The organism is Kitasatospora sp. NPDC097691 (assembly GCF_040302665.1).
GTDB lineage: Bacteria > Actinomycetota > Actinomycetes > Streptomycetales > Streptomycetaceae > Kitasatospora.
In genome coordinates this window covers 1-57,671 of sequence record NZ_JBEORY010000035.1, presented here as the reverse complement: position 1 = coordinate 57,671, position 57,671 = coordinate 1, and the positions used below count along the sequence as shown (strand labels likewise).

At 72.7% G+C, this 57,671-nt stretch carries 43 protein-coding genes, 3 pseudogenes and 1 riboswitch (1 of these 47 running past the window's edge); of the genes and pseudogenes, 36 read left to right on the top strand and 10 right to left on the bottom strand.

Annotated elements, in window-relative coordinates; all coding sequences use genetic code 11:
- The 4 genes from ABTY56_RS23740 to gcvT form a co-directional block, all read right to left on the bottom strand.
- Positions 1-665 carry the start of an L-serine ammonia-lyase gene (locus ABTY56_RS23740; RefSeq protein WP_350631001.1) on the bottom strand. Its footprint begins 703 nt before the window's first position, so 665 of the gene's 1,368 nt are visible here — the first part of the coding sequence; it begins with the start codon at positions 663-665; the stop codon falls past the left edge of the window.
- Between the two features lie 215 nt (positions 666-880).
- On the bottom strand, positions 881-2,161 hold the full coding sequence (glyA, locus tag ABTY56_RS23735) for a serine hydroxymethyltransferase (protein ID WP_350630999.1): 1,281 nt from the start codon (positions 2,159-2,161) through the stop codon (positions 881-883).
- Positions 2,162-2,244: 83 nt separating this feature from the next.
- Complete coding sequence (gene gcvH, locus ABTY56_RS23730) at positions 2,245-2,619, bottom strand: glycine cleavage system protein GcvH (protein WP_350630998.1); 375 nt, start codon at positions 2,617-2,619, stop codon at positions 2,245-2,247.
- Positions 2,620-2,718: 99 nt separating this feature from the next.
- The gene (gene gcvT / locus ABTY56_RS23725; RefSeq protein ID WP_350630997.1) at positions 2,719-3,840 is read right to left on the bottom strand and encodes a glycine cleavage system aminomethyltransferase GcvT; all 1,122 of its coding nucleotides are present in this window, start codon (positions 3,838-3,840) and stop codon (positions 2,719-2,721) included.
- A 230-nt stretch (positions 3,841-4,070) separates the two neighbouring features.
- Positions 4,071-4,178, bottom strand: a riboswitch (glycine riboswitch).
- Between the two features lie 255 nt (positions 4,179-4,433).
- Here gcvT and ABTY56_RS23720 point away from each other — a divergent pair.
- The 8 genes from ABTY56_RS23720 (at position 4,434) to ABTY56_RS23685 (ending at position 13,578) form a co-directional block, all read left to right on the top strand.
- Positions 4,434-5,237: an enhanced serine sensitivity protein SseB C-terminal domain-containing protein gene (locus tag ABTY56_RS23720; protein ID WP_350630996.1), complete on the top strand. Its 804-nt coding sequence runs from the start codon at positions 4,434-4,436 to the stop codon at positions 5,235-5,237.
- 117 nt (positions 5,238-5,354) lie between these two features.
- The gene (locus ABTY56_RS23715) at positions 5,355-6,293 is read left to right on the top strand and encodes an enhanced serine sensitivity protein SseB C-terminal domain-containing protein (protein ID WP_350630995.1); all 939 of its coding nucleotides are present in this window, start codon (positions 5,355-5,357) and stop codon (positions 6,291-6,293) included.
- Positions 6,294-6,758: 465 nt separating this feature from the next.
- Complete coding sequence (locus ABTY56_RS23710; protein ID WP_350630993.1) at positions 6,759-7,748, top strand: ABC transporter permease; 990 nt, start codon at positions 6,759-6,761, stop codon at positions 7,746-7,748.
- Between the two features lie 68 nt (positions 7,749-7,816).
- Positions 7,817-9,580: an ABC transporter substrate-binding protein gene (locus tag ABTY56_RS23705; protein ID WP_350630991.1), complete on the top strand. Its 1,764-nt coding sequence runs from the start codon at positions 7,817-7,819 to the stop codon at positions 9,578-9,580.
- Positions 9,581-9,678: 98 nt separating this feature from the next.
- Positions 9,679-10,689 (top strand): ABC transporter permease, encoded by a 1,011-nt coding sequence (locus ABTY56_RS23700; protein WP_350630990.1) that lies wholly within the window; start codon positions 9,679-9,681, stop codon positions 10,687-10,689.
- Positions 10,686-11,756, top strand: a complete 1,071-nt coding sequence (locus ABTY56_RS23695; protein WP_350630988.1) for an ABC transporter ATP-binding protein — start codon at positions 10,686-10,688, stop codon at positions 11,754-11,756. The genes ABTY56_RS23700 and ABTY56_RS23695 overlap by 4 nt, the downstream gene beginning before the upstream one ends.
- 34 nt (positions 11,757-11,790) lie before the next feature.
- Positions 11,791-12,873: an ABC transporter ATP-binding protein gene (locus tag ABTY56_RS23690; protein ID WP_350630986.1), complete on the top strand. Its 1,083-nt coding sequence runs from the start codon at positions 11,791-11,793 to the stop codon at positions 12,871-12,873.
- A 45-nt stretch (positions 12,874-12,918) separates the two neighbouring features.
- Positions 12,919-13,578 (top strand): trimeric intracellular cation channel family protein, encoded by a 660-nt coding sequence (locus tag ABTY56_RS23685; protein WP_350630985.1) that lies wholly within the window; start codon positions 12,919-12,921, stop codon positions 13,576-13,578.
- On the opposite strand, the gene ABTY56_RS23680 is transcribed toward ABTY56_RS23685, so the two are convergent.
- Positions 13,484-14,251, bottom strand: coding sequence for an IclR family transcriptional regulator (locus tag ABTY56_RS23680; RefSeq protein ID WP_350630984.1), 768 nt, complete (start codon positions 14,249-14,251; stop codon positions 13,484-13,486). The two genes, ABTY56_RS23685 and ABTY56_RS23680, sit on opposite strands and share 95 nt — an antisense overlap.
- A gap of 198 nt (positions 14,252-14,449) precedes the next feature.
- Between ABTY56_RS23680 and ABTY56_RS23675 the strand changes: the two genes are divergently transcribed.
- From ABTY56_RS23675 to ABTY56_RS23665, 3 genes are all read left to right on the top strand, one after another.
- On the top strand, positions 14,450-15,631 hold the full coding sequence (locus ABTY56_RS23675) for a cysteine desulfurase family protein (protein WP_350630983.1): 1,182 nt from the start codon (positions 14,450-14,452) through the stop codon (positions 15,629-15,631).
- 71 nt (positions 15,632-15,702) lie between these two features.
- Positions 15,703-16,839 carry a tRNA 2-thiouridine(34) synthase MnmA gene (gene mnmA / locus ABTY56_RS23670; RefSeq protein ID WP_350630982.1) on the top strand — a complete coding sequence of 379 codons (1,137 nt, stop codon included), beginning with the start codon at positions 15,703-15,705 and terminating at the stop codon, positions 16,837-16,839.
- 121 nt (positions 16,840-16,960) lie between these two features.
- Entirely contained in the window at positions 16,961-18,127 is a 1,167-nt protein-coding gene (locus ABTY56_RS23665) for an alpha/beta hydrolase family protein (protein ID WP_350630981.1), read from the top strand.
- Positions 18,128-18,292: 165 nt separating this feature from the next.
- Here ABTY56_RS23665 and ABTY56_RS23660 read toward each other — a convergent pair whose 3' ends face one another.
- Positions 18,293-18,886, bottom strand: a complete 594-nt coding sequence (locus tag ABTY56_RS23660; protein WP_350630980.1) for an MBL fold metallo-hydrolase — start codon at positions 18,884-18,886, stop codon at positions 18,293-18,295.
- 81 nt (positions 18,887-18,967) lie between these two features.
- Between ABTY56_RS23660 and ABTY56_RS23655 the strand changes: the two genes are divergently transcribed.
- The 3 genes and pseudogenes from ABTY56_RS23655 to ABTY56_RS23645 all read left to right on the top strand — a co-directional run.
- Positions 18,968-19,981, top strand: a complete 1,014-nt coding sequence (locus ABTY56_RS23655) for a GlxA family transcriptional regulator (RefSeq protein ID WP_502893173.1) — start codon at positions 18,968-18,970, stop codon at positions 19,979-19,981.
- Positions 19,978-20,283, top strand: a complete 306-nt coding sequence (locus ABTY56_RS23650; RefSeq protein WP_350630979.1) for a hypothetical protein — start codon at positions 19,978-19,980, stop codon at positions 20,281-20,283. Before ABTY56_RS23655 ends, ABTY56_RS23650 begins: the two co-directional genes overlap by 4 nt.
- Positions 20,265-20,534: pseudogene (locus ABTY56_RS23645) on the top strand (Uma2 family endonuclease); the annotation flags it as partial. The gene ABTY56_RS23650 and the pseudogene ABTY56_RS23645, both read left to right, overlap by 19 nt.
- A gap of 20 nt (positions 20,535-20,554) precedes the next feature.
- On the opposite strand, the gene ABTY56_RS23640 reads toward ABTY56_RS23645, so the two are convergent.
- Both ABTY56_RS23640 and ABTY56_RS23635 read right to left on the bottom strand, forming a co-directional pair.
- Positions 20,555-21,067 carry a hypothetical protein gene (locus ABTY56_RS23640; RefSeq protein WP_350630978.1) on the bottom strand — a complete coding sequence of 171 codons (513 nt, stop codon included), beginning with the start codon at positions 21,065-21,067 and terminating at the stop codon, positions 20,555-20,557.
- Positions 21,064-21,999 (bottom strand): SAM-dependent methyltransferase, encoded by a 936-nt coding sequence (locus ABTY56_RS23635; RefSeq protein WP_350630977.1) that lies wholly within the window; start codon positions 21,997-21,999, stop codon positions 21,064-21,066. The genes ABTY56_RS23640 and ABTY56_RS23635 overlap by 4 nt, the downstream gene beginning before the upstream one ends.
- 98 nt (positions 22,000-22,097) lie before the next feature.
- Between ABTY56_RS23635 and ABTY56_RS23630 the strand changes: the two genes are divergently transcribed.
- The 18 genes and pseudogenes from ABTY56_RS23630 (at position 22,098) to ABTY56_RS23545 (ending at position 49,684) form a co-directional block, all read left to right on the top strand.
- On the top strand, positions 22,098-22,622 hold the full coding sequence (locus tag ABTY56_RS23630; RefSeq protein ID WP_350630976.1) for an LOG family protein: 525 nt from the start codon (positions 22,098-22,100) through the stop codon (positions 22,620-22,622).
- A gap of 13 nt (positions 22,623-22,635) precedes the next feature.
- Positions 22,636-23,325, top strand: coding sequence for an SDR family oxidoreductase (locus ABTY56_RS23625; protein ID WP_350630975.1), 690 nt, complete (start codon positions 22,636-22,638; stop codon positions 23,323-23,325).
- A gap of 106 nt (positions 23,326-23,431) precedes the next feature.
- Positions 23,432-24,442, top strand: a complete 1,011-nt coding sequence (locus ABTY56_RS23620) for a methionine synthase (RefSeq protein WP_350630974.1) — start codon at positions 23,432-23,434, stop codon at positions 24,440-24,442.
- 19 nt (positions 24,443-24,461) lie between these two features.
- On the top strand, positions 24,462-26,750 hold the full coding sequence (gene ligA, locus ABTY56_RS23615; protein ID WP_350630973.1) for an NAD-dependent DNA ligase LigA: 2,289 nt from the start codon (positions 24,462-24,464) through the stop codon (positions 26,748-26,750).
- 384 nt (positions 26,751-27,134) lie between these two features.
- Positions 27,135-28,880 (top strand): annotated as a pseudogene (locus ABTY56_RS23610) (putative bifunctional diguanylate cyclase/phosphodiesterase); the annotation flags it as partial.
- Positions 28,881-29,148: 268 nt separating this feature from the next.
- Positions 29,149-29,445, top strand: a complete 297-nt coding sequence (gene gatC, locus ABTY56_RS23605) for an Asp-tRNA(Asn)/Glu-tRNA(Gln) amidotransferase subunit GatC (protein WP_030057414.1) — start codon at positions 29,149-29,151, stop codon at positions 29,443-29,445.
- A gap of 5 nt (positions 29,446-29,450) precedes the next feature.
- Positions 29,451-30,959 carry an Asp-tRNA(Asn)/Glu-tRNA(Gln) amidotransferase subunit GatA gene (gatA, locus tag ABTY56_RS23600; protein WP_350630972.1) on the top strand — a complete coding sequence of 503 codons (1,509 nt, stop codon included), beginning with the start codon at positions 29,451-29,453 and terminating at the stop codon, positions 30,957-30,959.
- Complete coding sequence (locus tag ABTY56_RS23595; RefSeq protein ID WP_350630971.1) at positions 30,956-31,216, top strand: hypothetical protein; 261 nt, start codon at positions 30,956-30,958, stop codon at positions 31,214-31,216. Before gatA ends, ABTY56_RS23595 begins: the two co-directional genes overlap by 4 nt.
- Positions 31,217-31,298: 82 nt before the next feature.
- On the top strand, positions 31,299-32,810 hold the full coding sequence (gatB, locus tag ABTY56_RS23590) for an Asp-tRNA(Asn)/Glu-tRNA(Gln) amidotransferase subunit GatB (RefSeq protein WP_350630970.1): 1,512 nt from the start codon (positions 31,299-31,301) through the stop codon (positions 32,808-32,810).
- A gap of 293 nt (positions 32,811-33,103) precedes the next feature.
- On the top strand, positions 33,104-33,262 hold the full coding sequence (locus ABTY56_RS23585; RefSeq protein WP_350630969.1) for a hypothetical protein: 159 nt from the start codon (positions 33,104-33,106) through the stop codon (positions 33,260-33,262).
- Positions 33,263-33,396: 134 nt separating this feature from the next.
- Positions 33,397-36,444, top strand: coding sequence for a helix-turn-helix transcriptional regulator (locus tag ABTY56_RS23580; RefSeq protein ID WP_350630968.1), 3,048 nt, complete (start codon positions 33,397-33,399; stop codon positions 36,442-36,444).
- Between the two features lie 477 nt (positions 36,445-36,921).
- Entirely contained in the window at positions 36,922-39,855 is a 2,934-nt protein-coding gene (locus tag ABTY56_RS23575; RefSeq protein WP_350631023.1) for a putative bifunctional diguanylate cyclase/phosphodiesterase, read from the top strand.
- Positions 39,856-40,183: 328 nt separating this feature from the next.
- Positions 40,184-42,037 carry an acetolactate synthase large subunit gene (locus tag ABTY56_RS23570; RefSeq protein WP_350630967.1) on the top strand — a complete coding sequence of 618 codons (1,854 nt, stop codon included), beginning with the start codon at positions 40,184-40,186 and terminating at the stop codon, positions 42,035-42,037.
- Positions 42,038-42,119: 82 nt separating this feature from the next.
- Positions 42,120-42,644: an acetolactate synthase small subunit gene (gene ilvN, locus ABTY56_RS23565; protein ID WP_030057405.1), complete on the top strand. Its 525-nt coding sequence runs from the start codon at positions 42,120-42,122 to the stop codon at positions 42,642-42,644.
- A 148-nt stretch (positions 42,645-42,792) separates the two neighbouring features.
- Positions 42,793-43,791: a ketol-acid reductoisomerase gene (ilvC, locus tag ABTY56_RS23560; protein WP_350630966.1), complete on the top strand. Its 999-nt coding sequence runs from the start codon at positions 42,793-42,795 to the stop codon at positions 43,789-43,791.
- Between the two features lie 232 nt (positions 43,792-44,023).
- The gene (gene serA / locus ABTY56_RS23555) at positions 44,024-45,610 is read left to right on the top strand and encodes a phosphoglycerate dehydrogenase (RefSeq protein ID WP_350631022.1); all 1,587 of its coding nucleotides are present in this window, start codon (positions 44,024-44,026) and stop codon (positions 45,608-45,610) included.
- Positions 45,611-45,902: 292 nt separating this feature from the next.
- A complete protein-coding gene (locus ABTY56_RS23550; protein ID WP_350630965.1) occupies positions 45,903-46,064 on the top strand; it encodes a hypothetical protein in 162 nt (53 codons plus the stop codon).
- A gap of 422 nt (positions 46,065-46,486) precedes the next feature.
- Positions 46,487-49,684 carry a S8 family serine peptidase gene (locus ABTY56_RS23545; RefSeq protein ID WP_350630964.1) on the top strand — a complete coding sequence of 1,066 codons (3,198 nt, stop codon included), beginning with the start codon at positions 46,487-46,489 and terminating at the stop codon, positions 49,682-49,684.
- 53 nt (positions 49,685-49,737) lie between these two features.
- Here ABTY56_RS23545 and ABTY56_RS23540 read toward each other — a convergent pair whose 3' ends face one another.
- Entirely contained in the window at positions 49,738-52,275 is a 2,538-nt protein-coding gene (locus tag ABTY56_RS23540; protein WP_350630963.1) for a YfhO family protein, read from the bottom strand.
- 157 nt (positions 52,276-52,432) lie between these two features.
- On the opposite strand from ABTY56_RS23540, the gene ABTY56_RS23535 reads away from it, so the two are divergent.
- The 4 genes from ABTY56_RS23535 to cimA all read left to right on the top strand — a co-directional run bounded on the left by ABTY56_RS23535 (position 52,433) and on the right by cimA (position 57,425).
- Entirely contained in the window at positions 52,433-52,999 is a 567-nt protein-coding gene (locus tag ABTY56_RS23535) for a Uma2 family endonuclease (protein WP_350630962.1), read from the top strand.
- A gap of 67 nt (positions 53,000-53,066) precedes the next feature.
- Complete coding sequence (locus ABTY56_RS23530; RefSeq protein WP_350630961.1) at positions 53,067-54,107, top strand: 3-isopropylmalate dehydrogenase; 1,041 nt, start codon at positions 53,067-53,069, stop codon at positions 54,105-54,107.
- 213 nt (positions 54,108-54,320) lie between these two features.
- Entirely contained in the window at positions 54,321-55,433 is a 1,113-nt protein-coding gene (locus ABTY56_RS23525; RefSeq protein WP_350630960.1) for a branched-chain amino acid aminotransferase, read from the top strand.
- 387 nt (positions 55,434-55,820) lie between these two features.
- Positions 55,821-57,425 carry a citramalate synthase gene (gene cimA / locus ABTY56_RS23520; RefSeq protein WP_350630959.1) on the top strand — a complete coding sequence of 535 codons (1,605 nt, stop codon included), beginning with the start codon at positions 55,821-55,823 and terminating at the stop codon, positions 57,423-57,425.
- 67 nt (positions 57,426-57,492) lie between these two features.
- Here cimA and ABTY56_RS23515 read toward each other — a convergent pair.
- Positions 57,493-57,671, bottom strand: a pseudogene (locus ABTY56_RS23515) (ATP-binding protein); the annotation flags it as partial.

Below are 57,671 nucleotides of genomic sequence, written 5' to 3'. Positions count from 1 at the left end.
TCCTGCATCACGGCCCAGATCTCCAGCAGCCCGGTGCGGATCTCCTCCTCGCTGCGCCAGGCCTTCTCGTTCTCCAGCATCAGGCCGGAGATGGACAGCCCGGTCTCGCGGGTGAGCCGCAGCAGCTCCTCGCCGGTGCGGAAGGGGTAGCGCAGCGCGGTGTCGTCGGGTTTGACCCGGTCGGCGCCGATGGCGTCCTCGTCGACGACGAAGCCGCCGCCGACCGAGTAGTAGGTCTTCTCCAGCAGCGTCGAGCCGTCGGCCGCGTACGCCCAGAGGGTCATGCCGTTGGCGTGGTACGGCAGCGACCGGCGGCGGTGCAGCACGAGCTGGCTGTCGGGGTCGAAGTCGATGGCGTGCTCGCCGAGCAGGTTGATCCGCTTCTCGGCGGTGATCCGCTCGACGTCCTTGTCGGCCTGGTCGACGTCGACGGTGCGGGGCGAGTTGTTCTCCAGGCCGAGCAGGACGGCCTTCGGGGTGCCGTGGCCGTGGCCGGTGGCACCGAGCGAGCCGTACAGCTCGGCGCGCACACCCGTCACCTGGGCCAACAGGCCTTCGGACCGCAGTCGGCGGGCGAACATCCGGGCGGCGCGCATCGGACCCACGGTGTGGGAGCTCGACGGGCCGATGCCGATGGAGAAGAGGTCGAAGACACTGATGGCCACGGAGGACGTCCTTGTCTGGTTCGTGGAAGGACTTGCGGGCGGGGCGTGGGGGGCTTGCTTGCTTCTGCTGGGCGGGCGGGGGCTGACACGTGACGGGGCACCGCGCGCACTGTCCAGTGTGCGCGGTGCCCCGGGGTCCCATGTCCACCGGCGGGGTGAGGCCGGTCACTCGGGCCCTGTCCACCGGCCGGTCGTCCACTCCCGGCCGGCGGTGACTACTCCTGGTTGGCCAGGGTCGGGTACAGCGGGTACTTCTCGGCCAGCACGGTGACGCGGGCCTTCAGCGTGGCGGCGACGGTCTCGTCGAAGGCGGGCTTGAGCGCCTCGGCGATGATGTCGGCGACCTCGCGGAAGTCCTCGGCCCGGAAGCCGCGGGTGGCCAGGGCCGGGGTGCCGATGCGCAGGCCGGAGGTGACCATCGGCGGGCGGGGGTCGTTCGGGATCGCGTTGCGGTTGACGGTGATGCCGACCTCGTGCAGGCGGTCCTCGGCCTGCTGGCCGTCGAGCTGGCTGTTGCGCAGGTCGACCAGGACCAGGTGGACGTCGGTGCCGCCGGACAGGACGGACGCGCCGGCCTCGGCGACGTCGGCCTGCAGCAGGCGCTCGGCCAGGATGCGCGCACCCTCCAGGGTGCGCTCCTGGCGCTCCTTGAACTCCTCCGAGGCCGCGACCTTGAAGGCGACCGCCTTGCCGGCGATCACGTGCTCCAGCGGGCCGCCCTGCTGGCCGGGGAAGACCGCGGAGTTGATCTTCTTGGCGTACTCGGCCTTGGACAGGATGACGCCGCCGCGCGGGCCGCCCAGGGTCTTGTGGGTGGTGGTGGTGACCACGTCCGCGTAGGGCACCGGGTTCGGGTGCAGGCCCGCGGCCACCAGGCCGGCGAAGTGCGCCATGTCCACCATGAGCAGCGCGCCGACCTCGTCGGCGACCCGGCGGAACTCGGCGAAGTCCAGCTGGCGCGGGTAGGCGGACCAGCCCGCGATGATCAGCTTCGGCTGGTGCTCCTTGGCGAGGCGCTCGACCTCGGCCATGTCGACCTGGCCGGTCTTCTCGTCGACGTGGTACGCGGCCACGTTGTAGAGCTTGCCGGAGAAGTTGATCTTCATGCCGTGGGTCAGGTGCCCACCGTGGGCCAGGCTCAGGCCCAGGATGGTGTCGCCCGGCTGGATCAGCGCGAACATCGCGGCGGCGTTGGCCTGGGCGCCGGAGTGCGGCTGCACGTTGGCGTGCTCGGCGCCGAACAGGGCCTTGATGCGGTCGATCGCGATCTGCTCGACCACGTCGACGTGCTCGCAGCCGCCGTAGTAGCGGCGGCCGGGGTAGCCCTCGGCGTACTTGTTGGTGAGCACCGAGCCCTGGGCCTCCATGACCGCCACCGGGGCGAAGTTCTCGGAGGCGATCATTTCCAGCGTGGTCTGCTGGCGGTGCAGCTCGGCGTCGACCGCGGCGGCGATCTCCGGGTCGAGGGCGTGCAGGGACTGGTTGAGAACCGTCATGGTGTGTTCTTCCCGGTGGAGGAGGAAAGGGGACCGCGGCTGGGGCGGGGCGACCGCCTGCGGCGGCCGCCCCGGTCAGGGTCTCAGCCGCCGATGAGGGCGGTGTACTCGTCCGCGCTGAGCAGCTCGTCGGTGGACTCCACGCGCACCTTGAACAGCCAGCCGCCCTCGAACGGGGCGCTGTTGACCAGGCCGTTGTCGTCCAGGACGTCCTGGTTGACCTCGGTGACCTCGCCGGTCACCGGCGAGTACAGGTCGCTGACCGACTTGGTGGACTCCAGCTCGCCGCAGGTCTCGCCGGCGGTCACGGTGTCGCCGACCTCGGGCAGCTGCACGTAGACGATGTCACCGAGCGCGTCGGCGGCGTGCTTGGTGATGCCGATCGTCGAGACACCGTCCTCGGCGGCGGTCAGCCACTCGTGCTCCTTGGTGTACTGCAGGTGCTGGGGGTTGCTCATGGCGTCATTCTCCAGGATGGGAAGCGGGTACGACGAAGCGGGCCGCCGCGCGGACGGCTTCGACCTGCGTCTATGGGAAAACGGGGGCCCGGACGGGCGTCAGCGGGCGCGCTTGTAGAACGGCAGCGCCACGACCCGGACCGGCTCGTGCTTGCCGCGGACGTCCACCGCGACGGTGCTGCCGGGGGCGGCGTGCGCCGCGTCGACGTAGGCCATCGCGATCGGCTGCCCCAGCGTCGGGGACGGCGCGCCGGAGGTGATCCGGCCGATCGGGGCACCGTCGGCGGAGACCACGGTGTACTCGGCGCGCGGGACGCGCTTGCCCTCGGATACCAGGCCGACCAGCACCCGCGGCGGGTTGGCCTCGGCCTTGGCGGCGGCCTGCTCCAGCGCCTTGCGGCCGACGAAGGCGCCCTCGTTGGTGGTCTTGTCGAAGCGGACGACCCGGCCCAGGCCCGCGTCGAACGGGGTGAGGTCGGTGGACAGCTCGTGCCCGTACAGCGGCATGCCCGCCTCCAGGCGCAGCGTGTCGCGGCAGGACAGGCCGCACGGGACCAGGCCGCGGCCCTCGCCGGCGGCGGTCAGGGCCTGCCAGATCTCCTCGGCGTCGGCCGGGCGGCAGAAGATCTCGAAGCCGTCCTCGCCGGTGTAGCCGGTGCGGGCCAGCTGCACGTCGTGGCCGGCGACCCGGGCCGGGAGGATCGCGTAGTACTTCAGGCCGGGCAGGTCGGCGTCGGTGGTGTCGGCCAGGATGGCGGTCGACTCCGGGCCCTGGACGGCGATCAGCGCGTAGGTGTCGCGGTCGTCGGTGACGACGGCGTCGAAGCCCTTGGCGCGGGCGATCAGCTCGTCGAGGACCAGCTGGGCGTTGGAGGCGTTGGCGACGACCAGGAAGGCGTCCTCGCGCAGGCGGTAGACGATCAGGTCGTCCAGGATGCCGCCGTCCTCGGCGCAGATCATGGTGTAGCGGGCGCGCAGCACGCCCAGCGCGGAGACGAAGCCGACCAGCGCGTGGTCCAGCATCTCGCCGGCCTGCGGGCCGGTGACGGTGATCTCGCCCATGTGGGAGAGGTCGAACAGGCCGGCCTTGGTGCGGACGGCGAGGTGCTCCTCGCGCTCGCTGCCGTAGCGCAGCGGCATGTCCCAGCCGGCGAAGTCGGTCATGGTCGCGCCGAGGGCGCGGTGCAGCGCGTCGAGCGCGGTCAGGCGGAGGGACGACATGGCCAGGAACTCCTCGGTCGGGGCACTCAGGGGTGCACGCGCCGGACCGGACCCGCTCGGGGGCCGACCCTGCGCGCGGGCATGCGGCGGCGTGGGTCTCCCCATCTGTCGTCGAACCTGAGAGCTTCACCGCCCGCCGGCCCGCAGCTGTTTCCAGCTTGGGGGACAGCATGGCGGCTTGCACCGTGGGTGGGCGCGCGACAGGGCCGTGCGCCGCTTTCCAGATGTGCCTAACCCGTGCGGTAGGGGGGCCTGAGAGATTCCGGGGAGGACTTGCTCCTTCGGCGCCGGCTGTGCCACCACGGGGGCGGCACTCCGGGCTCTCCCGCGCGGGTTCGAGCGGCCGGTATGGAGTTGTGGAGCCCGCGGCGCATGCCGTCGGACGCGCACATCATGGCACGTCCCGGACCGGGAAGGGAGGGGGGACCCGGTCACACGGGGAAGAGGGGACCGGGGCGCAAGGGAACAACAGGCCGGGTCGCACGGGGAGACGGCACCCGGTCACCCCGCGTGGTCCCGAACACGGGCCCTAGACTGCTCCGCGTCGGCGCAGCAGAGGGCGGCCGACCGGCAGAGGGCGGAATCGGCGGCGCATGGGATACCCGGTGGAGCAGCAGCAGGGGTGGGGCGGTCCGGAGGGGGCGCCGGCGGGTGGCACGTGGCCGGCCAACGAGCTGGAGCAGGTGCTGACCGCGGCCCTGGGCGACCCGGGCGCGACGCCGCGGGTGATCGAGGTGCTGGCCCGCAGCCAGGTGTGGGTGCCGTTGCCCGCCGGGGCCGACCCGCAGGGGCAGGCGCTGGACCTGCCGATCATCGAGCTGGGCGGCGACCCGTACGTGCCGGTGTTCTCCTCGCAGGAGGTGTTCCTGCAGCAGGCGCCGGGGATGGCCTTCGCGATCGCGCCGGCCTGGGAGTTCGCCCGCGGGCTGCCGCTGGGCGTGGGCATCGCGGTGAACCCGGAGGCGGCGGTGGGCATCCCCGTGCCGCCGCAGGGCGTGGCCGAGCTGCGCCGCGGTCCGCGCGGGGACCGCTGGGAGGGCGCGGAGGATCCGGCGGCGCCGACCGGTGGCCGGGTGGCGCTGCGCGAGCCGGTGCCGGGGGAGGATCCGGAGCACTTCCTGGCCGCCTGCCGGGCGGAACTGTCCGCCCTTCCCGGGGTGTTGACCGCCCGCAGGGCGCTGGCCAGCATCGAGGGCGAGCCGACCGTGATGTTCGTGGGCGTCCAGTTGGATCCGGCGGCCCCGGCCGACCCGGCCGCGGTGAACGACGCGCTCGGCCAAGCGCTGGGAACCGTGCCGCTGCCGGGTGGCGTCCACCTCGTACTGCTCGACCTCGCCGACGACCCGGTGGTCGAGTGGCTGCTCACGCGGGTAATGCCTTTCTACACGCGGGTGTGAGCGGGGTTCGTATCACAGGCACGTCGCCGTGGCGGTGGCCGGTGCCGCGCCATAGGGTGCGTGCAGACGGCCGACGGGCCGGCGGGTTCGAGGAAAGAGGCGCGGCGAGGTGGGCGCATGAGTGCGGGAACGGGAGCGGGCGGGGCGCCGGGGCCCTGGGGCCAGGCCCCGGCCGGGCACCCGGGAGCGGATCCCGGCGTGTTGGAGCACGCCCTGCGCGAGGTCGCGCCGGAGCGCTACGACGCGTACGAGCGACTGCTGCACGCGCTGGCGGACGGCCGGGTCTGGATGCTGCTCTGGCACGGCACGCCGGGCAGTCCGGACGCGCAGTACGGGAACATGGAGATCAGCGGCCACGGCTACGCGCCGGCCGTCACCTCGCCCGAGCAGCTCGCCGCCTCCGGCTGGGCGCGGGCCCACGAGGTCATCACCGGCCGGGAGATCGCCGCCTCGCTGTACCGCACCCGCTGGGGCCTGTGGCTCAACCCGCACGCGCCCGGCGGCGGTGTCGGCGTGCCCTGGGCCGACCTGCGGCGGATCGCCGCGGGCCTGGACCGGCTGCCGGCCGGTCCGCTGAAGCTGAGCGACCCGCAGGTCAACGCCCAGCCGTTCTTCGCCCTGCTGGAGCGGCAGGCCGCTGAGGTGCGCGCGGTGCGGGCGCTGCGCCGGGCCTGGGTGCAGCCGGCGGTGGGGGAGCCGTACCTGGCGATCGGCCTGGACCTGTACGAGAGTTCCCCGCCCGCGGTGGAGGCGGTGCGCGCCCTGATGCAGCGAGCGATCGCGGTGGCCCCGGAGGGGCTCGCGGTGTCCACGGTGGCGATGTCGGACGAGTACGACCCGGTGGCGCTGTGGATGCGCGCCAACTCGCGGCCGTTCTTCGACCGGGAGGCCGGGCGCCCGGCGACCGGTCCGTACCCGCCGGTGCCGCCGCCCGCGTACCCGGGGCCGTCGATGCCGGGGCAGCCGACGCCGGGGTGGGCGTACGGCACGCAGCCGCCCGCGCCGGGCTGGCAGCAGCAGCCCCAGCAGCCGTGGCCGGGCTACCCCGGGCGCTGATTGCCGGAACCGGGCGGCCCTTGCCGAAATCCGTGCCGCGAAGCCGACTTGATTGTCCATCAAGTCGGCTTCGATGCTTTCCGGACGAATTTCCGGATGCGAGGTCCGGTCATCTTGACATGCCTGTTACGGCCATGTGAAGAGGTATATGCCGGCGATCGGGGAGGTGCATGCCTGCAGATCACAGTTGGGCATCTGTCGGTTGTCAGGGCTGGCGCAAGCGAGTTCGCATGGCAGAGAGTTCTGCGCAACGCACCGCGCGTACTGGAACCCCACAAAGGTGATCGCGCACGCCGACCGCTCGTCCACGCGAAGCCCATCCCGCGTGGCGGCAGTGCCCGTGCACGAAGCACTGTCGCGAACACCCCGCTCCTCCTACAGCTTTCGCACGTCCGCAGCCGCACCGCCGAAGCCGGCGACCGGCACCCGTGGGCCGGCCACCGTCGGCGAGGGGACCAACTGACCATGACCGCATCCGTGACCACCGCCGGGAACGAGCCCGAGGCACCTGCCGCCGAGAGCCCGGCCAAGAAGATCGAGGGCCGCTCCCTCGGCCAGATCGCCTGGACGCGCTTCAAGCGCGACAAGGCCGCCGTCATCGGCGGCGTCGTGGTGATCCTGCTGATCCTGCTCGCCGTGCTGGCCAAGCCGATCGAGTCGATGTTCGGGCTCGACCCGGACGCCCTCCACCAGGACCTGCTGGACGCCGACCTCGGCGGTCTGCCGCTCGGCGACTGGGGCGGCATGAGCGGGGACCACCCGCTCGGCATCGACCCGCTGCAGGGCCGGGACCTGCTCACCCGCGTGATCGAGGGCTCCTGGGTCTCCCTGCTGGTCGCCTTCGGCGCGACCGTGCTGTCCAACACCATCGGCACCGTGCTCGGCATCATGGCCGGCTACTACGGCGGCTGGGTGGACACGCTGATCAGCCGGGTCATGGACGTCTTCCTGGCCTTCCCGCTGCTGCTGTTCGCGATCGCGATCTCGACCTCGCTGCAGGGCGGTGCGTTCGGCCTGCACGGCCTGCCGCTGCACATCATGGTGCTGATCTTCGTGATCGGCTTCTTCAACTGGCCCTACATGGGCCGGATCGTGCGCGGACAGACGCTCTCGCTGCGCGAGCGGGAGTTCGTGCACGCGGCCCGCAGCCTCGGCGCCCGCGGCCCGTTCATCCTGTTCAAGGAGCTGCTGCCCAACCTGGTCGGTCCGATCCTGGTCTACTCGACCCTGCTGATCCCGACCAACATCCTCTTCGAGGCCGGGCTGAGCTTCCTCGGCGTCGGCATCCAGCCTCCGCAGGCCTCCTGGGGCGGGATGCTCCAGGACGCGATCCGGTACTACCAGGTGGACCCCCAGTACATGGTGGTCCCCGGTGTGGCGATCTTCATCACCGTGCTCGCCTTCAACCTGCTCGGCGACGGGCTGCGCGACGCCCTCGATCCCAAGAGCAACTGACCCTGAGCAACTGACTGCGCGTCAGGACCCTCCATCTCCTCCACATCCTCAAGGGGTTGATCTCTCCCATGCGTAGGTCCCGTACCGTCGCCCTGACCGCGGCTGCCGCCGCCGCGGTCCTGGTCGTCACCGGCTGCTCCAGTTCGCCGAAGAAGAGCGACGACAACTCGTCCTCCGCCTCGGGCGGCGGCGGAGCCAACGCGGCCACCAAGAACATCGTCAACGCCTCGGACAAGAAGGGCGGGACGGTCACCTACGAGATGAAGGGCACCCCGGACTCGCTCGACCCGGGCAACACGTACTACGCGTACATCTACAACTTCTCGCGCCTGTACGCCCGTCCGCTGACCACCTTCAACCCGGCCGCGGGCGAGGACGGCAACAAGCTCGTCCCGGACCTCGCCGAGTCGATGGGCCAGCCCAGCGCGGACGGCCTGACCTGGACGTACAAGCTGCGCCAGGGCCTGAAGTACGACGACGGCACCCCGATCAGCTCGAAGGACGTCAAGTACGCCGTCGAGCGCTCCAACTTCGCGCCGGACGTGAACTCCAACGGCCCGACCTACTTCCACGACCTGCTGGTCGACAACGACACGCCGTACGCGGGCCCGTACAAGGACAAGGCCGGCGGCCTGAACTCGATCGAGACGCCGGACGACACCACGATCGTCTTCCACCTGAAGCACCCGTTCGCGGACTTCGACTACCTGGTCAGCGCCCCGCAGACCGCGCCGGTCCCGCAGGCCAAGGACACCGGTGCCGACTACGTGAAGCACATCGTGTCCTCGGGCTCCTTCAAGTTCGAGTCCTACGAGGACGGCAAGCAGGCCGTCCTGGTGCCCAACACCAACTGGGACAAGAGCACCGACCCGATCCGGAAGCAGCTGCCGGAGAAGATCGTGCTCAAGATGAACATCGACCAGGCCACCATCGACAAGGACCTGCTGGCCGGCAACGCCCAGGTCGACCTGGTGGGCGGCGGCGTCGACCCGCAGACCCAGGCGCAGATCCTGCAGAACCCGAAGCTGAAGGCCAGCACCGACAACGCCTACGGCGGCCGTCTGGTCTACCTGGCGATCAACTCCAAGGTCGCGCCGTTCGACAACGTCGACTGCCGCAAGGCCGTCCAGTTCGCGATCGACAAGGTCTCGGTGCAGACCGCCGAGGGCGGCCCGATCCGCGGCCAGATCGCCAACACGGTGCTCCCGCCGGACATTCCGGGCCACCAGGACTTCAACCAGTTCGAGACCAAGGACAACAAGGGTGACGAGGCCAAGGCCAAGGACGCCCTGAAGGCCTGCGGCAAGGACAGCATCAACACCGTCATCTCGGCCCGCACCGAGCGCGCCACCGAGGTCGCCGCCGCCACCTCGATCCAGGCCGCGCTGAAGAAGGTCGGCATCAACGCCGAGATCCAGCAGTACCCGCAGGGCAAGTACCTGACCGACAGCGCCGGTGCGCCGCAGTTCACCCAGGACCACAACATCGGTCTGATGATGATGCAGTGGGGCGCCGACTGGCCGACCGGCTACGGCTTCCTGCAGCAGATCGTCGACGGCCGCGCGATCAAGCCCTCCGGCAACAGCAACCTGTCCCAGCTGGACGACCCGGCGGTCAACAAGCTGATCGACGACGCCGCCGTCAACCCGGACAAGGCGGCCCGCGAGAAGATCTACGGCGACATCGACAAGAAGGTCATGGACCAGGCGGTCATCGTCCCGCTGACCTACTTCAAGGTCTTCCTGTACCGCCCGGACAACGCCACCAACCTGGCCTCCACGCCGGCGTTCTCGGGTGAGTACGACTACCTGAACATCGGCACCACCAAGTAAGAGCCTGGCTCCGCATCCCTGAAGGCAGGTGAAGGCAGCGGCGCCCGCCGCCGTCCGGAAGATCCCGGACGGCGGCGGGCCGCCGGAGCCGCCCAACTGTGTTTGCCTACATCATCCGCAGGATCTTCGCGGCGGTGCTACTGCTGCTGGTCGTCAGCGCGGTCACCTTCGCGATCTTCTTCCTGCTCCCGCGCGTCGCAGGCGAGACGGCCGACCAACTGGCCGCCCAGTACATCGGGAAGAACCCCTCACCCGAGGCGATCGCCGCGGTCAAGCAGAACCTCGGCCTCGACCAGCCGCTCTACGCCCAGTACTGGAACTTCCTCAAGGGGCTGGTCAGCGGCGCCGAGTACAAGTTCGGGCCGGAACCGGCCACCTGCCACGTGCCCTGCTTCGGCTACTCCTTCAAGAACCACCTCGAGGTCTGGCCCGAGCTGTCCAAGCGGATCCCGGTCACCATCTCGCTCGCCATCGGCGCGGCCGTGCTCTGGCTGGTCTCCGGCGTCGCCACCGGTGTCGTCTCCGCCCTCAAGCCGCGGTCGATCTTCGACCGGCTCTCCATGGGAGTCGCCCTCGCCGGTGTCTCGCTGCCGGTCTTCTTCACCGGCGCGCTGCTGCTCACGTTGTTCAGCTACGAGTGGCCGATCCTGGACAACCTGCAGTACGTCGACTTCACGGACAACCCGCTGATGTGGGCCCGCAACCTGATCCTCCCCTGGATCTCGCTGGCCTTCCTCTACTCCGCGCTCTACGCCCGGCTCACCCGCGCCGGAATGCTGGAGACGATGAGCGAGGACTACATCCGCACGGCCCGGGCCAAGGGCCTGGTCGAGCGCAAGGTCGTCACCCGGCACGGGCTGCGCGCCGCGCTCACCCCGATCGTCACCATCTTCGGCATGGACCTCGGGCTGCTGCTCGGCGGCGCGCTGATCACCGAGCAGGTCTTCTCGCTCCAGGGCGTCGGCCAGTTCGCCGTCCAGGCGATCTCCGACAACGACCTGCCCAAGATCCTCGGCGTCACCCTGCTCGCCGCCTTCTTCATCGTCGCCTGCAACCTCGTGGTCGACCTCCTGTACGCCCTCGTCGACCCCCGCGTGAGGCTCTCGTGACCGACCTCCAGAAGACCACGGCAGCCGATGCGCAGGCCCCCTCCGGGGACCCCTTCCTGTCCGTGCGTGACCTGCGGATCCACTTCGACACCGACGACGGCCTGGTCCGCTCGGTGGACGGTGTCAGCTTCGACCTGCACAAGGGGCGCACCCTCGGCATCGTCGGCGAGTCCGGCTCCGGGAAGTCCGTCACCTCGCTGGGCATCATGGGCCTGCACCGCTCCAAGCGGGCCCGGATCAGCGGCGAGATCCGGCTGAACGGCGAGGACCTGATCGCGGCCGGCCCGGACCGGGTACGCCAACTGCGCGGCCGCGAACTGGCGATGATCTTCCAGGACCCGCTGACCGCGATGCACCCCTACTACACGGTGGGGCAGCAGATCGTCGAGGCCTACCAGGTGCACCACCCCGAGGCCACCAGGAGGCAGGCCCGGGCCCGCGCGATCGAGATGCTCGACCGCGTCGGCATCCCGCAGCCCGACCGCCGGGTGGACGACTACCCGCACCAGTTCTCCGGCGGCATGCGCCAGCGCGCGATGATCGCCATGGCCCTGGTCAACGACCCCTCGCTGCTGATCGCCGACGAGCCCACCACCGCGCTGGACGTCACCGTCCAGGCGCAGATCCTGGACCTCATCCGCGACCTCCAGGAGGAGTTCGGCTCCGCCGTCATCATCATCACCCACGACCTCGGGGTGGTCGCCGAACTGGCCGACGACATCCTGGTCATGTACGGCGGCAAGTGCATCGAGCGCGGCCCGGCCGAGACCCTCTTCGACGCGCCCGAACACCCCTACACCTGGGGCCTGCTGGGCTCGATGCCGCGCCTGGACCGGGAGCTCCAGGACCGGCTCGTCCCGGTCAAGGGCACCCCGCCCAGCCTGATCAACGTGCCGACGGGCTGCGCCTTCCACCCGCGCTGCCCGTACGCCGCCCTGACCGACGGGCGCTCCACGAGCGAGCTCCCGGTGCTGGCCGAGGCCGCGCCCGGGCACTTCGCGGCCTGCCACCTGCCGGCCGACGAGCGGCACCGCATCTTCGCCGAAGAGATCGCGCCCCGGCTGTGAGCCCGGCCTCGTACCACCTTTCTGGAGAGAACCGATGACGGACACTCAGGCGAGCCAGGCGGCGGCGATCCCGTCGCCGGCACCTGCCTCCGACCGCGAGCCGCTGCTGAAGGTGACCGGCCTGACCCGGCACTTCCCGATCCGCAGCGGGCTGCTGCGGCGCCAGACCGGCGCGGTGCGGGCCGTCGACGGCATCGACTTCACCGTCAACGCCGGCGAGACGCTCGGCGTCGTCGGCGAGTCCGGCTGCGGCAAGTCGACCATGGGCCGACTGGTCACCCGGCTCGACGAACCGACCGGCGGGAAGATCGAGTTCGAGGGCACCGACATCACCCACCTGAGCGTCGGGGCGATGCGGCCGCTCCGCCGCGACATCCAGATGATCTTCCAGGACCCGTACTCCTCGCTGAACCCGCGGCACACCGTCGGCACCATCGTCGGCGCGCCGTTCAAGCTGCAGAACGCGGTGCCGGCGGGCGGGCTCAAGAAGGCCGTCCAGGAACTGCTGGAGCTGTGCGGTCTCAGCCCCGAGCACTACAACCGCTACCCGCACGAGTTCTCCGGCGGCCAGCGCCAGCGCATCGGCATCGCCCGGGCGCTCGCGCTGAAGCCGAAGATGATCATCGCGGACGAGCCGGTCTCGGCGCTGGACGTCTCCATCCAGGCGCAGGTGGTCAACCTGCTGGACGACCTCCAGCAGGAGCTCGGCCTGACCTACCTGATCATCGCGCACGACCTCTCGGTGGTCCGGCACGTCTCGGACCGGGTGGCGGTGATGTACCTCGGCAAGGTCGTGGAGATCGCCGACCGGGACTCGCTCTACCGCACCCCGATGCACCCGTACACCAACGCGCTGATGTCCGCGGTGCCGGTCCCCGACCCGCGCCGCCGCCAGCGCGCCGGGCGCGAGCGGATCCTGCTCACCGGCGACGTCCCCTCCCCGATCAACCCGCCCAGCGGCTGCCGCTTCCGCACCCGCTGCTGGAAGGCCCAGGACGTCTGCATCGTCCAGGAGCCGCCGCTGGTGGCGCTGAAGTCCGGGCACCAGGTGGCGTGCCACTTCCCGGAGAACAGCGAGGGGAACGCCGGGCCGGCACCGGAGGCGGTCTCCACCTGAGACCGCAGGCGGAGGGGAGGATTCCGGACAAGTCATAGTTGTGTGGTGACCTCGCAGATCTTCCCCTCCGACGTGCAGCAGTCGCTGGACCTCGTCGGCATCTTCGTCTTCGCCCTCTCCGGGGGCCTGCTCGCCGTCCGCAAGAACATGGACATCTTCGGGATCTGCGTCCTGGCCGAGGTCACGGCCCTCGGCGGCGGGGTGATGCGCGACCTGGTGATCGGGGCGACCCCGGTCGCCGCCTTCACCAACCTCGGCTACTTCGTGACCCCGCTCGTCGCCGCGCTGGTGGTGTTCTTCCTGCACCCCGAGGTCGAGCGGATCAACCGCGCGGTGCAGACCCTGGACGCCCTCGGGCTCGGACTGTTCTGCGTCACCGGCACCGCCAAGGCGCACGACTACGGGCTCGGCGCGGTCGCGGCGATCGCGCTCGGCATGGTCACCGCGGCCGGCGGCGGCGTGATCCGCGACGTGCTGGCCGGCGAGATCCCCTCGCTGCTGCGCTGGGACCGGGAGATCTACGCCGTCCCGGCCCTGGTCGGCTCCGCGCTGGTCGCGCTGCTGATCGGCGTGGACCGGCTCACCGGAGTGACCGGCACCGCCGCCGCGCTCACCGCCTTCGGCCTGCGGATGCTCGCCCTGAAGTACGGCTGGCGTGCCCCGCGGGCCTGGCACCGCAACGGTTCTCGCACCAGCGAGGAGTAGGCGAGCCGCCGTACGCGAGCGAGATCGCCTCGGCCGTGCACAGCAGTTCCGGCACCATCCGGGCGAGTTCGGCCGGCGGCACCTGCCCGGCCGGGGCGCTCAGCGCGCAGGCCGCGACCGTCCGCCCGCCGCTGCCCGCGACCGGCGCGGCCACGCAGGTCACCGGCTCCCGGTGCTCGGCCGACTCCGCCGCCCAGCCCCGGCGGCGCACCGCTGCCAGCTCGGGCTCCTCGGGCGCACCGTCCGTCGGCAGCCCGGCCAGCAGCACCCGGCCCACCGCCGTACCCGTCACCGGGGCCCGGCGTCCGATCCGGGACGGCCCGGCGGCCGACGGCCCGGCGACCTCGTCCAGGTACAGCACCTCGCCGTCGTGCAGCACGGCGAGCCGGACGGTGAACCCGCAGCGGGCGTTGAGCTCGGCCAGGTACGGCGCGGCCACCTGCCGGACGTCGAAGTCCTCCAGCGCCCGGTGGGCCAGCGACAGCACCCGGCCGCCGAGCCGGTAGCGCAGGTCGGGCTGGCGCCGGGCGAAACCGTGCTCTTCCAGGGTGCGCAGCAGCCGCAGCGCGGTGGACTTGTGCACCCCTAGGCTGCTCGCGGCCTGGTCGAGGGAGAGCGGTGCCTCGCCGAGCGCGCCGAGCAGGGTCAGCGCGCGGTCGACCGACTGCGTCATGGCGTCCCCCGTGGATCCGGCTGAGAAGTGGCGTCAGGCTAACCGCTTCGGGGCGCAGTGGTACAAACCGGTGCGGACACGGGCGTCCGGAAGTGGTTCAGACCACTGTCCGCCCGGTGCCGGACCGTACGCGCGATGGCCGGATCGATGCGCAGGCCTGGAGGGCCGCACGGTGCCGCCCTCTACAATCGGATGGTTATGCCATACCTGGACCATGCGGCGACCACGCCGATGCTGCCCGAGGCGATCGCCGCGATGTCGGCGCACCTGGGGGTGGTCGGCAACGCCTCGGCCCTGCACGCGGCCGGCCGCCGGGCCCGCCGGGTGGTCGAGGAGTCCCGCGAATCGCTGGCCGAGTCGCTGGGCGCCCGGCCGAGCGAGATCGTCTTCACCGGCGGCGGCACCGAGTCCGACAACCTGGCGGTCAAGGGCCTCTACTGGGCCCGCCGGGACGCCGACCCGGCCCGCACCCGGGTGCTGAGCAGTCCCGTCGAGCACCACGCGGTGCTGGACGCGGTGCACTGGCTCTCCGAGCACGAGGGCGCGTCCGTCGAGTACCTGCCGGTGGACGCGGACGGGCGGGTGCACCCGGAGGCGCTGCGCGCCGCGATCGAGCGGGATCCGGCGTCGGTGGCGCTGGTCACCGTGATGTGGGCCAACAACGAGGTCGGCACCGTCCAGCCGGTGCGCGAACTCGCCGCCGTCGCGGCCGAGTACGGCATCCCGATGCACGCCGACGCGGTGCAGGCGCTCGGTCAGCTCCCGGTCTCCTTCGCCGAGTCGGGGCTCACCGCACTCACCGTCACCGGCCACAAGATCGGCGGTCCGTTCGGCATCGGCGCGCTGCTGCTCTCCCGCGGCGCCAAGCCCGTACCGCTGCTGCACGGCGGCGGCCAGGAGCGCGACGTGCGCTCCGGCACCCTGGACGCCCCCGGCGCCGCCGGCTTCGCGGCCGCCGCGGCCTGGGCCGTGGCGCACCGGGACGAGCAGGCGGTGCTGCTCGGCGGGCTCCGGGACGCACTGGTCTCGGCGGTGCTGGCCGCCGTGCCCGACGCGGTGCTCAACGGCGACCCGAAGCCCGAGGGCCGGCTGCCCGCCAACGCGCACTTCTCCTTCCCCGGCTGCGAGGGCGACGCGCTGCTGATGCTGCTCGACGCGGCCGGCATCGAGTGCTCGACGGGTTCCGCGTGCACGGCCGGGGTGCCGCAGCCCAGCCACGTCCTGCTCGCCATGGGCGTCGACCCGCTGCTGGCGCGTGCGTCGCTGCGGTTCTCGCTCGGGCACACCTCGGTGCGGGAGGACGTCACGGCGCTCGCGGAGGCCATCGGGCCGGTCGTCCAGCGGGCGCGCAACGCCGGGCTGGCGTCGGTGCGGCGGTAGCTCCGCCGGTTCGGCAAAGGGTTCCGTACGGGGCCGGGCATGGCCGGGGGCCCCGTACGCTTGTACTCACCATGACTGACTTCCCGGGTGCCCCGACCACTCCGTCCACCGGCCGCCTGCGCGTGCTCGCGGCGATGTCCGGCGGAGTCGACTCCGCCGTCGCCGCCGCCCGCGCCGTCGAAGCGGGCCACGAGGTGACCGGCGTCCACCTGGCGCTGTCCGCCAACCCGCAGTCCTTCCGGACCGGGGCGCGCGGCTGCTGCACCATCGAGGACTCCCGGGACGCCTGGCGGGCCGCCGACGTGATCGGCATCCCGTTCTACGTCTGGGACCTCGCGGAGCGCTTCCGCGAGGACGTCATCGACGACTTCGTCGCCGAGTACGCCGCCGGGCGCACGCCCAACCCGTGCCTGCGCTGCAACGAGAAGATCAAGTTCGCCGCGCTGCTGGACAAGGCGGTCGCGCTCGGCTTCGACGCCGTCTGCACCGGCCACTACGCCCGCATCGTCGACCTGCCGGACGGCTCGCGCGAACTGCACCGGGCGGTGGACGGCGCCAAGGACCAGTCGTACGTGCTCGGTGTGCTCGACGCGGACCAGCTCGCCCACTCGCTCTTCCCGCTCGGCGACACCACCAAGGAGGAGATCCGGGCGGAGGCCGAGCGTCGGGGCCTGGCGGTCGCGAAGAAGCCCGACAGCCACGACATCTGCTTCATCGCGGACGGTGACACCCAGGGCTTCCTGGCCAAGCACCTCGGTACGGCGACCGGCGACATCCTCGACGTCGACGGCACCAAGCTCGGCGAGCACGACGGCGCGTACGGCTTCACCATCGGCCAGCGCAAGGGCCTGCGGATCGGCCGCCCGGCGGCGGACGGCAAGCCGCGGTACGTGCTGGACATCTCGCCGGTCGACAACACCGTGACGGTCGGCCCGGTCGAGGGCCTGGACGTGACCGGGCTCACCGCCATCCGCCCCCGCTGGTGCGGCACCGAGCCGTTGGCGGACGGCCGCTACACGGCCCAGCTGCGCGCCCACGGCGAGGAGGTGCCGGTCTCCGCGTCGGTGGTCGACGGCGAGCTGCGGGTCCGGCTGGACACCCCGGTGCGGGGGATCGCCCCCGGTCAGGCGGTGGTGCTGTACGACGGCACCCGCGTCGTCGGCTCCGCGACGATCGCCACGACCGAGCGGCCGGCCGTCAGCGCCTGAAACGGACTCAGCGGCGTCATCCGCACGGATGACGCCGCTGAATCGTCCGGATGACCACGGCCGGAGATTGCATCAATCGGGCTGATCCGGGGGCCCGGGCCGCGAACCTAGTCTCACGGTCATGAACCGAACCCGCCGTATCGCGGCCGTCGCGGCCCTCGTTCTCGCCCTGCCCCTCCCGATGGCCGGGGCCGCGACGGCCTCGCCGTCGCCGTCCGCCGTCGCTTCGGCCCCTGCCGCCTTCCACGGCGAACTGCCCCGCCCGACCGGGCCGTACGCGGTCGGCGAGGAGGTGCTGCACCTGACCGACCAGGACCGCACCGACCCCTGGGTGCCGTCGGCCGGGCCGCGGCAGCTGGCGGTGTCGATGTTCTACCCGGCCCGGCAGGGCACCGGCGTCCCCGCTCCCTACATGACCCTCGGCGAAGCACAGAACTTCGTGGCGACGCGCGTTCCGCCGGGCACCGGACTCCAGCCGCAGGACGTCGCCGCCACCAGGACCTACGCCTACACCGACGCGAAGGCCGCCGGCGGGACGTTCCCGCTGGTCATCCTCTCGCCCGGCTTCGAGAACCCCCGCGCCACGCTGACCGGCCTGGCCACCGACCTGGCCGCGCACGGCTACGTGGTGGCGCTGGTCGGCCACACCTACGAAGACTCCGGCGAGACGCTCGCCGACGGCACCACCCCGGGCTGCGCGCTGTGCGACAGCGGCGCCCCGGACACGCTCCCCGACAGCCGGGCGAAGGACGTCTCGTTCGTCCTGGACCGACTGACCGGGCACCACCCGGCCTGGCGCCTGGCGCACCTGATCGACCGCGACCGCATCGGCATGGCCGGACACTCGATCGGTGGCGCGTCGGTGCTGTCGGCGATGGCCGACGACCGGCGGATCCAGGCCGGGGTGAACATGGACGGCACGTTCTTCCCGCCGGTCCCGGCCGACACGCTGGAGGGCCGCTCGTTCCTCCTGCTCGGCAAGCAGAGCAACCACACCGCCGACGGCGGGGACCCCTCCTGGGGGCAGGCCTGGGCCGGATGGAAGGGCTACAAGCCCTGGCTGGCCGTCGCGGGCACCACGCACGCCGGCTTCACGGACGTCCCGGTCCTCGCCACCGAGATGGGTCTGCCCCTCCCCCCGGGGACGACCACCTCACCGGAGCGCGGCATGCAGCTGACCCGGGAGTACGTCGGAGCCTTCTTCGACCGGACCCTGAAGGGCCTCCACCCGCCCCTGCTCGACGGCCCGTCGGCGACCAACCCGGAGGTGCTGTTCCAGCACCCGTGAGCGGTGGCCGGGCGGTACTCGGGGCCCGGCCGTCCGGTAGAACGGCAGGCCTGTCGCCCGACGCTGGACGAGGAGATCGTCACGACAGTTGCCCGGCGGCCTGCTTGCCGAGCAGGCCGCCGGGTGCGTGACTCTTCGCTGAGGTCGAGACAAGCAGTGGCCCTGCTACAGCGGCGGGTTGTCGTCGGCCGTGAACGGGGCGCCGTGGCCGGGGACGATGACGTCCGCCGCCGCGAGCACCCGGCGGCGGGAGGCCCGCAGGACCTCGCGGTCGGGGGCGACTGGGTCGTCGGCCGGGCCGTTCCGGTGCCACCACAGGTCGCCGGCGAAGGCGACGACGCCCGCGTCCGTTCCGGCCAGCAGGGTGATGTCCTCGTGGCTGTGGCCGGGGGTGCGGATCAGCCGCAGCGACGGAGTGAGTTCGTAGCCTTCGGCGTCGCGGTTGGTCCAGTGGTGGCCCCGGTACTCGACCTGGTGGTCGTGGACCCGGGCCTTCCCGAACAGGCCGACGTTCATGGTGTTGTCCGGGTGGTGGTGGCTGAGCACGACATCGGTGATGTCGTCAGGGCCGAGCCCCAACTCGCCGAGCGGGGCGAGGATGTCGTCGTGGCCGGCGACCATGCCCGGGTCGAAGATCACGTGCCGTCCCGCGTCCGCGACGTAGGAGACGGTGGCGGCGACCCCGGGGCCGGTGGAGCCGACGTATCCGGTGGTCAGGACCTGGTACTTGGCGCTGCGGCCGAGCGGTGCGTCGTTCATGCCCCGATCCTTTCGGACGGGTCGGCCCCCGACGAGTGGCACTGATGCCACTGATCGCAGGAAATGTGCCATCATCCGCGCATGGCATCCACGGCTCCCTTCACGACCGTCGCCGCGTACGTCCCGCCCGGCGTCGGCATGCTGGCCGTCGGCATCGTCGCCGAGGTGTTCGGCCCGCACGGGGAGGCGGCGCCGGGCTTCGACTTCGCCCTCTGCGCGGACCGGACGGGGAGCGTCCCGACCGACCTGGGCGTGCCGATCGCCGTCGAGCACGGCCTGGACCGACTGGCCGCCGCCGATCTCGTGCTCGCCCTGCCCGGCGCCGGATTCCGTACCCCGCCCCCTCCCGCCGTGCTCGACGCGCTGTCGGCCGCGCACGAGCGCGGTGCGCTGGTCGCCGCCCACTGCGTCGGCACGTTCGCGCTCGCCGCCGCCGGTCTGCTCGCCGGCCGCCGGGCCACCACGCACTGGCGGTTCGCCGGGTTGCTGGCCCGCACCTACCCGGACGTCACCGTCGAACCCGACGCGCTCTACCTCGACGAGGGGCGGATCGCCACGGGAGCGGGAGCCGCCGCGGGCTTCGACCTGTGCCTGCACCTGATCAGGCGGGAGCACGGAACGGCCCTGGCCAACCACATCGCCCGGGACATGGTGCTGCCTTCCCACCGCGACGGCGGGCAGGCCCAGTACCTGGCCGTGCCCGTCCCCGAGGACGGCCAGGACGAGCGCCTCGCCGAGGTGCTGGCCTGGGCCCGCGAGAACCTCCACGAGCCGCTGCCGGTCGCGGAGTTGGCGCAGCGGGCGATGATGAGCAAGCGCTCCTTCCTCCGCCGCTTCGCCGCGGCCACCGGCACCACCCCGCACGCCTGGCTGCGGGACCTGCGGCTGAGCGGCGCCGAGGAACTCCTGGAGACGACCGACCTGCCGGTCGAGGAGATCGCCCGCCGGGTCGGCTACGGCAGTGCGGCCGTCCTGCGCGAACAGTTCGTCCGCCGCCGGGGAGTCCCGCCCCGTAGCTACCGCCGGGCCTTCACCCGGGTGTCGGGTCCGGCGGCTACGGTTCCCAAGGCGCACCCTCCGGAGAGGACGACATGAGCTTCTACGAGCAGCACCGCGACTTCATCGAGGAGTTGGAGCGGATCGCCCCGGAGGGCGTCCGGATCGAATGGTCCGGAGACACGCTGATCATGCAGGCGCCGCCGTCCGGCATCCACCAGCTCAACCTGGCCCAGGTGCGCCGGCAGTTCGAGCAGCACGCTCCTGACGGCTACCTCCCCAGCGAGCGGAGCGGGATCGTCAGCCCGGACGTCTCCAAGGGGCGCGAGCCGGACCTGACGTACCTGCCGGTGAACGTCCTTTCCGAGCCGGGCAACAAGGCCCCGCCGCCGAGGCCCTGATCGCCGTCGAGATCGTCTCGCCGTCGAATCCGGGGAACGACTGGATGGACAAGCTGCACGACTACGCCGTGATGCGCATCCCGCTCTACCTGATCGTGGACCCGCGCCAGCAGACGGTGACGCTGTTCTCCGAGCCGAACCACGACCGCTACCACACGCGCAGCGACCGGAAGTTCGGCGATGCGATCGGCATTCCGGAGCCCTTCGGATTCTCGTTGAGCCTGTCGAAGCTGCTTCCGTACAAGGACTGATCGCTCCCCCCGGTCGGCCCCTACTGCACCTCGCCGTACCAGCGGCGGTGCACCAGGGGTTCGACGCACAGGACCGCCGCGCCCGCGACCGAGCCGACCAGCAGGGACGGAGTGCCGCCGCCGTTGAGGAGGGCACAGACGCAGGCGGTGGCGACGGCGAGCGGCCGCAGTAGCGTCAGCGGGCCGAGGCCGATGACCATCGCCAGGGTGCCGGCGCGGAACGGCAGGGTGAAGTAGGCGGCGAGGGAGAGCAGGACGGCGGCCGCGTAGACGGCCAGCGGGAGCAGGTAGCCGAGAGCGCCGGCGGTCAGGTCGGCGTACGTCCGCTCCCGGTCGGCGGCCGTCACCAGCAGCAGGCCCGCCACCACCGCAGGCGCGAGCAGCAGGACGGCCCCGACCGCGAGCCCCCGCCCGGCGGACCGGACGTTGCGCCGGTGCTTGCGGATCCGGGCGTCGCGGCCGGCGTAGGCGCGGAAGCCGCTGAACGCCGAGTCGACCAGGCCCAGCAGCAGGAGGGGCAGGGCAGGCGTCATCGCGCGGCCTCGCCCAGGTGCTCCGGGCCGACCAGCCGTCGGGCACGGCGTCCGAGGGCCTGCCGCAGCGGCTCCTCCAGGCCCGGCCGTACCCCGAGGACCGGCCGCAGCGTGGTGCAGAACGGGTTGGACAGCCCGCGCGGTTCATACATCAGCGCGCGCATGCCGGGCACCGCCGCCGCCCGCAGCAGCACCTCGTCGGGGTGGGCGCGCAGGGCGGAGACGACGCCGTCGTGGCGGCCGAGCGGGTGGCGCATCCGGGCGCGGTGGAAGACCCAGGCGCCGATGGGCGCGAGGCGGGTCGCGGCGATGTCGTAGTGGCAGAAGGCGAGTGCGGGGGAGGCGGCCTGGGCCCGGAAGAACTCGCCCAACGCGGCGGCGCCGAAGTGGTGCAGCACCCCGGTGGAGACGTAGACCGTCGCGGCTTCCGGCAGTTCGAAGGCGTTGCCGTGGACGAAGCGGCAGTCGAGCCCCTCCGCCCGGGCGAGGCGGTCGGCTTCGCCGACCAGTGCGGCGTTGAGGTCGACGCCGACGATCTCGACGTCGGGGCCGAGGGCGCCGGTGGCGGCGAGCCAGCGGGCGAGGTAGCCGAGGCCGCAGCCGATGTCGACCAGGCGGTACGGGCCGGGCCGGTCGCCGGCCGCCCGGATCGCGGTGAACAGCGGCCGGAGCAGGTGGACCAGGCGGGTGCCGATGCGCAGTTCCTCGCTCAGCCGCTGGAGTTCGGTGTGCACGCTGACGAGCAGCCGGTCCACGGCGTGCGGGTCGAGCGCGCCGTCCGGGTCGGCGGGCATCCCGGCGACGACCCGGGCCGCGCGTTCGTCCCCGTTCTCCCGCAGCTGCCGGACGACCTCGTCGCGACGGACCGGGAGCCGGCGGCCGTCGCGCGGGTCCACGGCCGTGATCAGGTCGGATATCTCAAGGTGGGGCACGCGCAGCACCCTAGGGGCTGCCGGTTCCGCTCGGTACCGGTGGCCGGGCGTAATGCCGGTGAACCCCGGCCGCGGGGCGTGATAGACCAGTGGGCACTATGAATATCTGCGTCTTCTGCTCCGCGTACTCGCTCGACGACCGCTACACCGCCCCCGCCGCGGAGTTCGCGCGGCTCCTGGGGGAGGGCGGGCACACCCTGGTGTGGGGCGGCTCGAACGCCGGGCTGATGGGCCTGCTCGCCGACGAGGTGAAGGCGGCCGGCGGCACGCTGGTCGGCATCATGGTCGAGATGCTGAAGCACAAGGGGTACGTCGGCGCCGACGAGCTGGTCATGACCGCCGACCTGGCCGCGCGGAAGGCGGAGCTGGCGGCCCGCGCGGACGCGATCGTCGTGCTCGTCGGCGGCCTCGGCACGCTGGACGAGGTCACCGAGGTGCTGGAGCTCAAGAAGCACGGGATGTTCGAGAAGCCGGTCGTCGTCCTGGACACCGAGGGCTTCTACGCGGGCCTGCGGACCCAGCTGGAGCGGATGGACGCCGAGGGCTTCCTGCCCCGGCCGCTCACCGAGCTGATCACCTTCGCGGACACGCCCGCCGAGGTGTTTGCGCAGCTCAAGGCCTGAGAGGATCGGACCCATGGCTGCACATCTGATCACCGGCGCCGGCTCCGGCATCGGCGCCGTCCTGGCCGGGAAGCTCGCCGAGCGCGGGGACGACCTCTGGTTGCTGGCCCGCGACGCCCGCCGGGCCGCCGAGCTGCGGGAGCGCTTCCCCGGTGCCCGCACCCTCGTCGGGGACCTCGGCGATCCGGCCAAGCTGTCCTGGGCCTTCGGGCACCAGCAGCTGCCCGTCACCCTCGACTCCCTGCTGCACGTGGCGGGCGTGGTCGAGCTGGGCACGGTCGGTGAACTGCCGGTCAAGGCGTGGCAGGAGACGCTGAACGTCAACCTGATCGCCCCCGCCGAGCTGACCCGCCTCCTGCTGCCCTCCCTCCGGCTCGCCAAGGGCCACGTGGTCTTCGTCAACTCCGGCGCCGGCCTCAACGCCCACGCCGAGTGGTCGGCGTACGCGGCGAGCAAGCACGGCCTGAGGGCGCTCGCCGACTCGCTGCGCCAGGAGGAGCACGCCGGCGGCGTCCGGGTCACCTCGGTGTACCCCGGCCGTACGGCGACCGCGATGCAGGTCAAGGTGCACCAGCAGGAGGGCAAGGAGTACGACGCCGCCCGCTGGATCGAGCCCGAGTCCGTCGCCAAGGCGGTCCTGGCCGCGCTCGACGCCTCCCGGGACGCGGAGATCACCGAGATCACCGTCCGCCCCGGGCGCTGACCCGGGCCACCGGAACCCCCGGCCACCGAACGCCCACGCCCCGGACCCGGGCACCGGACCCGGGTACCGGCGAACCGGGTCGGCGCCGCGCACTAGGCTCGGACGGGTGAGCACTCCACACGCCTTCCCCGACCTGCGCGGCGCCGCCACCGGCGTCGGCTCGCTGCCCGGCACCGACGCCCGGGAGGCCGCCAAGACCTCCACCGGGGCGCTGGAGCACCTGCCGTTCCTGCCCGAGCTGCCCGCGCGCGGCCCCGGCGCCGACATGATCGGCCGCGGCGCCGGCTTCCTGGTCGAGCTGTTCGCGCAGACCGAGCCCAGCGGCTGGCGGTTCACCGACCGCCCGGGCCGGGACACCCGGCGCGCCCACTCCTGGCTCGGCGAGGACCTGGACGCCCTGGAGGAGTTCACCCAGGGGTACGAGGGCGCGCTCAAGGTGCAGGCCGTCGGCCCGTGGACGCTGGCGGCGAGCATCGAGCTGAAGCACGGCGAGAAGGCGCTCGCCGACCACGGGGCGTGCCGGGACATCGCCGGCTCGCTCACCGAGGGCCTGCGCCGCCACCTCGCCGACGTCCGCAAGCGCATCCCGGGCGCGGAGGTCGTGCTCCAGCTCGACGAGCCCTCGCTGCCCGCCGTGCTGGCCGGTGCGGTGAAGACGGCCAGCGGCTTCCAGCGGCTGCGCGCCGTCGACCGGCAGGTCGCCGAGGAGGTGCTGCGGGAGACGATCCGCGGCCTGGACGCGCCGGTCGTCGTGCACAGCTGCGCGCCGGACGTCCCGGTCCCGCTGCTGCGCCGGGCCGGAGTCGCCGGGATCTCGCTCGACTTCTCCCTCCTCACCGAGCGCTCGGACGACGACCTGGGCGAGGCGGTGGAGGCGGGCACGATGATCCTCGCTGGTGTCGTCCCCGCCACTGACCAGGCGGTGTCGGACCCGGCCGGTAGTGTCCAGGGTGTCAGGACCTTGTGGCGCAGGCTCGGGTTCGCCCCGGAGCTGCTGGGCCGCCGCGTGCTGGTGACGCCGACCTGCGGGCTGGCCGGGGCCTCCCCGGCGTACGCGCGCAGGGCGCTGTCCCAGAGCGTACGGGCGGCGCAGAGCCTGGTGGACAACCCGGAATGAGAACGTAGGAGGGCTTGCGGTGACGGCTGTCGAGGGCTGGGAGGACGTCCCGGCGGAGGTGCGCCGGCGGCACGCGGAGCTGGCGCAGGAGATCAGCGACCACCGCGCCCGCTACTACGAGCAGGACGCCCCGGTCGTCAGCGACTCCGAGTTCGACGCCCTGATGCGCGAGTTGGAGGCGCTGGAGGCCGAGCACCCGGCCCTGGTCACCCCCGACTCCCCGACGCAGAAGGTCGGCGGCGCCCCGACGGAGCTGTTCGCCGAGGTCGAGCACCGCGAACGCCTCCTCAGCCTCGACAACGCGATGGACGACGACGAGCTCGCCGCCTGGGCCGAGCGCGTCGCCGGCGAGCTGCACGGCATCGACTACCACTACCTGTGCGAGCTCAAGGTGGACGGCCTGGCCGTCAACCTCACCTACGAGAACGGCCAGTTGGTGCAGGCGGCGACGCGCGGCGACGGCCGGGTGGGCGAGGACATCACCGCCAACGTCCGCACCATCAAGGAGATCCCGCACCAGCTCAAGGGCGAGAACATCCCCGAGCTGGTGGAGATCCGCGGCGAGGTCTACTTCCCGACCGAGGCCTTCGAGGCGCTCAACGCCTCCTTCGTGGCGGAGAACGAGCGCCGCCGCGAGGAGAACGAGGAGCGCGCCAGGGAGGGCAGGCGGCCCCGGGCGATGATCCGGCTGTTCATGAACCCGCGCAACGCAGCCGCCGGTTCGCTGCGCCAGAAGGACCCGCTGGTCACCGCCTCGCGTCCGCTGCACATGGTGGTGCACGGCATCGGCGCCCGGGTCGGCTTCGACATCGACAACCAGTCGCACGCCTACCGGCTGCTGCACGACTGGGGCCTGCCCACCGCCCGGCACAACGAGGTGGTGGGGACGCTCGACGAGGTGCGGGCCTTCGTCAAGCGGTTCGGCGAGCAGCGGCACTCGGTCGAGCACGAGATCGACGGCGTGGTCGTCAAGGTGGACGAGATCGCCCTGCAGGGCCGGCTCGGCGCCACCTCCAAGTCCCCGCGCTGGGCGATCGCCTGGAAGTACCCGCCGGAGGAGGTCACCGGCAGGCTCGCCGAGATCCGCGTCGGCATCGGCCGTACCGGGCGGGCCACCCCGTACGCGGTGCTGGCCGAGCCGGTGAAGGTGGCCGGCTCGATGGTGCAGTACGCGACGCTGCACAACCAGGAGGTCGTCAAGGCCAAGGGTGTGCTGCTCGGCGACACGATCGTGCTGCGCAAGGCCGGTGACGTCATCCCGGAGATCCTCGGCCCGGTGGAGAGCCTGCGGGACGGCACCGAGCGGGAGTTCGTGATGCCCTCGCACTGCCACGAGTGCGGGGCCGAGCTGCGGCCGATGGCCGAGGGCGACATCGATCTGCGCTGCCCCAACGCCCAGTTCTGCCCGGCCCAGATCCGCGAGCGGATCGCCTTCCTCGGGGGGAGGTCGAGCCTGGACGTCGAGGGCCTCGGCTACGTCGCGGCGACGGCGCTGACCCAGCCGCTGGAGCCGGCCGAGGCGCCGGTGAAGGACGAGGGCGACATCTTCGGGCTGACGATGGAGCAGCTGCTCCCGATCGAGGTGCTGGTCCGCGACCAGAAGACCGGCATGCCCAAGCTGGACGACCGCACCGGCGAGGAGAAGAAGGCCACCTTCTTCGCCAACCAGAAGGGCGAGCCCAAGAAGACCGCCGGAGTCCTGCTGGAGAACCTGGAGAAGGTGAAGGACCGTCCGCTGTGGCGGTTCCTCAACGGTCTCTCGATCCGGCACGTGGGCCCGGTCGCGGCGCAGGAGCTGGCCCGGGAGTTCCGTGACCTGGACCGGATCTTCTCGGCCACCGAGGAGGAGCTGGCCGCGGTCGAGGGCGTCGGCCCGATCATCGCCCGGTCCGTGGTCGAGTGGTACCAGGAGCAGTGGCACCGCGACATCCTGGAGAAGTGGCGCGCCGCCGGGGTCCGCTTCACCGAGGAGTTCGCGGACGAGGAGGAGGCGGAGCGCCCGCTGGAGGGTCTGACCGTCGTGGTGACCGGCACGCTGGCCGGCCACACCCGGGACGGCGCCAAGGAGGCGCTGACCTCGCGCGGAGCGAAGGTGACCGGTTCGGTTTCGAAGAAGACCGATTTTGTGGTCGCCGGTGACAACCCGGGATCCAAGTACGACAAGGCAGTTCAGCTCGGACTGCCCGTCCTGGACGACGCGGGCTTCGCCGTCCTGCTGGCCGACGGACCGGCCGCCGCCCGCGCCCACCTGGGACTTCCGGAGCCGGAGACGGCCGCCGAGCCGCAGGAGGCGCCCACCGAGGGCTGACCCGGAGCCGCCCCGAGCGGCGAGCCGCCGGATCCGTGTTGTTATCGTCCTGATGCAACGTCACCGGGTACGTGCAGTGAAAGCGGGCATTGTGTCACTGTGTGACACTCGTGCGCGGTGGCGCGTTTCCGGTTGTCCGAAAGTCTGCCCACCGGGTGGGCCCCGGCATACCCTGGTGCGCAACAGAGTGTCAGCAGGGGTGGGGGCACCGGCTGGGCCGGTGCTCCGCGGGGTCGCTCCATGCCCGGCAGCTGTCGGTACCGGCACGGTGCCTCACCGTAAGGCGGCCTGACGGGGCGGGCCCGACGGAGGACAGGGCTTATGGATCGTACGACCGGCGGCGCGCCCACACGCCCGCCGCAGGGGGTGGCGGGTGCGGTCCTGCTGCTCGGCGTGCTGCTGGCCGGTGCTGCGCCGCTCATCCCGCTGGCCGTCCTGGTCTACCGGTACGAACCCGAACTGCTGCCGCTGTTCGCGGTGCCCCTGGCCGTGCTGGTGGCGGCCTGGCGGATCGCCCGGGACCGCGCCCGCGACCAACTGACCGACCCGCTGACGGACCTGCCCAACCGTCAGGCCTTACTGCTGGCCGCCCAGGAGGCGATCGCCGAGTGCGACCAGGGGTACAGCGTCGGTCTCATCCTGCTTGATCTCGATCGCTTCCGATCACTCAATGACACACTGGGTCATACGGCCGGTGACCGGTTGCTGGTTCACATCTCCCGCCGACTGCACCGCGCACTGCGATCCGGCGGCCCGGCCGGCAGCGCCACCCGGGAGTCCATCGACGACGTCTTCGCCGGGCTGCCCCGGCACTACCGGCGCGGCCGCCCGATGGTGGCCAGGATGGGCGGCGACGAGTTCGCCGTCCTGCTGCCCGGCATCAACTGCCCGGACAGCCTGGAGCGGGTCGCCAAGGCGCTGATCGCCGAACTGGCCGCCCCGATCCGGCTGGACGGGCTGCTGCTCGTCCTGGAGGCCAGCGCCGGCGTCTGCGTCTACCCGCAGCACGCCCAGGACGCCGAGTCGCTGCTGCGCCGGGCCGACGTCGCGATGGGCCACGCCCAGCGCGGCTGCAGCGGCGTCGCCCAGTACGACGAGACCCAGGACGCCGACACCCCGTACCGGATCGGACTGCTCGGGGACCTGCGGCGGGCCCTGGAGACCGGCGAGGTGCAGCTGCACTACCAGCCGAAGGTGGCCTTCGACGGCCGGGTGGTCGGCCTGGAGGCGCTGCTGCGCTGGGAGCGCCCCGGCCAGGGCCGGGTCTCGCCGGACGAGTTCGTCGGGCTCGCCGAGTCCAGCGGCCTGATGCCCCGGCTCACCGACTACGTGCTGGAGGCGGCGGTCGGCCAGCTCGCCTACTGGCGCGACCAGGGGCTGCAGGTGCAGGTCGCGGTGAACGTCTCGCCGCGGGACGTGCTCAACCCCGGCTTCGCCCAGCGCGTCGCCGGCCACCTGGTGCGCCACCAGGTGCCGGCCCACGCGCTCCAGCTGGAGATCACCGAGCGCCTGCTGCTGGACGACTCCCGGCGGGCCGCCGACACCCTCGCCGAGCTGCGCGGCTACGGCGTCGGGATGTCCCTGGACGACTTCGGCACCGGGCACTCCTCGCTGGTGCGGCTGCGCAGCCTGCCGGTCGGCGAGCTGAAGATCGACCGCTCCTTCGTCTCCCGGATGGTCGCCGACGACCACGACGCGGCGGTGGTCCGCTGCTCGGTGGAGCTCGCCCATTCGCTGGGCCTGACCGTCGTCGCCGAGGGCGTCGAGGACGACGAGACCTGGGAACGGCTGCACTGCATGGGCGTGGACGCCGTCCAGGGCTGGCTGGTGTCGGCCGCGCTGCCGGCCGAGCAGGCCACCGCCTGGCTGCGGGTGCACCGCACCGGCGCGCCGCCGGTGGAGCGGCTGGGCGCGCCGCCCCAGCTGCGCGCCGGCCTCCAGTCTCTCCAGGGCGGCAAGCCGGTCCAGGGCAAGCCGATCGTCCAGCCGGCCATCCCGCCGGTGCTGCCGTCGGCGCTCCCGCCCGTCCTGCCGCCCGTCCTGCCGCCGGTGGTGCAGGCCGCGCAGGCCGCGCAGATGGAGATCAACTCGCCGGGAACGCAGAGTTGGGCGCGCTTCCGGCCGCAGTGACCGACGCCGTGCGGATGCGGTGACGGACGCCGTGCGGACGCGGCGACGGACGCCGTGCGGACACGGCGCCGGGGTGGTGGCGGGGAGGCCGACCCGGCGGTGACGGGCGGCTCGGCTCACTCGTTGGCCGGTGGCCGGGCCGGGCCCCATAGGATGGGGTCCAAAGACCACGAGGACGGAGCGCCGAACCCGGCTGCTCCTGCCCGGGCCCGGCACCGCCCGCAAGGCACCGCCGGGCCTCACCAGAACTCACCCTGAGGATCGCTGCATGCCTGGCATCACGCGCGAGGAGGTCGCCCACCTCGCCCGGCTGTCGCGTCTTGAGCTGAAGCCCGAAGAGCTGGACCACTTCGCCGAGCAGCTCGACGTGATCATCGGCGCGGTCGCCCGCGTTTCCGAGGTCGCCGGACAGGACGTCCCGCCGACCTCCCACCCGCTGCCGCTGACCAACGTCATGCGCGCGGACGAGGTGCGGCCCTCGCTCACCCCGGAGCAGGCGCTGTCCGGCGCCCCCGCCGCCGAGGAGCAGCGTTTCCGTGTGCCGCAGATCCTCGGGGAGGACTGACCGAGATGACCGAGCTGATTCGTACTCCCATCATCAAGTGGGACGCCGCCGAGACCGCGAGCGCCATCGCCAAGGGCGACGTGTCCGCCGTCGAGGTCGCGCAGGCGCACCTGGACCGCATCGACGCCGTCGACAAGAAGGTCAACGCCTTCCTGCACGTCGACACCGAGGGCGCGCTGGCCGCCGCCAGGGCCGTCGACGAGAAGCGCGCCAAGGGCGAGGAGCTGGGCCCGCTGGCCGGCGTCCCGCTCGCGCTGAAGGACGTCTTCACCACCAAGGGCGTCCCGACCACCTGCGGCTCCAAGATGCTCGAGGGCTGGATCCCGCCGTACGACGCGACGCTGACCACCCGTCTCAAGGACGCCGGCGTCGTCATCCTCGGCAAGACCAACATGGACGAGTTCGCGATGGGCTCCTCCACCGAGAACTCGGCCTACGGCCCGACCGGCAACCCGTGGGACCTCACCCGCATCCCCGGCGGCTCCGGCGGCGGCTCGGCCGCCGCGCTGGCCGCCTTCGAGGCCCCGCTGGCGATCGGCACCGACACCGGCGGCTCGATCCGCCAGCCCGGCGCCGTCACCGGCACCGTCGGCGTCAAGCCGACCTACGGCTCGGTGTCCCGCTACGGCCTGGTCGCCTTCTCCAGCAGCCTGGACCAGGGCGGCCCGTGCGCCCGCACCGTGCTGGACGCGGCGCTGCTGCACGAGGCCATCGCCGGGCACGACCCGCTGGACTCCACCTCGATCGACGCGCCGGTCCCGGCCGTGGTCGAGGCCGCGAAGATGCGCGACGTCCGCGGCATGCGGATCGGCGTGGTCAAGGAGTTCGCCGGCGAGGGCTACCAGTCCGGCGTGATGCAGCGCTTCGACGAGTCGGTGGAGCTGCTGCGCGAGCTGGGTGCCGAGGTCGTCGAGGTCTCCTGCCCGTCCTTCACCCTGGCGCTGCCGGCCTACTACCTGATCGCGCCGTCGGAGTGCTCCTCCAACCTGGCTCGCTTCGACGCGATGCGCTACGGCCTGCGGGTCGGCGACGACGGCACCCGCTCGGCCGAGGAGGTCACCGCGCTGACCCGCGAGGCCGGCTTCGGCGACGAGGTCAAGCGCCGCATCATCCTGGGCACCTACGCCCTGTCCTCGGGCTACTACGACGCCTACTACGGCTCGGCCCAGAAGGTCCGCACGCTCATCTCGCGCGACTTCGACGCGGCCTTCGCCGGCGTGGACGTGCTGGTCTCGCCGACCACGCCGACCACCGCCTTCCCGATCGGCGAGCGCGCCGACGACCCGATGGCGATGTACCTGGCCGACCTGTGCACGATTCCGTCGAACCTGGCGGGCAACGCGGCCATGTCGCTGCCGGTCGGCCTGGCTCCGGAGGACAATCTCCCGGTCGGCCTGCAGATCATCGCACCCGCGATGGCGGACGACCGCCTGTACCGCGTGGGCGGCGCCGTCGAGGCCGCACTCAACGACAAGTGGGGGCACACCCTGCTGGAGGAGGCACCGGCACTGTGAGCAAGACCGAGAAGGCCAAGGCCCAGTCCGCTTCCCTGAAGGGCTTCAAGCACAGCAAGCCCGGCCTGTGGCTGTCCATCGGCACCAGCGCCTTCGGCGCGATCTCCATCGCCAAGGACGTCCGCAAGGCCCGCGAGGAGAGCGACACCCTCAAGCTGGTCAACGCCCTGGTCGGCGCCGCGGCACTGATCACCGGCACCGCCCTGCTGGTGCGCGAGCTGCGCCGGCTGGGCTCCGACGACGTGCTGCTGGGCTGAGCCGAGCCGAGCTCCCAGGCCCGGCCCCGCGCGAGCGGCGGCCGGGCCCGTACCTCCCAAGCTTCAAGTGAGAAGGGACGCTGTGAGCGTCATGACCCTGGTCTCCTACGAGGACGCTCTGGCGTCGTACGACCCGGTGATGGGCCTTGAGGTCCACGTCGAGCTCGGTACCAAGACCAAGATGTTCTGCGGTTGCTCGACCGAGCTGGGTGCCGAGCCGAACAGCCAGACCTGCCCGACCTGCCTGGGCCTGCCGGGTTCGCTGCCGGTGGTCAACGCGATCGGCGTGGAGTCGGCCGTCAAGATCGGCCTGGCGCTGAACTGCGAGATCGCCGAGTGGTGCCGGTTTGCGCGGAAGAACTACTTCTACCCGGACATGCCCAAGAACTTCCAGACCTCGCAGTACGACGAGCCGATCGCCTTCAACGGCTACCTCGACGTGCAGCTGGAGGACGGCTCGACCTTCCGGGTGGAGATCGAGCGCGCCCACATGGAGGAGGACACCGGCAAGTCCAGCCACGTCGGTGGCGCGACCGGCCGCATCCACGGCGCCACCCACTCGCTGCTCGACTACAACCGGGCCGGCATCCCGCTGATCGAGATCGTCACCAAGCCGATCGAGGGCGCCGGCGAACGCGCCCCCGAGGTCGCCAAGGCGTACGTCGCCGAGCTGCGCGAGGTCATCCGCTCCCTCGGCGTCTCCGAGGCCCGGATGGACAAGGGCCAGATGCGCTGCGACGTCAACCTGTCGCTGCGTCCGAACGGCACCTCGACGTTCGGCACCCGCTCGGAGACCAAGAACGTCAACTCGCTGCGCAGCGTCGAGCGCGCCGCCCGGTTCGAGATCCAGCGGCACGCCACCGTGCTGACCGACGGCGGCACCATCGTCCAGGAGACCCGCCACTTCCACGAGGACAACGGCACCACCACCTCGGGCCGGATCAAGGACAACGCCGAGGACTACCGCTACTTCCCCGAGCCGGACCTGGTGCCGGTGGCCCCCGCCCGCGAGTGGGTCGAGGAGCTGCGCGCCGCCCTGCCCGAGCTGCCGCGGGTGCGCCGCGCCCGGCTGCAGGCCCAGTGGGGCCTGTCCGACAAGGACATGCAGTCCGTCCTCAACGCCGGTGCGGTGGAGCCGATCCAGGAGACCATCGCGGCCGGTGCCCCGGCCGACCAGGCCCGCAAGTGGTGGATGGGCGAGCTGGCCCGCCGCGCCAACGAGACCGGCACCGAGCTGAGCGAGCAGCCGATCACCCCGGCGCAGGTCGCCCGGGTCGCCGCGCTGGTCGCCGAGGGCAAGCTCAACGACAAGCTGGCCCGCCAGGTCATCGAGGGCGTGCTGGCCGGCGAGGGCGAGCCGGACGCGATCGTCGAGAAGCGCGGCCTGGCCGTGGTCTCGGACGACTCCGCGCTGGGCGCCGCCGTGGACCAGGCCATCGCCGAGAACGAGGCGATCGCCGCCAAGATCCGCGACGGCAAGGTCCAGGCCGTGGGCGCGCTGGTCGGCGCGGTCATGAAGGCCACCCGCGGCCAGGCCGACGCCGCCCGCGTGAAGGATCTGATCCTGGAGAAGCTGGGCGTGGAAGGACAGTAGGCACAGCCTGGAGAAGCCGGGCGTGTCCGCCTGAGCTGCCCTCCCAAGGGTTCCTAGGCTGTCAAGCCTGCCTTCCTAAGGCATCTAAGGCATCTAAGGCGCCCTAAGTAAGGCCTAAGGCCCGGTCTCACCTCCGTAATGGGGTGAGGCCGGGCCTTAAACCTTTTCCGGAGCCCGATCTAAGGCATCCGGGCCCGGGAAGATCGGGCACGCTCCCGATGCCGCACCCCCCACTGGGGGAGGAAGCTCTTACTCGTCAGCGAAACGCAGTGAAACCCACAAGGGGAACCGAAGTGATCGAGTACCAGACCTTCCAGCAACAGGCCCACGAGCTCGTGGCCCGCGCCGAGCACGAGCGCCTGGTCCGCGAGGCCAAGCAGGCGAGCCGCCTCCGGCAGCGCCCGGTGGCCACCCGCTTCCAGCGGCGCCCCGTGCGTCGGCCCGAATGCTGACGGTGCGGCACCAGGACGGTGCCGACGGAGTTCCGGAGGGGGAGACGCTGCGAGTGAGCGTCTCCCCCTCCGGGCGTTCGCCAGGGGAGATAACCCCTCGGCCGGTCCCCACCGGCTATGGCATGCTCGCCTCCATGCAGCAGATATCGGTCAGCCCCGTCTTCGTCGGCCGTGGCAGCGAGATCACCGAACTGACCGACGCGCTGCGCCGGGCGGGCACCGGCAGCCCGCAGGCCGTGCTGATCGGCGGCGAGGCCGGCGTCGGCAAGACCCGGTTGCTGGAGGAGTTCCTGCAGCGCGCCGCCGACCGCGGAGCGGTCACCTCGATCGGCAGCTGTCTGGAGGTCGGCGCCGAGGGCCTGCCGTACGCGCCGCTGGCCGCCGCGCTGCGCCGGCTGCACCGCTCGCTGGGCACCGACTTCGAGGCCGCCGCGGCCGGCAGCGAGGGCCACCTCGCCCGCCTGCTCTCCGAGTTCGGCGAGGCGGACGGCGAACCCAACGACGAGTACGGCCGGGCCCGGCTGTTCGAGCACACCGCGAGGCTGTTCGAACGGCTCGGCGCGGAACGTACCCTCGTCCTCGCCGTCGAGGACCTGCACTGGTCCGACCGCTCCACCCGCGAACTGCTCGCCTTCCTGGTGCGCACCCTGCACCGCTCCCGGGTGCTGCTGGTCGCCACCTACCGCAGCGACGACCTGCACCGCCGACACCCGCTGCGCCCCTTCCTCGCCGAGCTCGAACGGCTGCGCACCGTCCAGCGGTTGGAGCTGGAGCGGTTCGACCGCCGCGAGGTGGCCGCGCAGCTGGCCGGCATCCTCGGCACCGCCGCCCCCGACCGCCAGCTGGTGGACCGGATCCACCGCCGCTCGGAGGGCAACCCGTTCTTCGTCGAGGAACTGGCCACCGCGTTCCAGGACGGCTGCGGCGCCGGGCTGACGGACTCGCTGCGGGACATCCTGCTGGTGCGGGTCGAGGGCCTGGACGAGGAGGCCCAGCGGGTGGTGCGGATCGCCGCCGAGGGAGGCTCGCACGTCGAGCACGCCCTGCTGGCCGCCGTGCTGAACGACGACGAGGAAGCGCTGATCGAAGCGCTGCGCTCGGCCGTCGGCGCCAACATCCTGCGCCCGGACAGCGAGGGCGAGGGCTACCGGTTCCGGCACGCGCTGGTCCGCGAGGCGGTCTCGGACGACCTGCTGCCCGGCGAACGCCACCGGATCAACCGCAAGTTCGCGATGGCCGTCGAGGCCCAGCCGCAGCTGCTCTCCACCGACGCGCTGCCCGCCCGGCTGGCCAACTACTGGTACCACGCGCACGACCCGGCCCGCGCCCTGCCGACGGCCCTGGACGCCGCCCGCGCGGCCCGCCGCCGCAACGCCTTCGCCGAGCAACTGGGCATGCTGGAGCGGGCCCTGGAGCTGTGGGACATGGTCTCCGAGGAGGTGCTGGCGCACACCCTGCGCCCGTACGACTGGGCCGAGACCTACCCGCCAGGCTCCTGCGACCACAGTGCCGCCGACGAGGAGTGCGACCGGATCCAGCTGGAGGACGTGCTGGCCGAGGCGGTGGTCGCGGCCCGGCGCTGCGGCGACCGCGAGCGCGGCCTGAGCCTGGCCAAGCGCGGGCTGCGGCTGGTCGACGAGACGGTGCACCCGGTGCGCGCGGCCTGGTTCCGGATCAACCGGGCCCGGATGCTGGGCAGCCTGCGCCGCTCCGGCGACGAGGAGGAGATCGGCCACGCGCTGCGGCTGGTGGCGCAGCTGCCGCCGTCCGCCGTCCAGGCCGAGGTGCTCGCGCTCGGCGCCGGCTCGGCGATGCTCAAGAAGCCCGGCGCCGAGCACCTCGAACTCGCCGAGCGGGCGATCAGGATCGCCCAGGAGGTCGGCGCGCACTCGGTCGAGGTGCACGCCCGGATGACCCTCGGCGGCCTGCGCTACGACGTGCAGGGTGACGCCGAGGGCGGGCTGGCCGAGCTCGCCGGGGCGGTCGAGCGGGCCCGCCGGCTGGGCGTGCCCGACCTGCTGCTGCGCGGCATCAACAACCTGGCCAGCATGCAGCGCGGCCTGGGCAGGTCCGAGGACGCCGTCCGGCTGGCCCGCGAGGGCCTGGAGTTCGCGGACGGCAACGGCCTGCTGCGCAACGTCGGCACCATCCTGACCGGCAACCTGGTCGAGGCGCTGACCGACCTCGGGCGGGTCCGGGAGGCTACCGAGGTGCTCGCCGCCTGCGAGCTGACCAGTCTGAGCGGCACCCACGCCGAGTTCCTGGACCGGATGCGCGGCGAACTCGCCCTGCTCCGGGGCGACCTGCCCACCGCGGCGACCATGCTGGCGCAGGCCCGGGCGGCCAACCGGGTCGGCCAGGTCCAGCACAGCGTGCCGATCAGCCGTCTGGCGGTGCGGCTCGCCGCGCTCGGCGGCCGACCGCTGGACGCCCGGGCCGAACTGCTCGCCGCGCTGGCGGAGGAGGGGCGCCTCGGCCACGAGTCCGACGTCTACCCGCTGCTGGCCGAGGCCGCCGGGGTGGAGGCGGACACCCGGGGCCTGCCGGAGGCCGACGCGGGCCGGGCCGGGGCGTTGGCCGCGATCGGCGCGGCGGCCGGGCGGATGCGGCCCCGGGCGCCGCTGCACCACGGCTGGGCCCGGCTGCTGGAGGCCGAACTGGCCCGTGCCGAGGGCGCCGACACCCCCGAGCAGTGGGGTGCCGCGGTCGAGGCGCTGCGGCCGACCGGTCTGCCGTACCCGCTGGCGCTCGCCCTGCTGCGGGCCGGCGAGGCCGAGGTGCTGGCCGGGCGGCGCGAGGCGGCGGCCGAACTGCTGCGCGAGGCGGCCGAACTGGCGGCCGTCCGGGAGGACCGGACGCTGGGGGCGCAGATCACGGGCCTCGCCGAGCGGGCCGGACTGAGCCTCGCACCCGCCGAGCGGGCGGCGGCGGAACCGGCTCCGGCCGCGTCCGTCGGGGACTCCTTCAACCTCACCCCCCGTGAGCGGGACGTGCTCCGGTTGCTCGCGCGCGGCTGGACCAACCGGCAGATCGCCGAGGAACTGTACATCTCTCCGAAGACCGCAAGCGTGCATGTTTCCAACATCCTGGGCAAGCTCGCGGTCGGCGGCCGGGGCGAGGCGGCCGCGCTGGCGCACCGGCTGCGGCTGTTCCCGGACGATCAGGCCCTGTCAGGCCGCTGAGTCCCGGCCCGCCGCCGGGCCGGGAACACCGCCCCGTCGCCGCTCCCGGCGGCGGGGCGCCGCCGTGTGCTCCCGTGCGCGCCGCGTGAGCCCCCGCCCGCGCGCCGCCGCCAACCGGGCCGATCCGTCGGAATCGGGGGCATTTCCCCACCTCTGCGCCATTACTCTAAGTTGAGTGTGCGTGTCATTGAGTGACGGAATTGGTGTAGGGTCCATTTTGGGAGCATCGGTGTGGTGCGGTGGCCGGAAGGCCACCCACCCCCTGGGCCACCGTCCTGACGGGGCGCCAGGCCACCGCGTACGGCTGAGAGGTGCGCGTCCGGTGGCCCGTGGCCGGGGCGCGAGGCCCCGGGCCGGAGGGGGAGAGGCCGAGTGAGCTCCACCGATACGGTGCTGCCCGGAACCGGACGCCCGGGTGCACCGCCCGCGGACGCGTCCGCCGTCGAGACCGTGCCCGCGCCCGTCCGTCGCGGCCCGCTGCGTCGGCTCCGGGAGAGCCGCACGCTGCCCGGACTCGTCCTGGGCGCGCTCTGCCTGGCCTATGCCATGGGCGCCGCCGCCGGCTGGGGATCCCGCCAACTGTCCATCTTCATGGGCGACTTCGGCCTGGCCGCAGCAGCCCTGGCGGCCGCCCTGTCCTGCCTGGTGTACGGCTGCACCGTCGGCGGCCACGCCCGCCCGGCCTGGCTGCTGTTCGGCCTCTCCTCGCTCATGGTCGCCTTCGGCAACGGCACCTGGGGCTGGTACGAGCTGGTCGTGCGCACCCCGCTGCCCCGGGACTCGCTCGCCGAGTACGCCTTCCTGCTGTTCGCCCCGCTCGCCATCACCGGCGTCCTGGTGCTCGCCCAGCGCCCGCGCTCCGCGGCCGGCTGGCTCTGCCTGCTGCTCGACGGCTGGCTGATCGCCGGATCGCTGTTCACCCTCAGCTGGAGCCTGGCGCTCGGCCGGATCGCCGCCGGCGAGGGCGGCTCCACCCTGCGGCTGGCCCTCAACCTGGGCTACCCGGTGCTGGACATCCTGCTGGTCAGCCTGGTGATCGGGCTGCGCTTCGGCGGCCGGGACGGCAACCGGGCGGCGGTGCACACCGCGATGCTGGCGCTCGCCGTCACCGTGCTGTGCGACGCCCTGTTCACCTCGCCGCAGCTGCGCAGCAGCTACCACTCCGGCGAACTGCTGGACGCCGGCTGGTTCTCCGGCAGCCTGCTGCTGGCCTGGGCGCCGTGGTCGCCGCGCTGGCGCCGCCCACTGCGCGAACACCCCTCGGCCGGCGGCCTGCCGCGCCGCCGGGTGGCCACCACCTTCAGCGCGCTCACCCCGTACGCTGCCGCCGCGGTCTGCACCGCCGGAATCCTCTACAACGCCCTCGGCGGGCGCGAGTTGGACCGCGTGGTGGCCGCGGCCGCCTGCACCGTCGGGTTGGCACTGATCCTCAGGCAAGGCGTGATGCTGCTCGACAACCTGTCGCTGGCCCAGGAACTCGCCCACAAGGAGGCGCACTTCCGCTCCCTGGTGCAGGGATCCAGCGACGTCATCATGATCGCCGGCGCCAACGGCGTGCTCTCCTACGTCTCCCCGGCCGCGCTCGGCGTGTACGGGCGGGATCCGGAGGAGCTGGTCGGCGGCAACCTGCTGGACCTCGTCCACTCGGAGGACGTGGACCGGGTGCTCTCCGAGGTCCGCCGCTACCTCGCGCGGATCCGCCTCACCGCCCACCGCGTCCCGGCCACCGCCGAGCCCTCCGCCCGGGTGGAGTGCCGGATCAGCTCCGGCGACGGCGAGTGGCTGCACGTCGAGTCCACGGTCAGCCGGCACCGCGACGGCCTGCTGCTCAACAGCCGGGACGTCACCGAACGCGTCATGCTGCAGGCCCAGTTGCAGCACAACGCCTTCCACGACCCGCTCACCGACCTGCCCAACCGGGCGCTGTTCACCCAGCGGCTGCGGGCCGCCCTCGGCTCCCGCGGCCAGCAGGGCGGCACCGGTGCCGGGATCGCCGTGCTCTTCCTCGACCTGGACGGCTTCAAGGCGGTCAACGACTCCGCCGGGCACCAGGTCGGCGACGAGCTGCTGGTGCAGGCCGCCCGTCGACTGCAGGGCGCCGTCCGCTGCGGGGACACCGTCGCCCGGTTCGGCGGCGACGAGTTCGCCGCCCTGGTCTGCGGCCCGCTCGGCCGCCTCCAGGTCCAGGAGCTGGCCGAGCGGCTGCGCGTCGCGCTCTCCGAGCCGTACTGGATCGGCGGCGCCGAACTCGGCGTCGCCGCCAGCATCGGCATCGCCTTCGGCACCCCCGAACGCGGCCCCGCCGCCGACCCCAGAGCCGCCGCCGACGAGCTGATGCGCAACGCCGACCTCGCCATGTACCGGGCCAAGTCCGAGGGCAAGGGCCGGGTGGTGCTCTACACCCCCGCGATGCGGGCCGACCTGGAGCGCCGCACCGAACTGGAGGAACGGCTGAGACTGGCCGTCCGGGAGGGCGGCTTCACCCTGGTCCACCAGCCCGTGGTGGACCTCGCCGACGGTGCGGTGACCGGCATCGAGGCGCAGGCCCGCTGGCGCTCGGCGGGCGGCCTGCTGCTCACCCCGGCCGAGTTCCTGCGCTCCGCCGAGCACGGCGACGCGGCGACCCGCTTCTCCCGCTGGCTGATCCGCGAGGCGGTCGCCACGGCCGCCGCCCGGCGCGGCGTGTACGGCCGGAGCCGCGGCGCGCCGGAGCCCGTCCCGGTCGCCGTCCGGCTCTCCGCCGAGCGGCTCTGCTCGCCCGGCGTGTACGAGACGGTGGCCGCCGCGCTGCGCGACAGCGGGCTGTCGGCCGGCGAGCTGGTGATCGAGGTGGCCCGGATGGGGCCGGACTCGCTCGCCGACGAACTCGGCCGGCGGCTGGCCGCGCTGCGCCGGCTCGGCGTCTCCACCTGGCTGGCCGGGTACGGCGCGGGCAGCGGCTCGCTCGGCGCCCTCGCCCGGCTGCCCCTGGACGGCCTCAAGCTGGACCGCACGCTGGTCCAGGGCCTCGGGGAGTCCGGGCTCGCCCGCACGCTCGCCGGGCACGCCCTGCGGCTCGGCCACGACCTCGGGATGGCCACCGCCGCGGAGGGCGTGGACCTGCCCCGCCAGGTCGCCGTGCTGCAGGAGCTGGGCTGCGGGCAGGGCCAGGGCTCGGCCTTCGCGCCGCCGCTGGACGAACCCCGGCTGCGCCGCGCGCTGGCCCGGCGCGGCTACCCGCTGCCGAAGCAGCCGGGCCCGCTCTCCGCCCGTCGCGGACATCCGGCCGCCGACGCCCGGACGAGTGGCCGCCCGGACGTCGCGCCGGGACGTGGCGTACGTCACCACGGCGGCTCTGACCTGCCCGAACACCGTGCCGCCACTGGTCCGGCGGGTGGTCCGCATGGCGAGACGGTCATCCCACCTGCTTGACACGCCACCCCGGACGGGAGGATGGTCGTTGCCATGCGCACCCGAATTCTCGTACTTGGCGGGCGCGTCGGCTGACAGGGCTCGCACGCCCTGCTCGTGACAGACCGACGCGCCACCCCTCGCATGCCCTTGGGCACGAGGGGTTTTTTGTTGCACTGACGCTGTTCCACCCCGCAAGACCCCTGGCCTCGGCCGCCCGAGATCCTCCGACTTGTCGGATTGAGCGGGACGATTGAGGCAGAGCCGGCGATCGACCCGGACCGGGACCCCACCCTCGCAGCACCGGGGCCCGCAGCCGGGTCGGCAAAACCCGAGAAGAGACAGGCAGATGACCGAGCACGCCGCATCCCCCCGCCGCGGGGACAACCCGGCCGCCAACGCTCCCGCTCCCCAGCACGTCGTCGAGACCATGACCGGCGCCCAGTCGCTCATCCGCTCCCTGGAGGCCGTGGGCGCGGACACCGTCTTCGGCATTCCGGGCGGGGCCATCCTTCCGGCGTACGACCCGCTGATGGACTCCGCCAAGGTGCGCCACATCCTGGTCCGGCACGAGCAGGGCGCCGGCCACGCCGCCACCGGGTACGCCCAGGCCACCGGCAAGGTCGGGGTCTGCATGGCCACCTCCGGCCCGGGCGCGACCAACCTGGTCACCCCGATCGCCGACGCCTACATGGACTCCGTGCCGATCGTCGCGATCACCGGCCAGGTCTCCTCCAAGGCGATCGGCACCGACGCCTTCCAGGAGGCGGACATCTGCGGCATCACGATGCCGATCACCAAGCACAACTACCTGGTCACCGACCCGGCCGAGATCCCCCGGGTGATCGCCGAGGCCTTCCACATCGCCGCGACCGGCCGCCCCGGCCCGGTCCTGGTCGACATCGCCAAGGACGCGCTGCAGGCGACCACCACCTTCCGCTGGCCGGTCGAGGCGGCCCTGCCCGGCTACCGCCCGGTCACCAAGCCGCACGCCAAGCAGATCCGCGAGGCCGCGAAGATGCTGGTCGGCGCGAAGCGCCCGGTGCTGTACGTCGGCGGCGGCGTGATCAAGGCCCGGGCCACCGCCGAGCTGCGGATCCTCGCCGAGCTGACCGGCGCCCCGGTGGTCACCACCCTGATGGCGCTCGGTGCCTTCCCGGACAGCCACCCGCTGCACCTGGGCATGCCCGGCATGCACGGCTCCGTCCCGGCCGTCACCGCCCTGCAGAAGTCCGACCTGCTGTTCACCCTCGGCGCCCGCTTCGACGACCGCGTCACCGGCAGGCTGGACAGCTTCGCCCCGTACGCCAAGGTCGTCCACGCCGACATCGACCCGGCCGAGATCGGCAAGAACCGCCCGGCGGACGTGCCGATCGTCGGTGACGCCCGCGAGGTGCTCGCCGACCTGATCGTCGCCGTCCAGGCCGAGTTCGACGCCGGCCACAAGGGCGACTACGCCGAGTGGTGGGAGAAGCTCGACGAGTGGAAGACGACCTACCCGATCGGCTACGAGCCGGCCCCCAACGGCCAGCTCTCGCCGCAGCAGGTCATCGAGCGGATCGGGCAGCTGGTCGGCCCGGAGGCGATCTACGCCGCGGGCGTGGGCCAGCACCAGATGTGGAGCTCGCAGTTCATCCGGTTCGAGAAGCCCGGCACCTGGCTCAACTCCGGCGGCGCCGGGACCATGGGCTACGCCGTCCCCGCGGCGATGGGTGCCAAGGCCGGCAGCCCGCAGACCCCGGTCTGGGCCATCGACGGCGACGGCTGCTTCCAGATGACCAACCAGGAACTCGTCACCTGCGCCCTGAACGGCATCCCGATCAAGGTCGCGGTCATCAACAACGGCTCGCTGGGCATGGTCCGGCAGTGGCAGACGCTGTTCTACAACCAGCGCTACTCCAACACCGTGCTGCACGCCGGCCCGGGCCACGACGGCATCGAGCCGCCGGCCCAGGGCACCCGGATCCCCGACTTCGTCCTGCTGTCCGAGGCGATGGGATGCGTGGGCCTGCGCTGCGAGCGCCCCGAGGACCTCGACGCCGTCATCAAGCAGGCGATGGAGATCAACGACCGCCCGGTCGTCATCGACTTCATCGTCCACCAGGACGCCATGGTCTGGCCGATGGTCGCGGCCGGGACCAGCAACGACGAGATCCAGTTCGCCAAGGGCGTCCGCCCCGACTTCGGCGACGACTCCGACTGACCGGGCCCGCCCGCCCGTCGCCCGCCGCCACCCTTCTCGGGACCGGCCACGCCGGACCCCTCTTGTGCGACTGAGGAACCACATGTCCAAGCACACCCTCTCCGTCCTGGTCGAGAACAAGCCCGGCGTGCTCGCCCGCATCGCGTCGCTGTTCTCCCGTCGGGGCTTCAACATCGACTCCCTCGCCGTCGGCCCGACCGAGCACCCGGACGTGTCCCGGATGACGATCGTGGTCAACGTCGAGGACCTCCCGCTGGAACAGGTCACCAAGCAGCTCAACAAGCTCGTGAACGTGATAAAGATCGTCGAACTCGACCAGGCCGCTGCGATCCAGCGGGAACTGGTCCTGGTGAAGGTCCGCGCCGACAACGAGACCCGGTCGCAGATCGTCGAGATCGTCCAGCTCTTCCGTGCCAAGACCGTCGACGTGTCGCCCGAAGCGGTGACCATCGAGGCCACCGGCAGCTCGGACAAGCTGGAGGCCATGCTCCGGATGCTGGAGCCTTACGGCATCAAGGAGTTGGTCCAGTCCGGCCTGGTCGCCATCGGCCGTGGCGCCCGTTCGATCACCGACCGGTCGCTGCGCGCCCTGGACCGCAGCGCGTGAACAGCGCCAGACGGCGACCCGCCCGTCTCAAACCCTGAAGCGCGACCCGCGCCGTCTCAAACCCTGAAGCAAAGACCCCACACCTGTCGGGACCGCATACGGTGAATACCGCGTACCCGGCATCCATGACGCAAGGAGATGTGCCCCCGTGGCCGAGCTGTTCTACGAAGACGACGCCGACCTGTCCATCATCCAGGGCCGCAAGGTCGCGGTCATCGGCTACGGCAGCCAGGGTCACGCCCACGCGCTGTCCCTGCGCGACTCCGGCGCCGATGTCCGGGTCGGCCTGAAGCCGGAGTCCAAGTCCCGCGCCAAGGCGGAGGAGGCCGGCCTGCGCGTCGTCACCCCGGCCGAGGCCGCGGCCGAGGCCGACGTCATCATGATCCTGGTCCCGGACCCGATCCAGGCCGACGTCTACGCGGCCGACATCGCCCCGCACCTGAAGGCCGGCGACGCCCTGTTCTTCGGCCACGGCCTGAACATCCGCTTCGGCTTCATCAAGCCCCCGGCGGACGTCGACGTCTGCATGGTCGCCCCGAAGGGCCCGGGCCACCTGGTCCGCCGCCAGTACGAGGAGGGCCGCGGCGTCCCGGCGATCGTCGCCGTCGAGCAGGACGCCACGGGCAACGCCTTCGCCCTGGCGCTGTCGTACGCCAAGGGCCTGGGCGCCACCAAGGCCGGCGTCATCAAGACCACCTTCACCGAGGAGACCGAGACCGACCTGTTCGGTGAGCAGGCCGTCCTCTGCGGTGGCACCGCCGCCCTGGTGAAGGCCGGGTTCGAGACCCTGGTCGAGGCCGGCTACCAGCCGGAGATCGCCTACTTCGAGTGCCTGCACGAGCTGAAGCTCATCGTCGACCTGATGTACGAGGGCGGCCTGGAGAAGATGCGCTGGTCGGTCTCCGAGACCGCCGAGTGGGGCGACTACGTCACCGGCCCGCGGATCATCACCGACGCCACCAAGGCCGAGATGAAGAAGGTCCTCGCCGAGATCCAGGACGGCACCTTCGCCAACACCTGGATCGCCGAGTACAAGGCGGGCCTGCCCAAGTACAACGAGTACAAGAAGGCCGACGAGGACCACCTGCTGGAGACCACCGGCAAGAAGCTGCGCTCGCTGATGAGCTGGGTCAACGAGAAGGCCTGAGCCTTCCCGGCCCCTCTTTTGTAACGCCCTTGTACAAGTAGGCTGCTCTCGTCCGGGTGATTTCGCCGGACGGGAGCAGCCTGGCACCCAGCCCGTCGATACACTTCCGAGTGCGCGTCAGGCCCACAGCGTCGTGCGTCTACCTACGCGGCATGCCACCTTCCCCCCGCCCTTCCACGCCACCCACGTGCCGGGGGAACCGCAGAGTTAAGGACACACTGTCGTGAGCACTGTGACATCCAAGACCGCCGTCGTTCTGATCGCCGAAGAGCTGTCGCCCGCCACCGTCGACGCCCTCGGCCCCGACTTCGAGATCCGCCACTGCAACGGTGCCGACCGCACCGAGCTGCTCACCGCGATCGCCGACGTCGACGCGATCCTGATCCGCTCCGCCACGAAGGTCGACGCCGAGGCGCTGGCCGTGGCCCGCAAGCTCAAGGTGGTCGCCCGCGCCGGCGTCGGCCTGGACAACGTGGACGTCGCCGCCGCCACCAAGGCCGGCGTGATGGTCGTCAACGCGCCGACCTCCAACATCGTCACCGCCGCCGAGCTCGCCTGCGGCCTGCTGATCTCCGTCGCCCGCAACATCGCGCCGGCCAACGCCGCGCTCAAGCAGGGCGAGTGGAAGCGCAACAAGTACACCGGCGTCGAGCTGAGCGAGAAGACCCTCGGTGTCGTCGGCCTCGGCCGGATCGGCGTCCTGGTCGCCCAGCGGATGTCCGCGTTCGGGATGAAGATCGTCGCGTACGACCCCTACATCCAGGCCGCCCGCGCCGCGCAGATGGGCGTCAAGCTGGTCACCCTGGAGGAGCTGCTGGAGGTCTCGGACTTCATCACCGTCCACCTCCCCAAGACCCCCGAGACCATCGGCCTGATCGGCGACGAGGCGCTGCACAAGGTCAAGCCGACCGTGCGCATCGTGAACGCCGCCCGCGGCGGCATCGTGGACGAGGAGGCGCTCGCCAGCGCCCTGCGCGAGGGCCGGGTGGCCGGCGCGGGCCTGGACGTGTACGCCAAGGAGCCGTGCACCGACTCCCCGCTGTTCGCCTTCGACAACGTGGTCGCCACCCCGCACCTGGGCGCCTCCACCGACGAGGCGCAGGAGAAGGCCGGCATCGCGGTCGCCAAGTCGGTGCGCCTCGCGCTGGCCGGCGAGCTCGTACCGGACGCCGTGAACGTCCAGGGCGGCGTGATCGCCGAGGACGTCCGCCCGGGCCTGCCGCTGGCCGAGAAGCTCGGCCGGATCTTCACCGCGCTGGCCGGCGAGGTGGCCGTCCGGCTCGACGTCGAGGTCCGCGGCGAGATCACCCAGCACGATGTGAAGGTGCTCGAACTGTCCGCGCTGAAGGGCGTGTTCGAGGACGTGGTGGCCGAGACGGTGTCCTACGTCAACGCCCCGCTGTTCGCCCAGGAGCGCGGCGTCGAGGTCCGCCTGACCACCTCCAGCGAGAGCCCCGAGCACCGCAACGTGATCACCGTGCGCGGCACGCTCGCGGACGGCGAGGAGATCGCCATCTCCGGCACGCTGGCCGGCCCCAAGCAGACCCAGAAGATCGTCGGTGTGGACGCCTTCGACGTGGACGTGGCGCTCACCGACCACATGGCCTTCTTCAAGTACGAGGACCGCCCCGGCGTGGTCGGCGTGCTCGGCCGCCACCTCGGCGACGCGGGCATCAACATCGCCGGCATGCAGGTCGCCCGCGACGGTGGCGGCGCGCTGGCGTCCATCACCGTGGACAGCGAGATCCCGCAGGACGTGCTGACCGCGATCGCCGCCGAGATCGGTGCCCGCTTCGCGCGCTCGGTCGACCTGGGCTGACGGGTCCCCCGCCCGCAGCAGGGCCCGGACCGCCGTTCGAACGGCGGTCCGGGCCCTGCTGCGTTCCGCCGGGTGGCTCCCGTCTCAGATAGTAGGAAATCCAAGTATTCGTGCAGACACGGCCGGGGCGGGGTCGTACCGTGGAAGAGCCATACGGTGTGCCGCCCCTGTAGCCAGGGCGCGCGGCCCGTGTGCGCGTGCGCCCTCACGGGCAGGCGACCCCTGCCCCCGCGCTCCTTCCCTCCCGCCCTCCCGCCGCGCCTTCGAGCGCGCCGCTTCCAAGGAGCCCGGTATGCCCACCACCGTCGACCGTCACGCCCCCGCCGCCCCCGCAGCCGCCCCCGTCCGTGCCCCGCGCCGCCGCCGGGCCGCCGAGCGGAACAGCTACGCCGCCGCCGCCCTGCAGCGCTCGCTGGACCGCCGGGACAACGGCGGCGTCACCGGCCACCACTGAGCCGGGCCGCGGGTGGCGTTCATCGGCCGACTGGGCCGGACGGGTTGACGGTTCGTCACCCCGTAGAGTGCAACCTCGGTCCATCCGGGGGAAGTTGCTCGCCCGGGCCGGCGCGATCATCCTAATTTGGGGCCCCCGGAAGGGTGATCGACGGCCGCGCGGGCGGGCGTCAGCGGCACGGAGTGCGGATCAGTCCCCCTGCCGGGGGAGAGGGCCCAGTGCGTCTGCCACCCGTCCGCCGACCCTTCGCCCGGATCGGCCTCACCCTGGTTCTGCTGGCCGGGAGCGCCGTCCTCGCCGCCACCCCGGCGGCAGGCGGCCCACCGACCGCAGGACCACCCACTGCAGGACCACCCACTGCAGGACCACCGACCGCGGGACCACCGACCGCCGGATCTCCGGGGGCCGGCCGAACGGCCTCCGTGCTGCTCGAACTCGCCACCGAAGCGGCCGGTTCCGCCTGGCAGCGCGCCGCTGACGGGGCCCGACGGGAGCAGCGCTCCCCGGAGGCCGTCCGGCGGGAGGCCGCGCAGGCCGGCGCCGCCCAGCGGGCCCGGGCCGGGGACGCGCTGGAGCGGCTCGCCGGGGCCGTCCACCGGGCGGCTCCGGCCGCCCGCGAGCTCTACCGCACCCACACCCTGCTCACCGGGCTCGCCGTCAGCGCCCCCGCCGACCGGCTGCCCGCCCTGCGGGCGCTGCCCGGTGTCCGGGCCGTCCACCCGATCGTCAACAAGCGGCGCGACAACGCCTACTCCGTCCCGCTGACCGGCGCTCCGCAGGTGTGGTCCGGTGACGCGGCACCGGCCGGCAACACCGGCGCGGGCGTGCGGATCGGGATCGTCGACAGCGGCATCGACTACACCCACGCCGACTTCGGCGGCCCCGGCACCGAGGAGGCCTTCCGCTCGGTCGAGCGCGGCAAGCCCGCGCCGGCCGCACTGTTCCCCAACGCCAAGGTGGTCGGCGGCAAGGACCTGGTCGGCGACGACTACGACCCCGACCCGGCCTCCCCGCAGTACCAGCCGGTGCCGCACCCGGGCGACAATCCGATCGACTGCGTGCGCAACGGGCACGGCACCCACGTCGCCGGCACCGCGGCCGGGTACGGCGTCACCGCCGACGGCCGGCCGTACAGCGGTCCGTACGGTCCCGGGCTGGACCCGGCCTCGTTCAGGATCGGACCCGGCGCCGCCCCCGGAGCCCAGCTGTACGCCATCCGGGTGTTCGGCTGCGACGGCTCCACCGACCGCCTCACCCAGGCCCTCGACCTGGCCGCCGACCCGAACGGGGACGGGGACCTCGCCGACCGGCTGGACGTCGTCAACCTCTCGCTCGGCAGCCGCTTCGGCAGCGCCGACGACACCGACGCGCTGGCCGTCGACCGGCTCGCCGCGCTGGGCACCGTCGTGGTCGCGGCCGTCGGCAACGAGGGCGACGTCTACGGCATCGGCGGCAGCCCCGGCACCGCCGCCCGCGCGATCACCGTCGCCGCCTCCGTCCACGGGCACGCCGACGTGGACGGCATCACCGTGCTCGCCCCCGCCGCGCTGGCCGGCGTCGTCCCGGCGCACTGGAGCGAGCGCTACGAGGGCTGGGCCACCGCCGACGTCGGCGGCGAACTGGCCCTGCCCGCCGACCAGTCGGACGGCTGCACGGCCTTCGACGAGGCCGACCGGCAGCGGCTGGCGGGGAAGATCGCCCTGCTCGCCTGGACGACCAAGGACGCCGACCGGGCCTGCAACTCCGGCCCGCGTGCCGACCACGCCGCCGACGCGGGCGCGATCGGCGCGTTGTACGCCGCCGACACCGACCACCTCGCCGAGATCGCGGGCGACGACCGCGTCCCGGCCGCCCTGCTGGCCCGCGCCGACGGGGAGCGCCTGCGCCGGGCCGTGGCCGACGGCCCGGTGCGGGTCCGGCTCGCCGCTCCCGGCAACCCGCTGCACGGCTCCGTGGCACAGAACCAGCCGGCCCGGGTCGACACCCTGACCGACTTCACCTCCCGCGGCATCGGCGTGCCCGGGGTGGTCAAGCCCGACGTCGCCGCCCCCGGCGAGACGATCTGGTCCGCCCTGGTCGGCAGCGGCACCGGCGGCCAGCGCGAGAACGGCACCTCGATGGCCACCCCGCACGTCGCCGGGCTCGCCGCGCTGGTCCGCGCCGCCCATCCGGACTGGCCGGTCGAGCAGCTCAAGGCCGCGCTGATGAACACCACCGCCGACACCTACCTCGGCGACGACCGCAGCGGGCCGGTCTACGGGCCCGAGCGCACCGGCGCCGGGCGGGTCCGGGTCGACCTGGCGGTCCGCACCCCCGTCGTCGCCTACGCGGCGGGGCAGGGCGCCGAGGAGGGCGGCGTCGGGGTCTCGTTCGGGCCGGTCGAGGTCGGCGGGCCGACGGCGCTCGTGCGGGAGATCGAGGTCCGCAACCACGCGGACTCGCCGCTGAGTTACCGCACCGGGTACGCGGCGGCCACCGAACTGCCGGGTGCCTCCTTCGCGGTGGCCCCGGAGCGGGTCGACGTGCCGGCGGGCGGCACCGCGCGGGTGCGGGTCACGCTGTCCGTCCCCGGAAAGTCGGGCCGCGCGCCCGACCCGACCATCGACACCGTGCAGGGCGGCAAGGCGCGCAGCTACCGGGGCGAGCTCTCGGGGCGGGTGCTGCTCACGCCGGTCGCGGGCGGCGCACTGCCGCAGCTGCGGGTCCCGGTGTTCGCCGCTCCGCGGCCGGTCTCCGACCTCGCGGCGACGGCCGCCGTCCGCACCGTGCGCGACACCACCCTCGTCCCGCTCGGCGGCAGCGCCGCGCCCGGGGCGACGCCCGGACTGACCACCGCCCTCGCCCTCGGCGGCGAAGGAGCACGCTGGGCCGACTGCCCGCCCGGCAGCGGCGCCGCCGTCGGTCCGGGCGCGGGCATCCTTCCCGACGGCGCGGGGGAGGGGGCCGACCCCGGGCAGGACGTCTGCGTCGAGCACCCCGGCGAACGGTCCGCGAACCTGCGGGCGGCCGGAGCCGCCGTCGACTCCGAACTGCTCTACGTGGGAGCGCAGTTGTGGGCCCCCGCGGTCACCCCGGTCGGGCTGTACGGGGTGCGGGTCGCGCTGGACACCGACGGGGACGGCAGCACCGACGTCATCCTCAAGGCAGACCGGCAGCGCGGCAGCGACGTCCTGGTCTCCCGTGCCCTCGACGCCCGTACCGGAGCCGAGCTCGACGTCCAGCCGCTGAACGCCCGCTGGGGCGACACCGACACCGCGCTGCTGGACAGCGACGTCCTGCTCCTGCCCGTCCGGCTGAGCGCCCTGCCGGGTGTCGGCCCCGGCCACAGCACCGTCCACTACGGCGTCTGGACCGGTGTCGCCGGCCCCGGCACACCGGATCCGGCCGAGGCCTACGCCGCCATCGGCCTGCACGGCACCCGGCCGACCGTCCCGCTGGACGTCCTGCACCCGGCGCTCGCCGCCCGGGTCGGCCTCACCGGGCCCCCGGCGGTGATGGCCCCGGCCGGCCCGGGCACCGTCCTCGCCGTGCACCGCACGGCGGGCGACGGCAGCAAGCTCCTGCTGCTGCAGCACCTCAACCCGGGTGAGCGACGGGCCCAGGTGCTGACCCTGCCCTGACCCGCGCGAGCCGACGGATAGGGCGGCCCGCCGACACCGGTCGGCGGGCCGCCCTACGCGTTCCGGCCGCCCTGCGTGTCCCGGGCATCCTGCGTGACCCGGGCGTCCCGGGCGCCCCGGGCGTCGTGGGCGGCGCGCCGGTCGCGGCGCGGGGTGCGGGTGGGACGGCGGGAGAGGCGGCCGAAGACGGCCACCAGGGCGAGGACGGCGGCGGTGGCGGAGCCGAAGGTGAGGCCCTCGGTGAGCCCGGGCGGGCGGAAGGAGCAGGCGATCCGGGAGGCGCCGGGGCCGAGGGGGACACCGATCATGCCGAGGACCGGGGTGGGGGCGGCGGGGCGGCCGCCGTCCGCGGCGCAGGTCCAGCCCTCGGTGGCGGGGACGGCGAGCAGCGCGGTGCCGGTGGAGCCGGCCGGAAGCGCTGCCGCGAGGGTGTGTCCGCCGGCCTCGACGCGGGTGGCGCCACCGGCGGTGAGGCGGGCGACGGCGGCCGCCAGGGCGCCGGTCCGCAGGCAGCCGATCGGGCGGGCCGGAACCTGGCTGACGGTGTCGGAGCGCAGCGTCACCCGGACCACCCCGTCCGCCGGGACGGTGCCCAGCCGGTGGATCGGCACGGCCGTGGTGGGCTGCGCGCCGTCGCTGCGGTAGCCGGTGCCCAGGGCGCTGACCGTGCCCCGGTACCAGACGCCGTGGAAGAACGCCGTCGACCCGGGTGTGCAGGCGGCGGTGAGCACGGTGCCCTCCTCGCCGGGCGGCACCGACCAGCCGCTGGTGCCGTGCAGGGTGGGCGCCGGGCCGCCGGCCGGGACGGGCAGCGGGGCGTCGTACACCTGGCTGCCGAGCAGCGACTCCTGCCGGGACCAGACCGAGGAGGTGTCCGGGTGCGCGCCCGGCGGCAACACGGTGACCAGCGGCGGCGCGGGGGCCCGGCCAGGGGTGAAGCCGTACGGCGGCGGACCGTCGTCCAGGTGGGCGCGGACGGCGAACAGCGCCTGCCCGACCGGGTCGGTGACGCTCTCGGTCTGCCGCCCGCCGGCCGTCCAGCCCGCGCCGAGGTCGTGCAGCAGCAGGGCGGCGACGGTCGGCAGGTACCCGCTGAAGTAGCCGCCGCCCTGGCCGCCCAGCAGCAGCGGGTCGTTGGGGGTGAAGGCGTGCGGGCCGGGGTCGCTGCGGCCCCGCGGCCAGTCGTCGGCCGCGCGGACCGCGGCATGGCCGGCCCGCACGGCCGCCGGCCGGACGCTGCCGGAGGGGGCCGCGCCGGGCGCCGCGTACCCGGACCAGACGGCGTTGCCGAACACCGCGCCGCCGATCACCCAGGTGGCGACGGTGTTCGCCCGGCGGTCGGGGTGCCGGCGGTCCAGGACCCACAGCGCGGCGAGCAGGACGGTGCCGCCGACGGTCAGCAGCACCCAGGTGGCGGTGCGGACCGAGTGCAGACTCGCGGCGACCGAGGCGATCACCGCGACCACGGCGGCTCCGCCGAGCAGGGTGAGCGGGTCCGGCCGGTGCGCCAGCGACACCCAACCGGCCAGCACCAGCAGGCCGCTGAGCACGAACGCGACCCGGTACGGCCCGCCGGCCGGGATCGCCAGGCCGTGCCAGACCAGGACGGTCGGGGTCCAGACGAATCCGAGCACCACCAGCACCAGCGCCGCGCACCAGGTCGCCCGCTCGCGCGGCCGCACCTTCCGGTTGAAGGGCAGCCCGCACACCAGCAGCAGCCCGAACAGGCCGATCGCCACGTCCGGCAGCGCCCGCCCGCCGTGGGTGGCGGGCAGCAGCTGGGCGAGGTGGCCGCCCGGTCCGGACGGGCCCAGCGGCTCCACCGGGGACTCGGGCTGGGCGCCCTGCGCGGCCCGCACCGCGACGAACAGCACCGGGGAGGCGAGCAGTACCCCGGTGGTGGCCATGGTGACCGCCCGGCCGGTGGCCCGGACCCGTTGGCGGAACGGCCGTTCCGTGGCGAACAGGCGGACGGCGAAGAGGAGTCCGGCCGCCAGGGTGGCCAGCGCGGCGGTGTACAGGTTGCCCGCCCAGGCCAGCGCGACGCAGAGCGTGCCGGCCACCCAGCGCCGCTCGCCCAGGCACCAGTCGGCGGCGAGGCCGAGCAACGGCAGCGAGACCAGGCCCCAGAGCCACATCGGCGCGGCGCCGCCGACGTCCAGCACCCAGGCGCACAGCCCGTACCCGACGGCGGCGAGCGCCCGCAGCCAGTGCGGACCGGGGTGGAGGCGGCCGAGCAGACGGGTCATCAGGGCGGTGCCGAGGCCGATGGTGGCGAGGGTGACCAGCAGGACGGCGAGCTCGCCCCGGTCGCGGGGGAGGAGTGCGGTGAGCCAGGAGAACGGGTTCATCAGGTAGGCGAAGAAGTCCGCCAGGAACGGGACGCCGTACCCGCTGTTCCAGTTGAACAGGAGGTCCCCGGTGGCCTCCCCGTGCAGCAGGTCCCACAGGTGGGCGTGGTACGGCACCGCGACCTCCTCCGCCCCGGCCGGCCACCGCCCGCGCAGCCCCGCCGCCAGCGCGTACCCGCCCACCGCCAGCCCGGCCGCACCTCCGCAGACCAGCACCTCCCGCCGCCGCTCACCCCTCACCCACGCGCCCCGTTCTGCCAGTGACCCCGGACTTCGCCACCCTAAGCGCGCCCCCGGGGCGCACCACGACGCACGCGCTCCGTCGAAGGAGTGGCGTCCGGGAAGGCGTTGCCGAGTAGCCTGAGAACGCCGCCAGGATGCCCGTATGGGAGGAACCATGAGCATCGAGCCGTACCCCGACTGGCTTCGCCCGCCGGTCGGCGGATACACCGCCGACGACCTGGACCGGCTGCCTGATCTCCCGCCGCACACCGAGCTGCTCGACGGGAGCCTGATCTTCGTGAGTCCGCAGACGCGATTCCACATGCGCACCCTCCGTAGGCTGGAGCAGGCGCTGGAGGCCGCCGTGCCGGACGGGTGGGAGGTCTGCCGGGAGATGGGGGTCAAGCTCAACCGGCGCAATCGGCCCGAGCCCGATCTGATGGTCGTCGACGAGCGGGGAGACACCGGCCCGAGGCAGACCTTTTCCGTAGTGGAGGACGTGCTGCTGGCCGTCGAGGTCGTTTCCGAGGAGTCTCAGGACCGCGACCGCCAGGTGAAGCCGCGAAAGTACGCGGCTGCCGGCATCGCGCACTTCTGGCGCATCGAGAGCGACGACGAGGGACGTCCGATCGTCCACGTGTACGAGCTGGACCCGGCCACCGGCACCTACGGCCTGACCGGGATCCACCACAAGCAGTTGAAGCTCGAACGCCCGTTCCCGGTTGACATCGACCTCACCTGACGACCCGAGCCGTCCGGATGGTGGACGTCAGGTGTCAGCCCCTGGGACGGCGGAGTAGGGTCCGAGCATGTCTCGCACCATTCGTCTCGCAGTTGTCCCGGGTGACGGCATCGGCCAGGAAGTGGTGGCCGAAGGCCTCAAGGTCCTGGGCGCCGTGCTTCCCGCCGATGTGAAGCTGGAGACCACCGAGTACGACCTCGGGGCCCGGCGCTACCACCGGACGGGGGAGACGCTGCCGGACGACGTGCTGGCGGAGCTGAAGTCGCACGACGCGATCCTGCTGGGTGCCATCGGCGACCCGAGTGTGCCGTCGGGGGTGCTGGAGCGCGGGCTGCTGCTCAAGCTGCGGTTCGCCTTCGACCACCACATCAACCTGCGTCCGGGACGCCTCTTCCCCGGGGTGCGGTCCCCGCTCGCCGGCGAGCCCGACATCGACTTCGTGGTCGTCCGCGAGGGCACCGAGGGCCCGTACGTCGGCAACGGCGGCACGCTGCGCACCGGGACGCCGCAGGAGGTGGCCACCGAGGTCAGCCTGAACACGGCGTACGGCATCGAGCGCGTGGTGCGCGACGCCTACCGCCGGGCCCAGGCGCGGCCGCGCAAGAAGCTCACCCTGGTGCACAAGAACAACGTGCTGGTGCACGCCGGGCACCTGTGGACGCGGATCTTCGCCGAGGTCGGCAAGGAGTTCCCCGAGGTCACCACCGACTACCTGCACGTCGACGCGGCGACGATCTTCTTCGTCACCCAGCCCGAGCGCTTCGACGTGATCGTCACCGACAACCTGTTCGGCGACATCCTGACCGACCTCGCGGCCGCCGTCACCGGCGGGATCGGCCTGGCGGCGAGCGGCAACATCAACCCGAGTGGCGAGTTCCCGTCCATGTTCGAGCCGGTGCACGGCTCGGCGCCGGACATCGCCGGCCAGGGCAAGGCCGACCCGACCGCCACCGTGCTGTCGGTCGCGATGCTGCTGGAGCACCTCGGCTTCGCCGCCGAGGCCGCCAGGGTCGAGGCCGCCGTCGCGGCGGACCTGGCCGAGCGCTCCGGCACCCGCAGCACCTCCCAGGTCGGCGACGCGCTCGCCGGTCGAGTATCGGGCGGCTGACGAGCCGGACCGACAAGGTTTCCGGCCAGGTGGGCCGGATCGCATAACCGCAGCTTGCGGCTCTCACAGGAGCCGATGGCTGTTCGGCACGGCCCTCTGGATGCGAGTATCGACAGTGGGCCGTGCCGTTGTGCGTTCGTTCCGGCGTTCGATCGCCGAAACGTCTCTGCAGTGGTGGCGGCCCGGACCAACCCCACGGTGAAGGAAACAGCCATGAGCACGCCCACCCAGGCGCCCATCACGTTCGACCTCAAGCCCTCCGCCCACCCGCTGCCCGCAGCGGAGCGCGAGGCCCGGCTGACCAACCCCGGCTTCGGCCGCGTCTTCACCGACCACATGGTCACCGTCCGCTGGACCGAGGGCGTGGGCTGGCACGACGCCCAGCTGGCGCCGTACGCGCCGCTGGAGATCGACCCGGCGAACATGACCCTGCACTACGGCCAGGCGATCTTCGAGGGCCTGAAGGCCTACCGCCAGGCCGACGGCTCCATCGCGACCTTCCGCCCGGAGGCCAACGCCGCCCGCTTCCAGGCCTCGGCCCGCCGGCTGGCCATGCCGGAGCTGCCGGTCGAGACCTTCGTCGAGGCCGTGGAGCTGCTGGTCCAGCAGGAGCAGGAGTGGGTCCCGAACGAGCCGGAGCAGAGCCTCTACCTGCGCCCGTTCATGTTCGCCACCGAGGTCGGCCTGGGCGTCCGCCCGGCCAACTCCTACCTCTTCATGATCATCGCCTCGCCGGCCGGCGCCTACTTCCAGGGCGGCATCAAGCCGGTCTCGGTCTGGCTGTCCAAGGAGTACGTCCGGGCCGCGCCCGGCGGCACCGGCGCCGCCAAGTGCGCGGGCAACTACGCCGCCTCGCTGGTCGCCCAGGCCCAGGCCGCCGAGAAGGGCTGCGACCAGGTCGTCTGGCTCGACGCCGCCGAGCACCGGTGGGTCGAGGAGATGGGCGGCATGAACCTGTACTTCGTCTTCGGCGAGGGCAAGGACGCGAAGATCGTCACCCCGGAGCTGTCCGGCGCGCTGCTGCCCGGCATCACCCGTGACTCGCTGCTCCAGCTCGCCGCCGACCTCGGCTACGCCGTCGAGGAGCGGAAGATCTCCACCGACGAGTGGCAGCAGGCCAACGCCGACGGCACCCTCAGCGAGGTCTTCGCCTGCGGCACCGCCGCCGTCATCACCCCGGTCGGCTCGGTGAAGTCCGCCGCCGCCGACTGGACCGTGGGCACCGGCGAGCCCGGCCCGATCACCATGGAACTGCGCCAGGCGCTGCTGTCGATCCAGGGCGGCCAGACCCCCGACACCCACAACTGGCTGCACAAGATCGTCTGATTCCCGGAGCATCCGCACCGGCTCCGGCCTGCCACGTTTCGCATCGCGAGACGGGCGGGCCGGATCCCGCGGGCTGTGCCAGACTGCGGACGTGTCCTCGCTTTCGCTGATTATCGGCAGCAGGCGCGCCGGTCCGCAGTGACCGCTTCCGCAGGACCCGATGCGGAGCGACCACGAGCGTCCAGACCCGCGCGCAGACCTCTCGCACCCGCGAGGGGTCTTTTGCTTTTGGGGCACGGCCCCGTCGAGCAGCCACCCGGACCGGCCGAGAGCCCCCACGAAGGGCTCGGGGACACCGGGGCCGCGCGCGAGATCCTGGACAGTGGAGCCGGGACCAGAAATCCGGCCAGAGCAGTACGAACCTCCCCGAACGGAGAACCAGGGGTCATGACCGAGGTCAGCCGTACCGACGACAGTTTCCACGTGTTCGACACCACGCTGCGCGACGGCGCCCAGCGTGAGGGCATCAACCTGACGGTGGCGGACAAGCTGGCCATCGCCCGGCACCTGGACGAGTTCGGGGTCGGCTTCATCGAGGGCGGCTGGCCCGGGGCCAACCCGCGCGACACCGAGTTCTTCGCCCGGGCCGCCGCCGAACTGGAGCTGCGGCACGCACAGCTGGTCGCCTTCGGCGCCACCCGCAGGGCCGGCGGCCGGGCCGCGGACGACCCGCAGCTGGCCGCGCTGGTCGGCTCCGGCGCCCCCGTGATCACCCTGGTCGCCAAGTCGCACGACCGGCACGTGGAGCTGGCGCTGCGCACCACCCTGGACGAGAACCTGGAGATGATCCGGGACAGCGTCGAGTTCCTGCGCGCCCAGGGCCGCCGGGTGTTCATCGACTGCGAGCACTTCTTCGACGGCTACCGGGCGAACCGGGAGTACGCCCTCGCCGTGGTCCGCACCGCGCACGAGGCCGGCGCGGACGTGGTGGTGCTGTGCGACACCAACGGCGGGATGCTGCCCGCCGGCGTCCGGGACACCGTCGCCGACGTCCTGGCCGAAACGGGCGCCCGGCTCGGCATCCACGCCCAGGACGACACCGGCTGCGCGGTGGCCAACACCCTGGCCGCGGTGGACGCCGGCGCGACCCACGTCCAGTGCACCGCCAACGGCTACGGCGAGCGGGTCGGCAACGCCAACCTCTTCCCGGTGGTGGGCGCGCTGGAGATCAAGTACGACCGCCGGGTGCTGCCCGAGGGCCGACTGGCCGAGATGACGCGGATCTCCCACGCGATCGCCGAGCTGGTCAACCTGGCCCCCTCCACCCACCAGCCGTACGTCGGCTACTCGGCCTTCGCCCACAAGGCGGGCCTGCACGCCTCCGCGATCAAGGTCGACCCGGACCTGTACCAGCACATCGACCCCGAGCGGGTCGGCAACACCATGCGGATGCTGGTCTCCGACATGGCCGGCCGGGCCTCCGTCGAACTCAAGGGCAAGGAGCTCGGCTACGACCTGTCCACCGACCGGGACCTGGCCGGCCGGGTGGTGGCCAAGGTGAAGGAGCAGGAGAACCTCGGCTACACCTACGAGTCGGCCGACGCCTCCTTCGAGCTGCTGCTGCGCGACGAGGTGCGCGGCAGCCGGGACCGCTTCTACATCCTGGAGTCCTGGCGGACCATCAGCGAGCAGGGCCCGAAAGGCATCTCCGGCAACGAGGCGACCGTCAAGCTCTGGGCGAAGGGTGAGCGCCGGATCGCCGTCGGCGAGGGCAACGGCCCGGTGAACGCGCTGGACCAGGCGCTGCGCACGGCGCTGGAGGGGATCTACCCGCCGCTGGCCACCTTCGAGCTGGTGGACTACAAGGTCCGCATCCTGGAGGGGCAGCACGGCACCGGGTCCAAGACCCGGGTGCTGATCGAGTCCACCGACGGCACGTCCACCTGGTCCACCGTCGGCGTCGCCGACAACGTGGTCGCCGCCTCCTGGCTGGCGCTGGAGGACGCGTACACCTACGGTCTGGTCCGCGCCGGCCTGGAGCCCACCGAGTAGCCGGCCCCCGGGACGTCAGTGGCCCGCCGGACTTCGCGTGAAGTCCGGCGGGCCACCCGTGCCTGGGTCACCGCAGCCGGGCGAGCAGGGCGTGTTCGACGAGGGTGATGAGGGCGCTCTTGGCGCTGTCGCGGCGGCGGGCGTCGAGAGTGATGACGGGGGTGTCGGCGCCGAGTTGGAGTGCCTCGCGGACTTCGTCGGCGGTGTGGGGCTGGTGTCCGTCGAAGCCGTTGAGGGCGACGACGA

Coding starts and splice junctions, on each gene's coding strand:
- ABTY56_RS23705 (WP_350630991.1), top strand. CDS start 7,817: ATGCGTAGGTCCCGTACCGTCGCCCTGACCGCGGCTGCCGCCGCCGCG.
- ABTY56_RS23680 (WP_350630984.1), bottom strand. CDS start 14,251: ATGACGCAGTCGGTCGACCGCGCGCTGACCCTGCTCGGCGCGCTCGGC.
- ABTY56_RS23525 (WP_350630960.1), top strand. CDS start 54,321: ATGAGCACGCCCACCCAGGCGCCCATCACGTTCGACCTCAAGCCCTCC.
- ABTY56_RS23530 (WP_350630961.1), top strand. CDS start 53,067: ATGTCTCGCACCATTCGTCTCGCAGTTGTCCCGGGTGACGGCATCGGC.
- gatA (WP_350630972.1), top strand. CDS start 29,451: ATGACCGAGCTGATTCGTACTCCCATCATCAAGTGGGACGCCGCCGAG.
- ABTY56_RS23630 (WP_350630976.1), top strand. CDS start 22,098: ATGAATATCTGCGTCTTCTGCTCCGCGTACTCGCTCGACGACCGCTAC.
- mnmA (WP_350630982.1), top strand. CDS start 15,703: ATGACTGACTTCCCGGGTGCCCCGACCACTCCGTCCACCGGCCGCCTG.
- gatC (WP_030057414.1), top strand. CDS start 29,149: ATGCCTGGCATCACGCGCGAGGAGGTCGCCCACCTCGCCCGGCTGTCG.
- ABTY56_RS23720 (WP_350630996.1), top strand. CDS start 4,434: ATGGGATACCCGGTGGAGCAGCAGCAGGGGTGGGGCGGTCCGGAGGGG.
- ABTY56_RS23665 (WP_350630981.1), top strand. CDS start 16,961: ATGAACCGAACCCGCCGTATCGCGGCCGTCGCGGCCCTCGTTCTCGCC.
- ABTY56_RS23675 (WP_350630983.1), top strand. CDS start 14,450: ATGCCATACCTGGACCATGCGGCGACCACGCCGATGCTGCCCGAGGCG.
- ilvN (WP_030057405.1), top strand. CDS start 42,120: ATGTCCAAGCACACCCTCTCCGTCCTGGTCGAGAACAAGCCCGGCGTG.
- ABTY56_RS23535 (WP_350630962.1), top strand. CDS start 52,433: ATGAGCATCGAGCCGTACCCCGACTGGCTTCGCCCGCCGGTCGGCGGA.
- ABTY56_RS23660 (WP_350630980.1), bottom strand. CDS start 18,886: ATGAACGACGCACCGCTCGGCCGCAGCGCCAAGTACCAGGTCCTGACC.
- gcvH (WP_350630998.1), bottom strand. CDS start 2,619: ATGAGCAACCCCCAGCACCTGCAGTACACCAAGGAGCACGAGTGGCTG.
- glyA (WP_350630999.1), bottom strand. CDS start 2,161: ATGACGGTTCTCAACCAGTCCCTGCACGCCCTCGACCCGGAGATCGCC.
- ABTY56_RS23650 (WP_350630979.1), top strand. CDS start 19,978: ATGAGCTTCTACGAGCAGCACCGCGACTTCATCGAGGAGTTGGAGCGG.
- ABTY56_RS23580 (WP_350630968.1), top strand. CDS start 33,397: ATGCAGCAGATATCGGTCAGCCCCGTCTTCGTCGGCCGTGGCAGCGAG.
- ABTY56_RS23715 (WP_350630995.1), top strand. CDS start 5,355: ATGAGTGCGGGAACGGGAGCGGGCGGGGCGCCGGGGCCCTGGGGCCAG.
- gcvT (WP_350630997.1), bottom strand. CDS start 3,840: ATGTCGTCCCTCCGCCTGACCGCGCTCGACGCGCTGCACCGCGCCCTC.
- cimA (WP_350630959.1), top strand. CDS start 55,821: ATGACCGAGGTCAGCCGTACCGACGACAGTTTCCACGTGTTCGACACC.
- ABTY56_RS23710 (WP_350630993.1), top strand. CDS start 6,759: ATGACCGCATCCGTGACCACCGCCGGGAACGAGCCCGAGGCACCTGCC.
- ABTY56_RS23690 (WP_350630986.1), top strand. CDS start 11,791: ATGACGGACACTCAGGCGAGCCAGGCGGCGGCGATCCCGTCGCCGGCA.
- ABTY56_RS23570 (WP_350630967.1), top strand. CDS start 40,184: ATGACCGAGCACGCCGCATCCCCCCGCCGCGGGGACAACCCGGCCGCC.
- ABTY56_RS23550 (WP_350630965.1), top strand. CDS start 45,903: ATGCCCACCACCGTCGACCGTCACGCCCCCGCCGCCCCCGCAGCCGCC.
- ABTY56_RS23640 (WP_350630978.1), bottom strand. CDS start 21,067: ATGACGCCTGCCCTGCCCCTCCTGCTGCTGGGCCTGGTCGACTCGGCG.
- ABTY56_RS23625 (WP_350630975.1), top strand. CDS start 22,636: ATGGCTGCACATCTGATCACCGGCGCCGGCTCCGGCATCGGCGCCGTC.
- ABTY56_RS23655 (WP_502893173.1), top strand. CDS start 18,968: ATGGCATCCACGGCTCCCTTCACGACCGTCGCCGCGTACGTCCCGCCC.